Source organism: Pseudomonas sp. Tri1, from assembly GCF_017968885.1.
Classification (GTDB): Bacteria; Pseudomonadota; Gammaproteobacteria; order Pseudomonadales; family Pseudomonadaceae; genus Aquipseudomonas.
This window is the reverse complement of the sequence record NZ_CP072913.1, coordinates 2858937-2916053: the sequence shown is the minus strand read 5'-3', so window position 1 is coordinate 2916053 and position 57117 is coordinate 2858937. Positions and strand designations below refer to the sequence as shown.

Below are 57117 nucleotides of genomic sequence, written 5' to 3'. Positions count from 1 at the left end.
CTCAGCGACTTTGCGTAGCAACTTCTTGGGATCACGGCCCGAAAGCACCAGCTCTATATCGGGCATCGCCACCAAGTGCCTGCAAACGATGCTGCCGAAGTTGCCATACCCACCGATCACCAACACCCTGAACGCCATTCAATGCTTCCCTAATAAGTCGATGAGCCAGCGCCTTGCCGCAGCCCTATCCAGCACCAATCCATACCTGCGTAGTGTATTCGTTAGATAGTCGATGACGCTAAATCATTGATCCTATTATCGGCTGAGCGCCACCACAAACTCTAGGAACGCTCGCACCTTGGCCGGCGGCAAGTGCCTTGAAGGGTACAAAGCGTAGAGCGGAAAATATTCATCAGGCCAATCCGGAAAGAGTTCGATGAGCCTTCCTTCACGTAGGGCCGCGTCTAGCCCCAATTCCAACACCTGGGCAACGGCATGACCTTCCTCACAGATTCGGTGCATGGTGCCTACATCATTGACCATCAGTCTTCCGTGCGTTTTGACACTCAAACGCTCGGCACCTCGATGGAATTCCCAAATGAAAGGCTTGCCTGTTTGAGGATTTCGAAAGTCCACGCATACATGCTCCGCGCGCTCAAGCTCGGACGGATGCAGCGGACGACCGTGTTTTTCCAGGTAAGCCGGGGACGCGACGGTAAGCACCCGAGTTTGCAGCAACTGCCTGCCGATCAGTGAAGAGGAAGGTTGCTCGCCAAAGCGCACAGCCAGGTCAACGCCATCGGCCACCAGGTCCCCCATCTGCTCACGGGTCACTAGATCCAGCTCGATCGCGGGGTAGGTTGCCATGAAGCTGCCAAGCGCGGGCGCCAGGATCAGCCTGGAGAAATACGGGTCAACATTGACCCTGAGCCGTCCCCGTACAGCCGTAGCACTGCCAGATGCGACCGTCGCCGCCTCCTCCAATCCGGCGAGCAATGGCGCTATTTCTTCGTAAAGGCGGCGTCCTTCATCTGTGAGCTTCACCGAGCGAGTAGTCCGGTCGAATAAGCGAATTCCCAGTCTCGCTTCGAGACGCGCGACTGCCCTGCTGACCCCGGACTGAGTCATATCCAGTGCATCCGCAGCCTTGACGAAACTTCCGCTATCGACCACCGCCGAGAGTACGCCCATACCGCTGACCAAGCGCCCGTCGAAGCTCATTAATGATTCTCCGTCATATACGCAATGCGACTCATGATATCGAAGAAAGCTTGGAGCCAGCGCAATAATTCACCCATAGCGGCAACAGGTCGCTCTTCAAGAGGAATTGGTATGTATACGGTTATGGGTGTTACGGGTCAGGTAGGTGCCGAAGTTGCTCGCAACCTGCTGGGTGCAGACAAGCGAGTCAAAGTTGTCGTGCGTGATGCTGAGAAAGGCAAAGCGTGGGCCGCGAAAGGTTGCGAAGTCGCAATTGCTGACGCTAATGACATCAGCACACTGATCCCTGCCTTCAGTGCCAGTACTGGCGTGTTCATCCTGTTGCCTGCCAACTTCGATCCTTCCGAAGGCTTTGCGGAGACACGCCAGATCATCGAAAACCTGCGCACAGCGCTTGAGACAACCCGGCCGGAAAAGGTGCTGTGCATTTCCACGATTGGCGCCCAGGCAGGTCAACCAAATCTGCTGAACCAGCTTCAAATCCTCGAACAGAGTTTTGGCACGCTGGACCTGCCCATCACGTTCCTGCGCCCTGCCTGGTTCTTGGAAAACAGCCTGTGGGACATCGAGCCCGCCAAGAGCAGCGGCGTGATCCCGAGCTTCCTCCAGCCACTGGATAAGCCAGTTCCCATGATCGCTACAGCCGACGTCGGCAGGGTAAGCGCCGAACTGCTGCAGGAAGAGTGGTACGGCAAGCGAATCGTCGAGCTGGAATCCGAGCACCCGGTTACGCCCAATGACATCGCCGCTGCTTTTTCGCAGCTGCTGGATAAACCCGTGAAAATGGAAGTGGTACCCAGCGATACCTGGGAGGCACTGTTCCGTTCTCAAGGCATGAGCAACCCCAATCCGCGCATCCAGATGCTCCATGGCTTCAATGAAGGCTGGATTCGCTTCGAAGGTATTCCACGCAAAGGACATGTTGGTTTGAAAGAAGTATTGTCGGCGCTTCTCTCTCGCTGACCACGGTGCGAATCAGTGAGTCGCTGCGTTAGCCCCCTGCTGATACTCCCTCGGCGTGCAGCCGAACTCGCGGCGGAACACCGTGTGCAGGTACTGCGCCGATTTGAAACCGCAATTCTGGGCGATGTCGGCAATCGGCGAGTCGGTGTTTTCCAGTCCGCTGGCGGCCGCCGCCAGTTTGAAGCGCAGGATTTCGTCGTGCACGCTGCAGCCACGCGCCTTGCGAAAGTGCGACTCCAGCGATGAGCGCGACACCCCCACATACGCGGCCACCTGGGCAGTCTTGATGCCCTGGCAGGCGTATTGGCGGATGAACAGCAGCGCTTGCATGACATAGGGATTGCCCAACGGTTGATGCAGGCTCGAGGCTTGCACGTTGATCGCGTCAGGAGGAATCAGCACCTGTGTGCCGGTGGAGGGCATGCCGTGCAGCATCTGATGAAGCAGGCGCGCGGCGGTGCGGCCCATGGTTTCGGTGCCTTGGATCACCGAACTCAACGGCACCCGCGTCAGGCTGCGGGTCAGCGGATCGTTGTCGATACCAATCAACGCCACCTGCTCGGGTACGGCGATGCCGGCGGTCAGGCAGGCCTGCAGCAGCTGCCGGGCACGGGCGTCACTCACGGCGATGATACCGATGGGTTTGGGCAGGCTTTGCAGCCAGGCGATCTGTTGCTCGACGGCGCTGTCCCAGAGTGGCGCGCTGGTGCCCATGCCGCGATAGACCTCGACGTGCAGGCCATCGCGCTGCACCAACCGGCGAAAGGCTTTTTCCCGTTCCTGAGCCCAACGGTTGGCCTGTGCTTCAGGCAGGCTGAAACAGGCAAAGCGTGTCAATCCGGCCTCGATCAGGTGCTCATAAGCCAATTTCATCAACGCGTCATTGTCAGTGGCAACATAGGGAATACCCTTGGGATAGGCGCGGGCATCCTGATAAGACCCCCCCACCGCCACGACCGGCAATTTGATCCCGGCCAGCGCCTCGCCGATCAGCGGGTCGTCGAAGTCGGCGATGATCCCGTCGCCCTGCCAGCGTTCGATCCCTTTCAAGCGACAGAGAAAATCCTCCTCGAGAAACAAATCCCAGGACGCTCGGGTGCTGCTCAGGTAGTTGCCGATACCGCTGATGATGCCACGGTCGTAGATCTTGCTGCCGTTGAACAACAGCGCAATGCGGTGGACGGGGGGGACGGTTTTCATTGGTTTTACCCTAAGCCGGTGCAAACAGACTAGGCCTCGCAACGTCGAACCTCAATACTCAAAATCGAACTACCCGTTGGTGATTTTCATAATCAGCAGCCACAGGCCCGGCGTTAGTATCGAGACACCGCCAAGAACAATAAGGAAATCGCCATGCCGTACTTCCCCGGTGTCGACAAGATTCGCTACGAAGGCCCCACCAGCCACTCGCCCCTTGCCTTCCGCCACTACGACGCCGACAAGCTGGTACTCGGCAAACCCATGCGCGAGCACCTGCGCATGGCGGTCTGTTATTGGCATACCTTTGTCTGGCCGGGCTCCGATGTGTTCGGCGCCGGCACCTTCAAGCGCCCGTGGCAGCGCAGCGGGGACCCGATGGAGCTGGCTATCGGCAAGGCCGAAGCGGCCTTCGAGTTCTTCTCCAAACTGGGCATCGACTACTACTGCTTCCACGACACCGATGTCGCCCCGGAAGGCCATTCGCTGAAGGAGTACCGCAACCACTTCGCACAGATGGTCGACCACCTGGAGCGCCATCAAGAACAGACAGGGGTCAAGCTGCTGTGGGGCACCGCCAATTGCTTCAGCAACCCGCGTTTTGCCGCCGGCGCCGCCAGCAACCCGGACCCGCAGGTGTTCGCCTGCGCGGCTGCGCAGGTGTTCAGCGCCATGAACGCCACCCAACGCCTCAAAGGCTCCAACTACGTATTGTGGGGCGGCCGTGAAGGTTACGAAACCCTGCTCAACACCGACCTCAAGCGCGAGCGCGAACAACTCGGCCGCTTCATGCGCATGGTGGTCGAGCACAAGCACAAGATCGGCTTCAAGGGCGACCTGCTGATCGAACCCAAGCCCCAAGAGCCGACCAAGCACCAGTACGATTACGACAGCGCCACGGTGTTCGGCTTCCTGCAACAGTACGGCCTGGAAAACGAGATCAAGGTCAACATCGAGGCCAACCACGCGACATTGGCCGGGCACAGCTTCCACCACGAGATCGCCACCGCCGTCTCGTTGGGGATCTTCGGCAGCATCGACGCCAACCGTGGCGATCCGCAGAACGGCTGGGACACCGACCAGTTCCCCAACAGCGTCGAAGAGATGACCCTGGCCACCTACGAGATCCTCAAGGCCGGTGGTTTCACCAACGGCGGGTTCAACTTCGACTCCAAGGTCCGCCGCCAGAGTAGCGACGAACAAGACCTGTTCCACGGCCACATCGGCGCCATGGACGTCCTCGCCCTGGCCCTGGAGCGCGCGGCGGCCATGGTGCAGGACGATCAACTCCAGCGATTCAAGGATCAACGCTACGCCGGCTGGCAACAGCCATTTGGCCAGGCGGTGCTGGCGGGCGAGTTCAGTCTCGCGTCACTGGCCGAACATGCCTTCGCCAACGAACTCAATCCCCAGGCCGTCAGCGGTCGGCAGGAGATGCTCGAAAACGTGGTCAACCGGTTCATCTACCCCTGACAACCGACGGCGTGCGCAGCGCAGAGGCTGTTACATTCTCGCGACAAATCTCTGCCCGCGGCGCCCCGGGAGTCTCTACAGTTCTATCCGCACCACGCTCATCGTCAGGCAGTGTCTTTCAAACAACAATAAAAGGACGCACCACAATGAAAAAAATACAACGCACATTACTTGCCGGCGCCCTGGCCCTGCTCTCGCTTCCGGTCATGGCCGACGCGGCCCACCCCAAGATCGGTTTTTCCATCGATGACCTGCGTCTGGAGCGCTGGTCGCGGGATCGCGACTACTTCGTCGCGGCGGCGGAAAAACTCGACGCCAAGGTCTTCGTGCAGTCGGCCGACGCTAACGAGCAGAAGCAGATATCCCAGATCGAAAACCTCATTTCCCGCGGCGTCGACGTGATCGTCATCGTGCCGTTCAACGCCACCGTACTGACCAACGCCGTCGCTGAAGCCAAGAAGGCCGGGATCAAGGTGGTGTCCTATGACCGCCTGATCCTCAATGCCGACATCGACGCCTACATCTCCTTCGATAACGAAAAAGTCGGCGAGATGCAGGCCAGCGGCGTGCTCAAGGCCGCGCCCAAGGGCAATTACTTCCTGCTCGGTGGTGCCCCCACGGACAACAACGCCAAGGTCCTGCGCGAAGGCCAGATGAAGGTGCTGCAACCGGCCATCGACAAGGGTGACATCAAGATTGTCGGCCAGCAGTGGGTGAAGGAGTGGAACCCTACCGAAGCCCTGAGCATCGTGGAAAACGCCCTGACCCGCAACGACAACAAAATCGATGGCATCGTCGCCTCCAACGACGCCACCGCCGGCGGCGCGATCCAGGCCCTGGCCGCGCAGAAAATGGCCGGCAAGGTACCGATCTCCGGCCAGGACGCCGACCTGGCAGCGGTCAAGCGGGTGATCGATGGCACCCAGACCATGACCGTCTACAAGCCGCTGAAACTGATCGCCTCCGAAGCCGCCAAGCTCTCGGTGCAACTGGCGCGGAACGAGAAACCCAGCTTCAGTTCGCAATACGACAATGGCAGCAAAAAAGTCGACACCATCCTGCTCACGCCGACACCGCTGACCAAGGACAACATCGACCTGCTGGAAAAGGACGGGTTCTACACCAAGGCGCAGATCGCCGGGCAGTGACCTAACCAGTCAATCAAGCAAAGTCCCTGTGGGAGCGAGCTTGCTCGCGATGGCGGCAGCACATCCAATATTGATGCAAGCTGAACCACCGCTATCGCGAGCAAGCTCGCTCCCACAGAGGACTGACTGGATCGAGGGGATGTCTGGCCCACGGCCGCCCCCCTGCTTTGAGTGAGCCTTTTTTCACGAGCCCTCGCCATGTCCGACTACCTGTTGCAAATGAACGGCATCGTCAAAACCTTCGGCGGTGTCAAAGCCCTGAATGGCATCGACATCAAGGTCCGGCCGGGGGAATGCGTCGGCCTGTGCGGCGAGAACGGCGCTGGCAAATCGACGCTGATGAAAGTTCTCTCGGCGGTCTATCCCTACGGCACCTGGGACGGTGAAATCCTCTGGGACGGCCAGCCGCTCAAGGCGCAGTCCATCAGCGAAACCGAAGCCGCCGGGATCGTCATCATTCACCAGGAATTGACCTTGGTCCCCGACCTGTCGGTGGCCGAAAACATCTTCATGGGCCACGAGCTGACGCTGCCCGGCGGTCGCATGAACTACCCGGCGATGATCCATCGCGCCGAAGCCCTGATGCGTGAACTCAAAGTGCCGGACATGAACGTCTCGCTACCGGTTTCCCAGTACGGCGGTGGTTACCAGCAACTGGTGGAAATCGCCAAGGCGCTGAACAAGCAAGCACGGCTGCTGATCCTCGACGAGCCCTCCTCGGCCCTGACCCGCTCGGAAATCGAGGTGCTGCTGGACATCATCCGCGACCTCAAGGCCAAAGGCGTTGCCTGCGTCTACATCTCCCACAAGCTCGATGAAGTGGCGGCCGTGTGCGACACCATTTCGGTGATCCGCGATGGCAAACACATCGCCACCACCGCCATGACCGAGATGGATATTCCGAAGATCATCACCCAGATGGTCGGACGGGAAATGAGCAACCTCTACCCCACCGAACCCCATGACATCGGCGAGGTGATATTCGAGGCGCGCCACTTCACCTGCTACGACGTCGACAACCCCAAGCGCAAACGGGTCGACGACATTTCGTTCGTGCTCAAGCGCGGGGAAATCCTTGGCATTGCCGGGCTGGTCGGCGCCGGTCGCACGGAACTGGTATCGGCGCTGTTCGGCGCCTACCCCGGCCGCTACGAAGGCGAAGTCTGGCTCAACGGCCAACAAATCGACACGCGCACGCCGCTCAAGTCGATCCGCGCCGGCCTGTGCATGGTTCCTGAAGACCGCAAGCGACAAGGCATCATTCCCGACCTGGGGGTGGGCCAGAACATCACCCTGGCCGTGCTGGACAACTACTCGAAAATGACCCGCATCGACGCCGAAGCCGAACTGGGCAGCATCGACAAGGAAATCTCGCGCATGCACCTCAAGACCGCGAGCCCGTTCTTGCCGATCACCAGCCTTTCCGGCGGCAACCAGCAAAAAGCCGTGCTGGCGAAGATGCTGCTGACCAAACCCCGCGTGCTGATTCTCGATGAGCCCACCCGCGGCGTGGATGTCGGCGCCAAATATGAAATCTACAAGCTGATGGGCGCGCTGGCGGCCGAAGGCGTGTCGATCATCATGGTCTCCTCGGAACTGGCCGAAGTGCTGGGGGTATCCGACCGCGTGCTGGTGATCGGCGAAGGCCAGTTGCGCGGCGACTTCATCAACCACGAACTCACCCAGGAACAGGTGCTCGCCGCCGCACTCAGCCAGCCCGATGGCCATAACAATAATGATCGGAAGTCCGCGTAGATGAATCAGGTCAAACAACTTTTCAGCCGCTATAAAATGCTCGCCCTGGTGATCGCCGTGGCGGTGATCTGGCTGTTCTTCAGCTGGCAGACCGACGGCGGGTTCGTGACCCCGCGCAACCTCTCCAACCTGCTGCGGCAGATGTCCATCACCGGAATCCTCGCCTGCGGCATGGTGCTGGTGATCATCAGCGGCGAGATCGATCTGTCGGTGGGTTCATTGCTGGGGCTGCTCGGTGGCCTGGCGGCGATTCTCGACGTGGTCTATCACATTCCGTTGCTGGCGAACCTGAGCCTGGTCGCCTTGTGCGGTTTGGTGATTGGCTTGGGCAACGGCTACATGACCGCCTACCTGCGCATCCCATCGTTCATTGTCGGCCTGGGCGGCATGCTCGCCTTTCGCGGCATCCTACTGGGGGTGACTGGCGGCACCACCATTGCCCCGGTGTCACCGGAGCTGGTCTACGTCGGCCAAGGTTACTTGCCACATACAGTCGGGACCGGGCTCGGCATCCTGCTGTTCGCCCTGACCCTGTTCCTGACCTGGAAACAGCGGCGCAATCGGGCCCTGCATGGCCTGGCGGCGCACTCACTGGTGCGTGACGTATTGCGCGTGGTGTTGATCGGCGCGGTGCTGGCCGGGTTCGTCTATACCCTCAACAGCTACGACGGCATCCCGGTGCCGGTGCTGCTCTTGTTGGTCCTGCTGGGGGTGTTCAGCTACGTCACCAGCCAGACCGTGTTCGGCCGCCGCGTCTACTCGGTGGGCAGCAACATGGAAGCCACGCGCCTGTCGGGCATCAACGTGCAAGCGGTGAAACTGTGGATCTTCGGCATCATGGGCGTGATGTGCGCCCTCGCTGGCATGGTCAACACCGCACGCCTGGCCGCTGGCTCGCCCTCGGCCGGCAACATGGGCGAACTCGACGCCATCGCCGCCTGTTTCATCGGCGGCACCTCCATGCGTGGCGGCTCCGGCACCGTCTACGGCGCCCTCCTCGGCGCGCTGGTCATCACCAGCCTGGACAACGGCATGTCCATGCTCGACGTCGACAGTTATTGGCAGATGATCGTCAAGGGCAGCATCCTGGTGTTGGCGGTTTGGGTGGATGTGAGTACCCGGACGGGACGGCGTTGACCCGTATGCGTCACTTGCTGGCAGAGGCCATCAGCACGCCGAAACCCATGAACGTGATCCCCGACAGCTTGCCAGCAATCCTCGCGCCCTTGCTCGTGGAGAGCCAGCCTCTTGCGACTTGGGCCGTCAGGGCATAACCGGAATGCACCAATACGACGAGCAAACTGTAAGACGACACCAGCAAGAAAAACTGGCTGTAGTAGTCACCCGCCGGCTTGATGAACTGGGGAAAGACAGCCAGGAAGAAGAAACCCGCCTTGGGGTTCAACAACTGAATTGACAACGCTTCGATAAATCGCCGCCATGGACGCGGCGACGTGGCGTTGAGTTCGGGAATGAAACGCTGGGTGCGCCACATCTTGATGCCCAGGTACAACAAGTACAGCGCCCCGATGTACTTGAGCACCGTGAAGGCCGTCGCCGAGGCGGCCAGGACCAACCCCAGGCTACTGGCGCAAATACCCGCCACGATAAAAGCGCCCGCGGCGATCCCGAAGATACCCGGCAGCGCACCGCTCCAGCCATGACGCAAGGCATTGGAAATCGTCAGCACCACACCCGGGCCTGGGCTGAGCACCGTCAGGGTCGCCAGAATCAGAAAAAGTCCGTAACTGACCATTAATCACTCCACGTTGAAGGGCGCATTGATCCGGCCTGCAGATTGGCGTGACACCGCAACGCTGACAAACGCTTTAATTGCACCTCATATGTGACTAAATTAGACACATGATTGCCAACCTCCCCCCATTGAACGCCGTCCGTGCCTTCGCCGCTGCCGCTCGCCACCAGAGTTTCAGCCGCGCAGCCGAAGAACTGCACGTCAGCCACAGCGCCGTCAGCCGGCACATCAAGCTGCTTGAAGAACGCTTGGGGGTGTTGCTGTTCGAGCGCCGAACCCGCCAGTCCGTGCTCACGCCCGCGGGGCAAACCTTTTACGAACAGGTCAGCGCGGCACTGACCCAGATCGCCAACGCCGCTGCCGCCCTGACTCGCGGTGCTTCCCAGCGCAAGGTGAGCATCAACGTGCGCCCCTCCTTTGCGGTGCGCTGGCTGATCCCACGGTTACCTGAGTTCATGGCACTCCATCCGGACATCAAGCCCGAAGTGCTCACCCGCACACAGCCGCCGGATCAATCAGGCGAAACGTTCGACGTGGTCATCCGCCGCGGACATTCCGGCTGGTCGCCCGATGTCCAACCCCAGCCCCTGCTGGAAGACGACCTGCTGCTGGTCGCCGCCCCGTCACTGCTGCATGGCGTGCCGCTGGACAGTGTCCACGATCTGGCCCGGCACACGCTGTTGTCAGGCAGAACCCGTAGCAGCGATTGGCAGACGTGGGCAAAGCACGCCGGCATCAAACGATTGAGCAACCAGCCAACCCTGCAGTTCGATCACATGCATCTGGTGCTGCAAGCCGCTGTCGACGGTTTGGGCGTGGCCTTGTGTCCGGCATCGCTGCTGGGCAAAGACTTGTTGACCGGACGCCTGAGCTGTCCACTGCCAACCTTGCGCCTGCCGTTGACCCGCTACTACTACGGTGTTTCCCCGGACGCCGCGGCCGAAACGCAGGTCTTTGTCGATTGGATGTTCTCTCAAATTCGGCAGGATGGGACGGCCGTTGCTTCAACAGGCTTGATAACGGATCGCGCGAGCTGAAAGGCAGTTTCCAGATAACGCCCGATGCACAAAATTTCCTGAGTGCAACGGCATAAGGTGTAGTCATGCTCATCAAACCTTTCTCCATCGACATCCCCGAACACGCCCTTGAAGACCTGCGGCATCGCCTGAGGAACACCCGGCTGCCGGAGCCCTTGGCCGGGCAAGGTTGGAACGAGGGCATGGACATGGACGTGCTGGGGGAGCTTCTCGCCTATTGGTCGACTACGTTCGATTGGCGCGCCCAGGAAACGGCGCTCAATCGCTTGCCGCAATTTGTCGCCGACATCGGCGAGCAGCAGGTCCACTTCATTCATCAGCGAGGCGTCGGGTCGAATCCGATGCCGCTGATCCTCACTCACGGCTGGCCCGGCTCGTTCATCGAGATGCAGCGCATCATCCCGCTGCTGACGGATCCCGCCAGGCATGGCGGCGACCCTGCGGATGCCTTCGATGTGGTGGTGCCGTCGCTACCCGGCTACAGCTTTTCCACACCGTTCAAGCAACCTGGCATGGGACCTTATGAAGTGGCCGGTTTGTGGAGTGAGCTGATGACGGGGCTCGGTTATGAACGGTTCGGTGCCCAGGGCGGGGACATCGGCGCGGGCATATCGAGCTGGCTGGGCGTACGGTTTCCCGAGCGAGTGACGGGCATTCACCTCAATTACATCCCCGGCTCCTATCGCCCTCCCCTTGGCGAAACCGAGCCAGCGCTGACCGAGGCGGAAACGACCTTCCTGCAACGCGCTGCTGCATTTGCCGATGCCGAAGGTGCCTATGGGCACATCCAGCGAACCAAACCGCAGAGCCTGGCGGTGGGCCTGAATGACTCGCCGGCGGGGCTGCTGGCATGGATGGGGGAAAAGATCCTGTCCTGGTGCGATACCCACCCCGCCATCGATCATGACTGGCTGCTGACCAATGTGACGTTGTACTGGCTGACGAACTGCATCGGCTCGTCGTTTCGCCAATATGTGGAAGGTAGCAAGCGGCCGTTGCTGTTCAACAGCGGCGAGCGGGTGAAGCCGCCGGTTGGGGTGGCGTTGTTTCCCAAGGAACTGCCCATGCCGCCAAGGAGTTGGGTGGAACGCTGCTGCGACGTGAAGCGCTGGACCGTGATGCCCCGGGGTGGTCACTTTGCGGCGTTGGAACAGCCGCAGTTGTTGGCGGAGGATATCAGGGCGTTTTTTCGCAATTGTCGCTAGAAAAACTCCGAAAAAAAGCTCAGAACAAACCTCCCGTGGGAGTAAGGCTTGCCCGCGATGAAGATGACTCGGTCGTCCGGGTAACCGAGGTGCCTGCATCGCGAGCAAACTTTGCTCCCACAGAGGACTTGGGCTGCTGCAAAATCGAGACGCGCCACCGATCAAAATGTGGGAGCGAGCTTGCTCGCGATGGCGGCGGCAGAACCAACATCTGCGCAAACTGACGCACCGCTTTCGCAAGCAAGCTGACATACCCACTTGCCAAACCTGACGGCCGGACGTTAGTGTCGGCACCATGAACCTGTCACAGATTGCCTCGACCACCACGACCACGACCGCCAAGGCGGGTCGTGAGGTGTCGTGAGCCAATAACACACGTATCCCAAAGGCCCGCCAGTGATGGTAAGGGCCTTTTCTTTTGCCCTTGTGTCACTGGCTCAAACGCAAGGAAAGCACGATGCATGCTCTGTTGATTCTCGATATGCAGGTTGGGCTGTTTCATGGCCCGGAAAAACCCTGGGCCGGCGAAGCGCTGCTCAACACGCTAAATGGCCTGTTGATCAAGGCTCGCAAAGCCGGCGCACCGATTTTCCTGGCGCGCCACGTCGGCCCACCCGGCTCGCCCATCGAGCCGGGAAGTCCTTTGACGCAACTGGTGCCAGAGCTGTTGTTGGAAGGCGCCGAGGTCATCTTCGAAAAAAGTCGGCCCAATGCTTTTGCCATGACAGACCTGGCCAATCGATTGAAGGCCTGTGGCGCCGAAGGGGTGGTTATCACTGGAATGAAGACCCAGTATTGTGTCGACAGCACCTGCCGCGCGGCCCGGGACCTGGGCTTTGATGCCGTGTTGATCGCCGACGGCCATACTTGCGCCGACACTTCTGACTTGAAGGCGGACCTGATCGTCGCCCATCACAACACAACCCTGGCAGGCCCCTTCTGCCGAGTTGTCTACGCTCAAGAGTGGTACTTTTAATCCATGGCAGAGGAGCGGCTCAAGTTGGGCCGATCCTCTTCCCCAAGGAGTGACCTACATGCAAGCCCCCCCTCCGTTACAACCCTCGGAATGCGCAGGCATGGAGGACATCCGGCGCGAAGTCGATGCCCTCGACCAGGCCATTATCAAGCTGTTGGGCAAGCGCCTTGGCTACGTGCAGGCGGCCTCGAAATTCAAGACCTCGGCGACGTCGGTGCAGGCCCCGGAGCGTTTCAAGACCATGCTCGGGACACGGCGCGAGTGGGCTGAGGCCGAAGGCCTGAACCCGGATATCATCGAGAAGATGTACAGCGACCTGGTGACTCACTTCATTGCTGAAGAGATGAAGCAGTGGACGGCTCATCAATCCGACACCTGAGCCGCCACTCTTCCTCACCACGGGGGCGCGTGCCCCCATGGCTCACTAGGCACTCACTTGCGACTCTGTCAGCGCCGCCAGCACCAGTGGGTGCAGGACCGCGTCAGGGTGTGTTGTCTGCCAAGCCATCAACTCGCGGCGCATGCCCGGCGTCCAGAAGCTCTTCATATGCTGCCGTACCCCATTGACGGCCAGTGTGTGGTCCGGTTCGCTGGCGAAGTACTGCGCGATCTGGTTGGCCATCTTGATCAGGCTTTCAGAACTCATCGACGCACCTCGGCTTTCTCGGCATGGCGACGTTCCCTCAGCAGACGCCCTTGCTCGTCACTGAACGCCTGGTAGCGTTTCTGCCATTCCGAAGGCTGGCTGACTCGCACGATCTCGACCGCCGTCACCTTGTATTCCGGGCAGTTGGTGGCCCAGTCGGAGTTGTCGGTGGTGATCACGTTGGCACCCGATTCAGGGAAGTGGAACGTGGTGTAAACCACGCCCGGCGCCACCCGTTCGGTGACCTTCGCCCGCAGTACCGTCTGCCCGGCGCGGCTGCCGATGCCGACCCAATCGTCTTCGACAATGCCGCGGTTCTCGGCATCGGTCGGGTGGATTTCGAGGCGGTCTTCCTCATGCCACGCCACGTTGTCGGTGCGTCGGGTCTGGGCACCGACGTTGTATTGGCTGAGGATGCGTCCGGTGGTCAGCAACAACGGATAGCGGTTGTTGACCTTCTCTTCAGTAGGCACGTAACCGGTGAGCATGAAACGCCCTTTGCCGCGCACGAACTGATCGATGTGCATGGTCGGCGTGCCGTCCGGCGCAGCATCGTTGCAAGGCCATTGCAGGCTGCCATGCCGCTCCAGTTCGGCGTAGCTGACGCGGCTGAATGTCGGCGTCAGGCGGGCGATTTCATCCATGATTTCCGAGGGATGGCTGTAGTGCATCTTGTAGCCCAAAGCGTCGGCCAGGGCGATGGTGGCTTCCCAGTCGGCCTTGCCGGCCAACGGGTCCATGACCTTGCGAACGCGGGAGATGCGGCGTTCGGCGTTGGTAAAGGTGCCGTCCTTCTCCAGGAACGAGCTACCCGGCAGGAACACATGGGCGAACTTGGCCGTCTCGTTGAGGAAGATGTCCTGGACGATCACGCACTCCAGGGCGCTCAGGGCGGCGGTCACGTGCTGGGTGTTAGGATCGCTCTGGGCGATGTCCTCACCCTGGCAATACAGCGCCTTGAAGGTGCCATCCAGTGCAGCCTCGAACATATTCGGGATACGCAGGCCCGGATCAGGTTGCAGGGTCACGTTCCACGCCTGTTCGAACTGGGCGCGCACCGTTTCGTTGGAAATGTGCCGATAGCCCGGCAGCTCATGGGGAAACGAGCCCATGTCGCAGGAACCCTGGACGTTGTTCTGTCCACGCAGCGGGTTCACCCCGACACCCTCGCGGCCGATGTTGCCGGTGACCATCGCCAGGTTGGCGATGCCCATCACCGAGGTACTGCCCTGGCTGTGCTCGGTGACACCGAGGCCATAGTAGATGGCCGCGTTGCCGCCAGTGGCGTAGAGCCGCGCAGCGGCGCGAATCTGCTCGGCCGGCACACCGCACACCGGGCCCAGCACCTCGGGCGAGTTTTCCGCCAGGCTGACAAAATCGCGCCAACGGGTGAAGTCCGCCGCCTCGCAGCGTTCCTCGACGAAAGCCTGGTCCACCAGGCCTTCGGTGACGATTACATGGGCAAGCGCATTGAGCATTGCCACGTTGGTGCCCGGACGCAGTTGCAGGTGCAGGTCAGCTCGGGCGTGAGGCGAATCCACCAGATCGATACGACGCGGGTCGATGACGATCAGCCGTGCGCCCTGGCGCAAGCGACGCTTGAGCTGAGAGCCAAACACCGGGTGCGCATCGGTGGGGTTGGCGCCCATCACCAGGATGACGTCGGCCTTCATCACCGAGTCGAAGTTCTGGGTACCGGCGGACTCGCCCAATGTCTGCTTGAGGCCATAGCCGGTGGGCGAATGGCAAACGCGGGCACAGGTGTCGACGTTGTTGTTGCCAAACGCGGTGCGCACCAGTTTCTGCACCAGGTAGGTTTCTTCGTTGGTGCAACGGCTGGAGGTGATACCGCCGATGGAGTCACGCCCGTACTTCAGCTGGATCCGGCGCAGCTCGCTGGCCGCGTAAGTCACCGCCTCTTCCCAACTGACCTCTTGCCACGGGTCGTTGATGTGTTTGCGGATCATCGGTTTGGTGATGCGGTCCGGGTGAGTCGCGTACCCCCAGGCAAAACGGCCCTTGACGCAAGAGTGGCCGTGGTTGGCCTGGCCGTTTTTGTCCGGGACCATGCGCACCAACTGCTCGCCTTTCATTTCGGCGCGGAAGGAACAACCCACGCCGCAGTAGGCACACGTGGTGATCACGCTGCGCTCCGGCTGGCCGATCTGCACGACGCTCTTGTCGATCAGCGTCGCGGTCGGGCAAGCCTGCACGCAGGCGCCGCAGGAGACGCACTCGGAATCGAGGAAATTGTCGCCGCCCGCCGCTGCCACGCGAGAGTCAAAACCGCGGCCGGTGATGGTCAGGGCGAAGGTCCCCTGGATCTCTTCGCAAGCACGCACGCAGCGGTTGCAGACGATGCACTTGCTCGGGTCGTACTCGAAATAGGGGTTGGAAACGTCCTTGGCTTCAGCCAGGTGATTGGCGCCCTCGTAGCCGTAGCGCACCTCGCGCAGGCCCACCTGCCCGGCCACGGTCTGCAACTCGCAATTGCCGTTGGCCGCACACGTCAGGCAGTCCAGCGGGTGGTCGGAGATGTACAGCTCCATCACGTTGCGCCGCAGATCGGCGAGCTTGGAGGTCTGGGTGCGCACCACCATGCCCTCGGTCACCGGCGTGGTGCAGGAGGCCGGATAGCCGCGCATGCCGTCGATCTCCACCAGGCACATGCGGCAGGAGCCGAACGCCTCCAGGCTGTCGGTGGCGCAGAGTTTCGGAATGGTGGTGCCGAGCAAGGCTGCGGCACGCATGACTGAGGTGCCGGAGGCAACGCTGATTTCGCGGCCGTCGATGGTCAGGCTGACCTGCACGTCGCTCTCACGAGCCGGAGTGCCGAGGTCGATATCGCTGCTGGGGTCGAAGATGTTGATCATTGGTCGGCCTCCGTGGTCGCCAGACCGAAGTCGGCGGGGAAATACTTCAGGGCACTGGCGACCGGGTAGGAAGTCATCCCACCGAGGGCACAGAGCGAGCCGTATTGCAGGGTGTCGCAGAGATCCTTGAGCAGCAGGACCTGTTCCTCACGGGCAGCGGCATCGGTGCTGGCCATCAAGCGGTCCACAGCTTCGACACCACGGGTAGAACCTATCCGGCAGGGCGTGCATTTGCCGCACGACTCTTCGGCGCAGAACTGCAAGGCGAAACGGGCCATGTGAGCCATGTCCAGGGTGTCGTCGGCGACCACCACGCCACCGTGGCCGAGCATCGCGCCCATGGCGGCGAACGCCTCGTAGTCCAGTGGCGTATCGAACTGTGCGGGAGGCACCCAGGCGCCCAACGGCCCGCCGACTTGCGCGGCTTTGAGCGGCCGGCCGCTGGCGGTTCCACCACCATAGCCTTCCACCAACTCGCGCAGGCTCAGGCCGAAGGCACGCTCCACCAGGCCGCCGTGACGGACGTTGCCGGCCAGTTGGAACGGCATCGTGCCCAGGGAACGGCCCATGCCGAAGTCGCGATAGAACTGCGCGCCTTTCTCCATGATCACCGGCACCGAAGCCAGGGTCACCACGTTGTGAACCAGTGTGGGCAACCCGAACAAGCCTTGGATGGCGGGCAGCGGTGGCTTGGCGCGAACCGTGCCGCGCTTGCCTTCGAGGGACTCCAGCAATGCGGTTTCTTCGCCACAGATATAGGCGCCGGCCCCCACGCGAACGTCAATATCGAAGGCCCGGCCGCTAGCGCTCACGTTCGCGCCGAGATAACCGGCGTCACGGGCAATGCGCAGAGCATCGTTCAACGTGCTGATGGCGTCCGGGTATTCCGAACGCACATAGATGTAGCCCATCGTCGCGCCCACGGCGATGCCGGCGATGATCATGCCTTCGATCAGCAGGAAGGGATCACCTTCCATCAGCATGCGGTCGGCGAAGGTGCCGGAGTCGCCCTCATCGGCGTTACAGACCACATACTTCTGTGGCCCCACGGCATCGCGCACGGTGCGCCACTTGATGCCCGCCGGGAACGCCGCGCCGCCCCGGCCACGCAGGCCGGAATCGAGCACGCTGGCAACCACGTCTGCGCCAGCCATCTGGAGGGCCCGGGCCAACCCGAGGAAACCGCCTTGGGCGCGGTAATCGTCCAGGGACAGTGGCTGGGTAATCCCGGCGCGGGCGAACAGCAGACGCTGCTGACTTTTGAGATAGGGAATTTCCTCCACCGGCCCCAAGGCCAATGGATGGCTGGCGGGATCGCCGGTCAGGGCATCCAGCAGAGCCGGCACATCTTGCGGCGTGACCGGGCCGAAACCGAGCCGGACGCCAGCGCTTTCCAGCTCCACCAGCGGTTCCAGCCAATAGAGGCCACGGGAGCTGGTACGGCGCAGGTCCAGTGGAAGTTGCCGACGCTCGGCCTCACGCACCAGCGCAACGGCCACCTTGTCTGCGCCGACGGCACGGGCCACCGAATCGCGGGGGATATAGAGCGTCAGCATGCCCCATCCTCCATGCAGCCATTCACCAGCTCGCGCAAGCGCTCGGGCGTGAGCCGGGCGTGCAGTTCACCGTCCAGTTCCAGGGCTGGCGAGCAAACGCAGGCGCCCAGGCAATACACCGGCCGCAGGCTGATGCTGCCATCGGCACTGGTGCCGTGGTCATCCAGCGCCAGCTGCTCGCGCAACTGTGCAGCCAGGCGTTCGGCGCCCATGCTCTGGCACGACTCGGCCCGGCACAGGCGCAGGGTATGGCGTGCGGGCGGCGTGGTGCGAAAATCGTGGTAGAAGCTGATTACGCCGCGCACTTCAGCCTGGCTGAGGTTGAGGGCATGGGAGATTTCCGGGACGGCGACGTCGGGAACATACCCGCAGCCTTCCTGGATGGCGTGGAGAATCGGCAACAAGGCACCGGGGGTGTCCTTCTCGCGCTCCAACACGCTGTGGATCAGAGGCAGGTGAAGCGTCTCATCAGGCATAAAGTACCTCGGCATCTCGAACGCCACCGCCACATAGCGGCAGCCATTCGGAGTCTTGGCTGCGGCGTCCGGCCCACGTCACGGTAGCGTGGCACTCCGATCGCCATCCTCGCTCTCCGGCCAGGTGTCTTTGGCGCACCTGGTCCGGGGCATCTTCACAGCTTGCCACTCCCGGGGGTTGGCGATTGCACGTGGACGACTAAACGTGTCCTGAAAGCGACTCGGGCGCAAAAGTTACCCTGCGCTCACAAGGGCAAATACACAAGCGATTGTAGGCGACCCACAGCGATCGGTGAGAATGGACAAATGCCTACCTACAGTATGAGCGATGAAAGATAACTCCCAGCCCAAAGCCGGCCTTGCTGGAGGACGAAATCAACCAGAGAGTGTCGCTCAGGATTCTGGCCGAATAGTCATTGCGGTTTACTAACGTCGGGCTGCCTCAAATGCAGGCGTTCGCCTCATTCCGGTATTCACTGAAGCTCGCGGCGTTTTGCTCGAGCGGTAAAGCGAGGCCATTAGCGATGTACGAGACCGTGCGGTAGAAGCCTGCGAGCATGAGAATCTCCAGGACCTGGTCATCGTCGAAATGTGCTCTGATGTTCAAGAACTCTTCATCGCTCAACGCCGCGCGGTCATGAAGTGCATCGATCGTAGCAAGGAGAGCAGCCTCCTCCTCCTTCCAATGCTCCAGCCGAAGCGGGTACTCCAATGTGCCAGCAACCTCCTCCCTGGTAAGCCCGGCAGCTTGAGCGAAGGCCATCACATGTACCCCCCATTCGTACTCGCATCCGGTGCGAGCGCAGACCCGATCGATGACAAGTTCTCTTTGGCGAAGTGTCAACAATGAGCCATCCAGCAACGAACCGCCCCTGAATTTGCGCCACGCGCGATCACTGCTGGCGATGGTCGAGAACAGAACGAGAGGCGGCACACCTACTCCCATTATTTTGTCGAATGCGGCTCTGACTTCGTCCGGGTAGGGTTCACTAAGTGCTTTGATTCGTGACATGGCGTATCCTCTGCTATTGAATGTGTAGCAAGGATAATCGCTACTGAATGTGTAGCAAGCAAGAGAAATAACGATGAATGATAGTCAGCACTGCGCTTCATCAATACTCAGGGGACGCCGGCCGATCATGGCTCTCCTGGATTTACTGGGACAAAAATGGGCGTTGAGAGTCCTTTGGGAGCTGCGTGATCAAGCCATGAGCTCCAGGGCGTTGAGAAGTGCTGCGGGAGACATCTCTCCTACCGTGCTGCAGAGCAGAATAAATGAGCTGCGCAATGCGGGCATCGTCGAACTGGTCGATGACGGCTACAAGCTCACGCCACTTGGCCTGGAGCTGTCGGAAGCATTCGCGCCGCTCTACCGGTTCGCAGGCAAATGGGCGGACTGCCTGGAGCGGGAACCGCACTAGCTCTCCAGCAGGCAAGATGATGATTCGAACCAATCAAGGAAGATAACGACATCGAAAACAACTCTCGGCGCACTGCTTCTGATCTGCCTGACCACCCGCGCTCTGGCCGACGATAGCCCTGTCGGTGTCCAGGTCTCTACGCAGCCAGAGCCGCATAATGAGCGGCCGGTGGAAATGGTTGCCTGGTATCCCAGTGCAACCTCCGCCACACCGCAATCGAATGCCAACAATGCGGTGTTTGCCCGTGCCCTGGCCGTGCGCAACGCACCACCGGCTGCCGGCGAGCGTCCATTGACGGTGCTCTCCCACGGTTACGGGGAAAATTGGCGTGGTCGCAAAGCGTCAAACTGCTGCAGTGGGCGATTAACGAATGCTCACGGTAACATCGGCCTCAAGACCGATTCCGCCCCGGCAGCATCCGGGCCAGGGTGTTGTCACCCACCCAGTAATGATGCAACAGACCCGCCGCTGCATGCAGGCCGATCAACCAGTAGCCGCTGCTGCCGAGCAATTCGTGCCAATACTTCAGCTGTTTGGCCAGGTCAGGATCCACCGCCACAGGGGCTGGCAGGAAGAACCCGAAATATGGGACCGGCTTGCCGCCGGCAGCCAGCATCAACCACGCCAGCACCGGCGTCGCGATCATCAGGCCATACAGGGCCGCATGCATCAGGTGGGAAATACCCGTCTGCCAGGCCGGTGGTGCGGGTGTGATCGGCGGGCGCGGCGTCAAGCGCCCGAACAGGCGGACCCAAACCAGTGCAAAAATGCTCAGCCCGAACAGCCCGTGCAATCCTAGGAACAGGCTTCGCGCGGTGCTGCCACGGGGCAACAGCCCCTTGATCTCAATGCAGGCATACACACCGACGAACAGCGCCAGCATCAGCCAGTGCAGGGTCATCGACAACTTTCCATAACGGTTTACGGCAATATCGCGGGTCATAACGCGCCTCGTGAAAGTCTGGCGGACTGCCGATCCATTCGGCAGCTCCGATCCGGTTGCTGAGAACCGACGCGGCCAACCTGTCACTAAAGTCTTAAGGCAGTCTGAAGACCGACATTCAAGAAGCTTTTTTTACCTTCAGACTTCGTTAAGAAATGCCTCGGATACTCCTCCCCATTCTATCAAGGGAGGCGTTCTGCCCATGCCCGTTGTCAATTGGAACATCCCCCTGCCCTTGCACTTCGGCCAAGCCGAGGCGCCGCAGATGATCCTCTCAGCCGCCCTGCCGGACGACGTACAGCGGCCGTCGTTCGAAGCGTTCATCCAACAGCGTTTTCGCAAGGCCCATGGGGCCGACATCCGTCATTTCATGCCGCAGCTGTTCGGTCTGAGTAATGCCGAGGACGGGCTCTGCGCCGTGGCCGGGGTACGCATGGCGCAAGACGAACCCTTGTTTCTGGAGCGCTACCTGGACGAACCGATCGAACCCCTGATCGGCGCCGCAGCGGGGCATCCGGTGGATCGAGCCGGGATCGTCGAAGTCGGCAACCTCGCCGCCAGCGACACGGGCAGCGCCCGGCTGAGCATCATCGCCATCACTTATCTGTTGGCCATGGGCGGCCTGGAATGGGTGGCTTTCACCGGCAACATCGGTCTGGTCAACAGCTTCCATCGGCTCGGTCTCAAACCGGTGACCCTGTGCGCCGCCGACCCAGAGCGGCTAGGCGACGACCGCCACAGCTGGGGCAGCTATTACGAAAGCAAACCCTGGGTACACGTGGGCAACATCCGCGCAGGCTTCATTCATTTACGCAACATCGGCCTGTTCACCCGGCTGGGGCTGCCGTCATCCCTGGAGGACACCTGCCATGTCGCCTGAACTGCAGCGCTTCCGGCAAACCCTGCGTAGCCATGCCGAGCGCCACACCCGCCGCATCGCGCTGTGGGGCGATCATCTGAAGCTCGATTACGCCACCCTGTACGCCGAGGTGGTGTATCGCCAGCAACGCCTGCGCGATGAGCAGGTATCGGTGATCGCCCTGGCGCTGGACAACGGCGTCGAAGCGATGCTCTGGGACCTGGCGGCACTGTTCGAAGGCATGGCCTGTGTGACCTTGCCACCCTTCTTCAGCCCGGCCCAACGCGCCCACTGCCTGGAGCAAAGCCAGGCAGAGCGAGTCGTTGCCGAACCGGAGTTGGAAGCCCAAATGCTCGCCGCCGGCTATGAAAAAAACGGCGAGTTCTGGTGCCGCACCTTCACCGGACCGAACCGGATGCCCGCCGGCACCGCCAAGCTGACCTTTACTTCAGGCACCACAGGTACCCCCAAGGGCGTCTGCCTGAGCGCCGAAAGCCTGCTGCGGGTCGCGCGCGAGCTCGATCACGCCAGCAAGCCCGCCGACCCACAGCATCACTTGGCGCTGTTGCCGCTGGCGATCCTGTTGGAAAACCTCGGCTGCTATGCGGCGCTGTATGCCGGCGCCACGCTGAGCGTACCGAGTCAGAAAACCCTCGGCATCCTCGGTGCCAGTGGCGTCGACACCCCGCGCCTGCTCGCGTGCCTGGCCAATCGCGCCCCCGAGAGCCTGATCCTGGTGCCGCAGCTGTTGCAGATACTGGTCGGCGCCGCCGAACAGAAAGCATTCGCCCCGCACAAACTGCGCTTTGCCGCCGTCGGGGGGCACGAGTCTCCGAGAGCCTGCTGCAGCGTGCCCAAAGCGTCGGCCTGGCGGTCTACGAAGGTTATGGTTTGTCCGAATGCGCCTCGGTGGTGTGCCTCAACCGCCCCGATGCACAGCGTCCGGGCAGTGTCGGCAAGCCCCTGCCCCATATCCAGATACGCCTGGCCGAAGACGGCGAGGTACTGATCAAGGGGTCGAGCCTGCTCGGCTATCTAGGTGATCCACCCTATGCCGAAGAGTGGTGGCCAAGCGGGGATCTTGGCGAGTTCGACGCGGAAGGTTTTCTTTACCTCAAAGGTCGCAAAAAACACCAGTTCGTCACCAGTTACGGGCGCAACGTCAACCCGGAATGGGTCGAGGCGGAACTGACCCAGCGTCGACACATTGCCCAAGCCTTTGTCTACGGCGAAGCGCTGCCGCGCAATCACGCACTGTTATGGCCTCACCGCCCGGACTGCACCGACGCCGAGCTGGCCGCCGCCGTGGCCGAAGCCAACGAAACCTTGCCCGACTATGCCCAGGTACATCTCTGGACCCGCCTGGCCCAACCGTTCACCGCCGCCAACGGCCTGCTGACCGCCAATGGTCGCCCGCGCCGCGACGCCATTGTCGCGCTGTACAGCGCGCAACTGACTGCATCCACCCATTGCGAGGAATCCGCATCATGATGTTTTTCGACGTCCTGCAAGAAGCTACAAAAGAGGAACGCCACGAACTGTTCAACCTGCCGATCATCCGTGATGCCCTCGACGGCAAGGTCAGCCTGCAGAGCTACCGGGCGTTTCTCGTCCAGGCCTATTACCACGTGCGCCACACCGTGCCGCTGATGATGGCCTGCGGCGCGCGTCTGCCCGCTCACCTTGAATGGCTACGCAAAGCGGTGTGTGAGTACATCGATGAAGAATACGGCCACGAACAATGGGTCCTCGACGATATCGTCGCCTGCGGCGGTGATCGCAATGCCGTGCGCGATGGCCAACCGTCGTTGCCGATCGAGCTGATGGTCAGTTTTCTCTACGATCTGATCGCCCGAGGCAACCCGGTAGGGCTGTTCGGCATGGTCAATGTGCTGGAAGGCACCAGCATCGCCCTGGCCACCCACGCGGCGGACAGCATCCGCGAACACTTGGCATTGCCGGCCAGCGCCTTCAGCTACTTGAGCTCCCACGGTTCCCTCGACATCGAGCACATGCAGACCTACCGCGGCCTGATGAACAAGCTCGATGACCCAGCAGACCAGGCAGCGGTTATCCACGCTTCAAAAGTGGTGTACCGACTCTACACCGACATGTTCCGTGACTTGCCGCGGGACACGGAGGCTCACCATGCAGCTGCGTGACGCCCGTGTGGTCCTGACCGGCGCCAGTGGCGGCATCGGCCAGGCCATTGCCGGTGCACTGTGTACCGCCGGGGCTCGGGTGCTGGCGGTGGCGCGGCATCAGGAGTCGCTGCAGCCCTTGCTCGAACGCTATCCGCAGAACCTGTGCTGGGTGGCCGCCGACCTGACGTTACCCGGCGACCGACGCAAGATCCTGGCCGCCGCCACAGCCCTCGACGGCGTCAACCTGCTGATCAACGCCGCCGGCATCAACCACTTCGCGATGCTCGAACAGCTCGACGACAGTGACGTCAACGCGATGCTGGCGGTGAATATCAGCGCGCCGATCTGCCTGACCAAACTGCTGCTGCCACTGCTCAAGCAAGCTGAAAGCGCCATGGTCGTCAACGTTGGCTCAACCTATGGCTCAATCGGTTACCCAGGCTATGCCAGTTATTGCGCCAGCAAGTTTGCCTTGCGCGGTTTTTCCGAAGCCCTGCGCCGGGAACTGGCGGACACCCGGGTCGGCGTCCTCTATGTCGCGCCCCGAGCCACTCGAACCACGATGAACAGCCCGGCTGCCCAGGCGCTGAACGATGCACTCAAAGCCAACGTCGATGATCCGCAAGCGGTGGCCAATGCGGTCATACACGCTATCGCCGGCGACCGTCGCGATCTCTACCTGGGTTGGCCGGAGCGCTTCTTCGTTCGCCTCAACAGCCTGTTACCCAATCTGGTGGACCGTGGCTTGCGCAAGCAATTGCCGCTGATCCGCCGTCTGAGTCACAAACCTGAAAACGAGCACCTGGAACCATGAAAAAACTTCTCGCCGGCCTGATGATCGTCGCCATGGGCCAAAGCGCCTGGGCGCTGGACACTGCTGATCAGCAACGCCTCGTCGGCATCCAGCAAAGCTGGGCGCACATTCAATATGAACTGCCGGAAAAACAACGCGAGGCGGCGTTCGAGCAATTGGCGACGCAAGCCTCGACATTCACCCGTGAACGCCCGGAGCTGGCCGAAGCCTGGATCTGGTCGGGCATCGTCACCAGCAGCTGGGCCGGCGCCCAGGGCGGTCTCGGCGCCTTGGGCAAAGTCAAGGAAGCCAGGACCGACCTGGAAAAAGCCCTGACCCTCGACCCAAAAGCCCTGCAAGGCTCGGCCTACACCAGCCTTGCGGCCCTGTATGATCGGGTCCCCGGCTGGCCGATCGGCTTCGGTGATGCCGACAAAGCCGAACAACTGCTCAAGCAAGCGTTGCAACTCAACCCCGACGGTATCGACAGCCTGTACTTCTGGGGCGATCACCTTTACCGTCAGAAACGCTACGCTGAAGCCCAAGGTGCCCTGCAAAAAGCCCTCAACGCCGCGCCGCGCCCAGGACGTGAACAGGCCGATGCCGGACGCCGCAAGGAAATCCAGGCACTATTGATTGAAGTGAACAAAAAACTCAACTGACAGGAGTCCGTGTGCGTGTACTACTGATCGAGGATGACGTGGCCCTGGGCGAAGGCATCCATCAAGCCCTGGGGCGCGAAGGCTACACCGTCGACTGGCTCAAGGACGGCAAAAGCGCCTTGCACGCGCTGCTCAGCGAAACCTTTGACCTGGCCGTGCTCGACCTCGGCCTGCCGCGCATGGATGGGCTCGAAGTCCTGCAACGCCTGCGCGCCAGTGGCTCCAACCTGCCGGTGCTGATCCTCACCGCCCGCGATGCGACCGAAGATCGCATCGCCGGGCTGGACGCCGGTGCCGACGACTACCTGGTCAAGCCGTTCGACCTGGCCGAACTCAAGGCCCGCCTGCGCGCTTTGTTGCGGCGCAGTGCCGGGCGCGCGCAAATGCTGATCGAACATGCCGGCATCAGCCTCAACCCCGGCACCCAGCAAGTCAGCTATCTCGGTAAGCCCGTGGTGCTGACACCCAAGGAATATCAATTGCTGCACGAGCTGCTCTCGCCGCCAGGTCGTGTCATGACCCGCGATCACCTCATGCAACTGCTGTATGGCTGGAGCGAAGAAGCCGAAAGCAACACCCTCGAGGTGCATATCCATCACCTGCGCAAGAAGTTCTCCACCGACCTGATCCGCACCGTTCGCGGCGTGGGGTATCTGGTGGAGGAGCATCGATGACATCGATCCGCCGCCGCACGCTGACCCTGATCATCGGCCTGATGCTGGCCGGGCTGGCAGTGATCAGCGTGCTCAACCTGCATGACAGCAATCACGAAATCGCCGAGGTCTACGACGCGCAACTGGCCCAAAATGCCCGTCTGCTCCAAGGCGTGATGCACATGCCGCTGGCGAGCCAGGCCCATGCCGACCTGTATCGGGCGTTCAACACGGCGTTGAGCGAGGCGGCGCCGCGCAACGACGGTCATCCTTACGAAAGCAAAATCGCCTTCCAGGTGTGGAACGCCCAAGGCGAGGTATTGGTACACACCGCCAGCGCCCCCTCCTTCCGCGCGCCACCGGTGGAGCCGGGTTTCAGTGACGTGGTGGACTTGAACAACCGTCACTGGCGAGCCTTTGTTCTCAAGGACAAACAGAACGGCCTGAATATCTGGGTCGGTGAACGGGATGACGTACGGGCGGACCTGGTCGATCGCATCGTGCGCCATACCCTGTGGCCGAACATACTGGGTAGCCTGATCCTGGCGGCGATGGTCTGGCTGGCCATCGGCTGGGGCCTCAAGCCATTGGCCGACATGGCGGCCACCCTGCGCGCGCGCCACAGCGGCTCGCTGGAGCCGCTGCAACTGACACCCCTGCCCAGCGAACTGGAACCGATGCAGGCCGCGCTCAACCGCATGCTTGCGCAGATCCAGGACGTGCTCGAACGCGAGCGACGCTTCATCGCCGATGCCGCCCACGAACTGCGCACCCCCCTGGCCGTGCTACGGGTACATGCGCAGAACTTGCTGGAAGCCGGCAACGAACATGAACGCCGGGAATCGCTGGAACATTTGATCGCCGGCGTCGACCGTGCCAGTCGGCTGGTCAATCAACTGCTGACGATGGCTCGGATCGAACCGAAGACCGGGACACGCATCGTTCCGCTCATCGATCTGGCCGCCACCGTCCGGGAAAGCCTGGTTCAACTGACCCCCTGGCTGCTGAGCAAGGGGCTTGAACTGGGGTTCGATGTCAGCGATGACATCGAACCGGTCAGGGTAGACCCGGCCGACATTCACATTGCCTTGAACAACCTGGTCACCAACGCGGCCAACTTCTCCCCCGCCCAAGGGCAGATTACGGTGCGCCTGGCCAAAAACGGCAATCATTATGAATTATCCGTCGAAGACGAAGGCCCAGGTATCGATGAGTCCGAGTCCAATCGGCTGCTCGAGCGCTTCTACAGCCGCGGAAATGACCAAGGCGCCGGATTGGGCCTGGCCATCGTGAAAGCCATTGCCGATCGGTTGGGAGGGCAAATCAAATTGGAAAATCGCCTACCGACGGGAACGCGCGCTACGTTGGTGATCGGGCATTCCTGAACGGTCCCTGGCGACGCCTTGATGAGGCTGCCTCAGGTCACTCTGACCGCGATCCAGTTGCTGATAAGACCGTAGGTATCGCAACCTTTCTTAACATCAGCGTGATACTGCGACATCTCCCACGGAGCATAGTTATCGACGGAGTACTGACCATAATTGGGATCAAAAAACACCAGGTCCCGTCCCTTATTCAACGCAGCGACGGCGTGCGCGCCTCCACCGGAGAAAATGAAGGCAATGACATAATGCCCTTCTGACTTGGTGACCAATTCAAGCCAGCCATTGTGGTCGCTCAAAAGAGGCCCGGCATCTTTGCCGACCTCGGCGGCAGAAACGCAGAATGCGGCGGCCATCGCTTGGTAATAGGCCTCGCCCAACATCCCTTCGGCCCCGTAGGCACCCTTTTTGTTCTGGCGAACCTGCTGCGATTGCATCGCTTGCGCCGCGACCATGAGTTGCGTGTGCGTGATTAACTCATTCTTACTCTGGAGCTTGCGGTTCAATTTTATGCATTGACGGCACCAGAGCATTGAATAGGCAAAACAGTTGCCGCTTTTTTTCTGGTCTTTCAGCGCCTTTTGAAGAAAAGGGTTGCTGCTGGGGGCAAACTTGGTTCCAAAGGAATGCCCTACGTTGTTTAAACCCAGGGCCGGCCAGTCTTGATTCATGCTTACGCTCCTTGTAAGGCCATGACCGTTGGGGATTAACAGCTGAAGAACGCCCAAACAGGCAAAAACCCATCGTCATCCAGGCGTGTGCGGTTTGAAAAATGGTAGCCAAGCAGGCAGCTTTCTGCCATTCAAGCCAGGCAAACATTTTTCAAACCGCTGGCCGTCACTCTGGCACGCCTATCAATGCCTACCCGTTCGACCCGTGATAACGGATGCGGTCGCTACCGCCCTACTTCACCTCCACCAACCGGAGTGAATGTGAGCCCTCCAAAGACAGGTGAATGACAGCGGCTTTGCTTGGGAAATTCGGCGCATCGTCGTCGGTATTCTCCATCACGGGAATGTCGATCAGGGTCTGCTCACCCGCCGGATCGCTGACCAGCCTGGCCTCCAGCTTGTCGATCGCACGCCAGCTGTCCCCGCCAATACGCATTACGTCCAGCAGACTGAAACGCTGCACACCTTCTTCGCTCTCTTCAGGCGTAAAGGCCGCCAGGTATTGGCTGTAATTGTTGCCCATACCGAAGCCCTCGATGGTGAATACCGCAAGCGTTATCTGGCTTTCCTCGCCGGTATCCAGGGTCTGTACCAGGGTCGCTTCTGGGTAACCGGTGGCATAGCTGTCTTTGATAAGTGTCACCAGGTGACCGACCTGTTCCTCCAAGGCTTTGGGAATGGGTTCTGGTTCGGCGGCGTGAGTCAGGGTAGAGGCGAGAAACAAACTGGCTGTAAGCAGGCGCAATTTCATGAAGTGAAGTCCGAGGTGTCGGGAGGTCTGCGCGGATGTTAGCGCCTGGAAAAGAATTTGGAACCCAAAGATGGCTACAACGGAAAAACAGATGACAAAATAAGGACAATGGCGTTCTTGATCGTTTGTTCGGCAAGTGCCTGTTGGCAAACTGTCCAAACAGAACCAGCCTTGAGCAAGCGCGGCTAGGCGCGTGCATGCCGCTATAGTCGATTCTATTGCCGACCCCACTTCCAAGAGCCTTTTCCAGTGTCTGACATGCCGACCCACTGCGCTTACACAAAACGCTTCAACGCCGTACTCGCCTATATCGATGCCCATCTCGAAGGTGATTTGTCGGTGAAGACGTTGAGCCAAGTGGCGAACTTTTCGGCGTTTCACTTCCACCGACAATTTACCGGGTTCGTCGGCGTACCGGTTTCGCGTTATGTGCAACTGATGCGGCTACGACGCGCGGCGCATCGCCTGGCCGCCCTCGCTGATCACTCGATACTGGACGCCGCATTCGGTGCCGGTTTTGAAAGTCCCGAGGCATTTTGCAGGGCATTCAGGCGCGCGTTCGGCATGACGCCGAGTGCGTTCAGAAAGGAACCGAACTGGCAGGTCTGGAATGCGGTGTTCGCAATCCCCCATTTTTCCAGGACTATCACCATGCAAGTACAAATCGTCGACTTCCCCGAAGTCAGGGTAGCAACGCTGGAGCACTGCGGGCCGACCGGGCTCGTCAAAGAGAGCGTGGGCAAGTTCATCAAGTGGCGTATGCAGAGCGGACAGTCGCCGGTGGCATCGAGCCGCACCTTTGGCATTCCCTATGGCAACCCCGATACCACACCGCCACACGCCTTCCGCTTCGCCATCTGTGGCGAGATCCACGAGGCAGTGGCGCCGAATACGTTCGGCGTGCGCGAGATGGTCATTGCTGGCGGGCGCTGCGCCGTGGTGCGCCACGTGGGGTCACCGGACCACATCGGCGAGACGATCTATCCGATCTACCGCGATTGGCTACCTGCCAGTGGAGAAGAGCTGCGTGACCAGCCGCTGTTTTTCCATTACCTGAGCGTCTATCCCGAGACACCGCAGGACCAGTGGCAGACCGATGTGTATGTTCCGCTGCAATAACGGAGCAAGCAGCTTTCGTCCCTGAGTTGACGTGGGCAAGTGTCCGCTCAGGGGCGTTGACCTCGATCAAATCGCTCAGGCGGCGCCAGGGACATTGGTTCCCATGCCCGCCGGCAGGAACGGTCGAATCTCCTCGATTTCCGCAGCACTGAGGCGCCACTGCGCACCTGCAATCAGCCCGTCCACTTGGGCGGGATGGCGGGCACCGACGATGGCACCGGTCACTGCCGGCTGGCGAAGTACCCAGGCGATGGCGACTGCCGCAGCGCCTACCCCATGCCGTTCACCAATGCGTGCCATGACCTCCACCAATGCCAGGTTGGCGCTCAAACGGGGCTCCTGGAAGTCGGCACTCCGGGCTTTGCGCCAATCGTCTTCGGGCAGTTGCGAGATGCGCTCGCGGGTCATGCTGCCGGAAAGCAGCCCCGATTGAAGCGTGGAATAGGCCAGGACACCCATTCCGGCCTGCTCGCAGAATGGCAAGACGTCCTTCTCGATATCGCGCATCAACGCGGAGTACGGCGGCTGGAGTGAAACGATCTCGGTCACCGCCTGGGCCCGCTTGAGTTGAGCGACGTCGAAATTCGACACACCGATCGCACGAATTTTTCCCTGGTCGCGGGCCGTTGCCAAAGCCGAAAGCGCCATTTCAATACCTTCGCTGCTGGCGTCGGCCGGAAAAGCGGGCCAGTGGATCTGATACAGATCGATAGCCTCGACTTGAAGCCGACGCAAACTCGCATCGACTTCGGCAAGCAACGACTGGGGCGCCAGCGAGTGTGCAATCGCCTTCGTGACCGGGTCCCAGACCAGGCTGCCTTTGGTAAACACCAAAGGACGCCGCGAAGCCGGCACCCGACGCAACAATTGCCCGACTAATCGCTCCGCATGGCCCAAGCCATAAACCGCAGCGGTATCGATCCAGTTGACCCCACGTTCGATGGCATATTCCAGTGCGTCCAGGCTGTCCTTGTCATCCTGCGCGCCCCAACTGTATTCCCAACCGGTACCAGCGATTGCCCACGTTCCCAGGCCAATCGGCGAAATCAGGAACTGCGATGAGCCAAGACGATTCTTTTGCATAACGACCTCTCCACAAGTGATGGGAGAAGTATCCGGGAGCGATCTGATGAAGATAAGATAGGTAATCTTATTTGAACTACTGAACTAAACTCATGAGTAAGCACCCTGACCTCGCGGAACTCGATGCCTTTGCCGCCGTCGCCCGCCATCGCAGCTTTCGCAAGGCCGCCGACGAACGTGGCGTCTCAGCTTCGGCGTTGAGTCACGCGATGCGCGCGCTGGAAGCACGCCTGGGCGTCAGGCTGTTGAACCGGACCACGCGTAGCGTGACCCCGACCGAGGCCGGCCAGCAGCTATTGGCAACGCTGGCCCCGACCCTGCACCAGGTTGCCGATGCCTTGGTGCAATTGACCTCGATGCAGGAAGTGCCCGCCGGCAAACTGCGCCTCAACGTGGCACGTCCGGCGGCTCGCATTGTATTTGCGCAAGTGCTCGCGCCCTTCGTGGCCAGGTACCCACGCATTCAGCTGGAGCTGATCACCGATGACGGCTTGACCGATATCGTCAACGACGGGTTTGACGCGGGGGTCCGCTTTGGAGAAAGCCTGGCCGGCGACATGATCGCAATACCGGTCGGCGCACCTCAGTCGTTCGTCACCGTTGCCGCGCCGACGTATCTAGCCGCAAAGGGGGTTGCACAAGCACCCCGCGACCTGCTCGATCATGCATGCATTGCCAGGCGTTTTCCCAGCGGCAAACTGTACGCCTGGGAGTATCAGGCCGACGGTCAGCCGATACGCTTATCCGTCACCGGCCCGCTCATCCTGGAAGACGATGGGCTGATGATCCAGGCTGCGAAAGATGGCGCAGGCATTGCCTACGTCTACGAGGCATTGGCGCGCGACGACATCCGCTGCGGGTACCTCAGAGAAATACTCCAGGACTACAAAGCACCACCGAGCCGCTTCTTTGTGTATTACTCCAGCCGACGCCATGTGCCATCGGCCTTGAAAGCGCTCATCGAATTCATCCGGGCAGACGATTCGCGAATCTGATTCAAAAAAAAGCCCCGCAACCGAATACGGTGCGGGGCAAGGAATTGGTTGGTTGCGGCCAACCAAAGGAGCGCGATAAAAATGTTTACGGGCCGCAGTCAGATGCAATCCTGTGCGGCGCGGCCAAAACTCGAAGGCAGCAGGTTCGAAGCCAGCAGATGCCGCTCATAGATGAAGACCTTGCCACCGTTGCCGGACTTGTACGCTTCCAGCACGTTGTCCGCCGAGACTTTGCTCGGCACCACGATCCGGTAGCTGCGCTGGGTCTGCGAGACCATTGGGTTCAATGCGCTGCCCTGCAATTTCGGCACGACACATTCGGCGTATTGGGCCGGCGTCTTGCTGGTCTGCAAGGTCAGGGTCGGGTCGTTCGGCACGGAGGCGCAACCGGCGAGCGACAGCGAGGCAAACGTCATGAGAAGCACAAATAAAGAGCGCATCGATCTATCCTGAAAACAAAGGGTTCGGTCATCAAGCGCCCAGATGTCTGGGGCGGCGTGTTCGATGGAGGTAATTTTCCACCGATCGCCGACAAAGCAGAACTTACGTTGCGTAATGGTCACTATCACCTCTAGCGATAGTTACGCGCCGTGAAGACAGATACACACTAAGATCACCACTAAAAAAATGATGAGGACTTTTCCTTGAGAACGTTTGATCTGATCCGCGATGCTGTCTTGCCCGACTTTCGTGACCGCGTGGCCGAGTACCTGGTCCAGTACGAAACCGTGCTGTTAAGCGAGAACGCCCCCGACCCGGAACTGGCGCGGGCCACAGCCAACCAGTTGCGCGGTTATTTGCGTGGGCTGAACACCACGCGGGTATTGGGCATGGCGGATTGGGAGGAGCTGGATCGGCGGGTGGTCAATACCTGGCTTTTAGCGCTTGATCAATGACCGGCTGACCCCTAGGGCGGACGTCTGCTCCGCCGACAGGTTCATCGCTTAATGCCTTCCTGAACCACTTCGCTTCTCCCCTACCCCTTCGTTACCGGACCGCTGGAAGCATTTCCTTCGGTGTTGGTCGTTACATTTCCTTTCAACCATCAACGTCGCCGTGTGCGTCCGTCGAACCGCCGCAAGCGATCGATACGGTCTTGGCTACCTGTCAAAGATCATTCGAATTTACACAATACCTGTACAAACTCACTACACTTGTACAATATTAAGTGATGGCTCTGCGCCACCACCTGAGCTCACGCCCCACCCGGGCGTTGCCCCCTCTTCGAGTGATCTGCCATGAATCTATCCGTAAAAATGAAGCTCGGCATGAGCTTCGCCGCCCTGACAATCGTCGTGCTGCTGGTTTCCACGTTCGCAATGGTTGAGCTGGCCAAGTCCAACAAGGCTTTTTCGATGTACGTCTCAGGTGTGAACACCCGCGAAGGATTGGCAGCCGAACTACTCATCGCTGCACAACGGCGTGCCGTAGCGGCGCGGAACATGGTGCTGGTGTCTTCCGAGGCTGATCTGAAGCTGGAACATGCCGCAGTCCTGGAAGCGCACCGAGACGTCAAGGCACGCCTTGAAGACCTGAAAAACGCGCTCGATACGGTGACCGGCACTCAGTCGCAAGCAGAGAAAAAGTTACTGGCGGATATCGATCGCATTGAAGGCCTCTACGGTCCGGTCGCACTGGAGATTGTCGAGCGCGCAGCAGGAAACCAGCGCGAAGAAGCCATTTTGCGCATCAACCGAGATTGCATCCCCTTGCTCCGACAACTCCTGGCCGCAGGCCAAGCGTATATGCAGCACAGTAGAGACGCCGCCAATGAGGCCGTCACCAGCGGTCACAAGGAGTACGAGAGCCAACGCAACCTGATGATCGCCGTCTGCATAGGCGCATTGTTGCTCGCCCTTGGGCTCGGCATTGCCATCGTCAGAAGCCTGCTGAGAACCTTAGGTGCCGAGCCGCTTGAGCTTTCGGCAGCGGCCCGGCGCGTAGCCTCCGGTGATATGCGCAGCCTGCCAGGCGCAAAACTCGCCCCTACAGGCAGCGTCATGGCCTCTCTGGGCGAGATGCAGCTGGGCCTTGGCGCACTCATCGGCCAAGTGCGTACCTCAGCTGAAACCATATCGGGAGCGGCAGCTGAATTATCCAGCGCCACTGAGCAGGCCAGCCATGGTGTCGTGATTCAAAAACAGGAAGTCGACCAGGTGGCAACCGCTGTACACGAAATGGCCGCAACAGTGCAGGAGGTGGCTCGAAATTCGGAGCAAGTGGCCAGCGCCGCGCTGTCTGCGGATCAACAGGCCCAGGCCGGCGAGGCAAAGGCCCGTCAGGCTATCAGCCAAATCAAGCATCTGGCCAAGGAAGTCGCAGGGTCAAATGACGCCATGACCCGCCTGAAGCTCGAGACCGAGCAAATCGGTGGCGTGCTGGATGTCATCAAGTCGGTAGCAGACCAGACCAACCTGCTGGCATTAAATGCGGCCATTGAAGCCGCTCGCGCCGGCGAGGCGGGCCGTGGCTTCGCCGTGGTGGCTGATGAAGTTCGCCTGCTGGCACGCCGCACCCAGGAGGCAACGGTGCAGATCCAGTCACTCATAGGAGGGCTGCAACACATCGCGGAAGAAGCCGCAGGAAGTATGCAGCTTTGCAGTGATCTGACCGAACGTACCGTTGCAGGTGTGGATGATACGGGGGCCGCCGTCATGGACATCTCCCGCATGATCGCAGCGATCCAGCAGATGATGCAGCAGATAGCTACCGCCACCGAAGAGCAAAGCGCGGTGGCCGAAGAAATCAGCCGGAGCATCACGCGAGTGAGAGCGATTGCCGATGAATCGGCCACATCGACCGAACAGACCGCAGCCTCCAGCGTTGAGCTGGCTCGCCTGGGCGGGACACTGCAGCAACAAGTCGGGCACTTTCAAGTTTGATGCTATAAACAACGTAGCCACGGACGGCCAAGGTCTCAGCGTTGGGCTGCAGCGCTGGGTTTTCAAACAGGTCTATAAACCTGATCGGCAGCATGGAGCCTGAGGTATAGCGCTATGTTGAAACGCATTGCGGTCACTGACCTGCGCCTGGGTATGTACATTACGGAATTCTGTGGAGCCTGGACCGATCATCCATTCTGGAGAGAACGCTTCCTGCTCAACAACACCCATGATCTGGCGCGGATCTTGGAGTCAGCGATTCACGAGGTCTGGATCGAGACAGAAAAAGGGTTGGATATTGTCGGCGATGTGCCGGCGACTACAGCTGCCCAGGCTGACTGCTACGCGCGTTCGGTATTGGCCGCGATAGCCGAAAGCCGAAAGCCGAGCCAATACGACGGCGAGCGTATCCGTCGAAGAGGAAGCCCAAATTGCGCTAAGGCTCTGTGAGCGGTCGAAAACAGCCGTGATGAAGATGTTCAATCAGGCACGGATGGGCGCATCGATCGAGCTGCACGGCGTCAGTCAATTGATATCGACGATTACTCACTCCATCACGCGAAATCCACATGCCCTTATCAGCCTGGCACGCCTTAAAAGCATAAACGAATACACCTATATGCACTCCGTTGCCGTCAGTGGGCTCATGATCGGCTTGGCCCGCCAGTTGAACCTCTCCGAGCCCAACGTGCAGGAGGCCGGTCTTGCCGGTTTGCTGCATGACATCGGGAAGATGGCCATCCCGCAAAAGATACTCGACAAACCCGGAAAACTGACCCGCGAGGAATTTCTCACCATCTACCAACACCCTGAACTCGGGGAGCAGATCCTGTTAAACAATCGGCAAATCAGCGCCTCGGTGCTCGATGTGTGTTTGCATCATCACGAAAAACTTGATGGCACGGGTTCCCCCCACAAACTGGTCGGTGAACAGATCAGTTTGTTTGGACGAATGGCCGCCATCTGCGACGTATATGATGCCGTCACATCTGATCGCCCCTACAAGAGAGGCTGGGGGCCGGCAGACGCAATGCACAAGATGGCCTCATGGGAGGGACATTTTGACCCAGTCATATTTCAGGCTTTCGTGAAATATATGGGCATATTCCCCATAGGCTCGCTGGTTCGGCTGGAAAGCGGACGTCTCGCCGTCGTCATGGAACAGAGCGATGCCTCACTGCTGAAGCCTAAAGTGAAGGTGTTTTTTTCCACGCAAAAAAAAGCTTCGATCCCCCACGAGATTATCGACTTGAGCGATAAAAAATGTGCCGATCGAATCATCAGTCGTGAAGCCTACGAAAAATGGAATTTCAAGTATCTACAGTCCCTCTGGGCCGGACAATAACGACCGGTCCATCGCCAGATAAGTCCATCCCAAATGACGTAGCGACGTCGTCATGACCGTAGCCAAACGCGTATAGCGCTCGGTTTGTTCAACTCACCATGGACGCGCCGCAAGCCGCAAGTTCTGCATCAGCCAGACACTTATCTGCCGCAATGAAGTGCTCTTTGTCCGGCATCCGCCCCGTAGGTCAAGACCCGCAGACTCGCCGGCTAATGCGCCCATCAACTGAGGCAGTAGAAAACCGCTTTCGAACTCGCGGTGGGTCATGCTTGGAGTCTCTGGCCAAAGGCTCTCGGCGCAGGACTGAGGGGTGTCGATCATTGGAGTCTCCTGGTGAATGAAGAACGCTGCCATAGCCGCAGCGGCTCAATCGTTTCTGGGATCAGTTTCACTGGCAAATGGGTTCCGGAGAAGGACCAGGGCTGACATGACTCAATTGCATGGCATGAAACAATGGCTTGAAAAAAACCCCGGCACCTTGCGGCGCCTGGGGCCAGATGAGGCGTGCAATCACGCCGGTCTTTTCAATGCGTCATAGGCTTCAAGCGAACGCAGCGAGTAGATGTACGCTGCCCCCGCATTCAGCGAGATCGCGGTGGCCAGGGCTGCGGCCACTTCCTCGCGGCTGGCACCGGCCTTGATAGCCGAATCTGTGTGCGCGGCGATGCAACCGTCGCAGCGGGTGGTGACGGCGATGGCGATCGAGATCAACTCGCGCGTCTTCGCGTCGAGCACGTTGTTTTCGCTGGCGGCTTCACCAAGGGCCATGTAGGCCTTGACCATTTTCGGGTTGCTCTTGCCCAGTGCACCGAAGGCTTTCTGAATAGTGGGCAATAATTCGGACCAGTTATTGAACATGGCATTAACTCCTGAGTGGGTTGGGTGTACTGTTTCGACGCACTCAGTTTTTCACCCTGACGTAGCTCGGGTTTGTTCAATCCACTCAGTTTTTTTTGCGAAACGCTCAAATGAATGCGGTCGATAAACTCATCAGTCTGGCCAGCGTGCGCGGCAGCCTGGATCTGCGTTGCCAGTTCCAGGGCGATTGGGCTGTGGAGCATGAGCAGCAAGCGCTGGGCACCGCGCCCTATCACATCGTGTTGGCGGGGGAATGCCGGGTGGAGTTCCCCGACGGGCAGCGCTTGCCCATGCGTGCAGGCGATATTCTGCTGCTGCCTCGTGGTGCCCGGCACTTGATGCATAGCCCTGGAAAAACGGTCGCGCCAACTACCCCAGACGTCGTCCCGGGGAGCACGTTGCCGATACATCGCATTGGCGGCGCCAGCCCGGAGCTGGACATGCTCTGTGGTGGCTTTCATTTCAACCGCGCGTCCCTGCTGTTTGCGTCTCTGCCCGAATACCTGGTGATTCCCAGCGGCGCCTTGCCGGCCAATGGGCCGCTACCGGCATTGGTCAAGGTCATTCGAGGGGAAGCGGACGGGGATAAGGTCGGTGCTCGGTTTTTGCTCGACGCGCTTTCCCAGGCGCTCTTCACTCTGATTCTGCGCGCGCACCTGGCCAACCATGGCCAGGACAGTGGCTCATTGGCCCTGCTGGGCGATAAACGTTTGGGCCGCGCCTGGCAGGCGATGCTGGCGGACCCTGCGCACGAGTGGACGATTCAAAGCCTGGCCGAGACGGCGAGCATGTCCCGCGCATCCTTCATGCGAGCATTCGTTCGGGTGGCTGGTGTATCGCCGTGGGCATTGTTGACGCAGGTACGCATGGAGCTGGCGTTCGGTCTGCTGAACCATTCACATCTAGGCTTGAGCGACATCGCAGTGCAGGTGGGTTACCAATCCCAGGCGGCGTTCAGCAAGAAATTCAAGGATATCTATGGCCAGCCCCCCGGAAGAATGCGGCGTGAAATTTGAAAGTGGCTGGGCACATCAGTAAACGTCAGGCCCCAAGGCCGGGTGCTCGCGTAGCCGGTCAACAATGTAATCGACGAAACTGCGCACGCGCATCGAAGCCTTACGTCGTTCACGGTAAACCACTTGGACTGGCGTCGAGGGCGGTTCATAACGCTGCAAGACCCTGCACAATCGTCCGCTGCTCAAATAGTCGTACAACGGGTAGCTCACACTACGTGTCAACCCTGCCCCATGCGCCGCGGCATCGATGGCCGACTGTAAGGTCGCGCAACTGAGCCGCGTGCGCATCTTGATGCTACTGGGCTCGCCCTGGGTTTGAAAAGACCACTGGACCCGGTCCTGGTTGGCTTGCGCGGCAATCAGCCGATGACTTCGCAAATCCTGCGGCACGACAGGTTCACCATGAGTGGCCAGATACGCAGGGCTGGCGCAAACGATCGAGCGAACATCGCCAACAGGTCGTGAGATCAATGCAGAGCTGGGCAAATGCCCCACCAGCACGGCCACATCCAGCCCTTCCTCATTCATGTTCGCAATACGATCATGGTACTGCGCGAACACCCTGATCTCGGGATACAGGTCCATGTAATCGGCCAGCAGCGGTGCCATGACATAGCGGCTGAAGAGCAACGGCAACAGTACCGTCAGACCGCCTTGCGCTTGGACATGCAGGCCCTTGGCGCAGGCTTCGGCCTCATCGACCCCGCAGAGGATACGCGAACAATCGGCCATGAAAGCCGCTCCCGCCTCAGTCAGTGCGACCCCGCGAGTGCTTCGCGACAGTAACTGCACACCGAGCCGAGCCTCCAACCGATCAATGGCACGCGCAACGGTCGGACCGGATACATTAAGGCGATGGGCAGCCGATGCGAGACTCGGACTTTGCGAAAGCGCGTGGAACATTCGCATTTCATGGTAACGCCCCATTAGCCGCTCCCTTTGGCGAGCGATCTGAGGGTCGCGTCGCCCCCGAGCCGATCGGCGAGGAAATCGACGAAGGTACGTACCTTCGCAGGCACCCGATTGTTCTTCTGGTACACCACATGAATCGGCAACGCCGGCAGCTCGAAATCCTCGAGCACCACTTCCAGCGCTCCGTCAGCAACGTGCCTGGCCACTTGATAGGACAATACCCGCGTGACACCCCAACCCAGGCAGGCAATATTGATCGCCGCCTGATTGGCGGTGACCACCAGGCGTGGATCAAACCGCAAACTCAGCGGCTTGCCGTCATCGATGAACTGCCAATCGCTCAGCAAGTGGCTGGCCGAAGACATCACGATCTTGGCCTTACTCAACTCGGCAGGGTGTCGTGGCCTTGCATGCCGCTCGAAATACGCGGGCGCGGCGCATATCACCTGACGCACCTCCCCGACCTTGATCGCGTGCTGAGCGTTTTCGTGCAAATGGCCGATGCGTATCGCTACATCGATCCCTTCGTCAGCCATGTTCACCACTCGGTCGACCAACAAGGCATTGAGATGCACCGAGGGAAATTGATCGAGATAATCCGGTAGCAGTGGCGCAACGTACAGTTCGCCGAACAGGACCGGTGCTGTGACGGTCAGGTATCCGCACGGTATCAAGTAGCTGCCGGCAGCTGCTTCCTCCGCCTCCTCGAGCTCGCTGAGAATCCGTCGACAATCTTCCAGGTAGCGTTGCCCCGCTTCGGTCATGTGCACATTGCGGGTCGTCCTGGACAGTAGCTGAGTGCCGATCCTTTCTTCCATCGCCGCGATGGCACGCGTCACGCTCGGGGGTGAAACATTCAAGCGCCGGGCTGCCGCGGCAAATCCTTCCTCCTCGGCAACCGCCATAAAAACCTGCATTTCCTGAAAGCGATCCATAGGAGATCCATCTTGCTGGGGCGTCTACCGTACGGCGCAGGCGCTTGCCGTGATGGCTCACGGCAAGTCCCGGCAGTTTGAGTCAAGCGTGTTGCAAGCCCTTGGCCGTGCGCTGCATACCCACGAAATTCGGCAACGCTTCGATGCTGCCCAGCCACGCCCGAACATGCGGATAATCAGTCAACGCGACATTGCCCTCCGGCGCATGCGACACGTAGGTGTACGCAGCAACGTCGGCGATGGTGGGCTTATCACCCGCCAGGAACGGACTTTGTTCCAGCTCGCTCTCCATGACCTTGAGCAGGGCATGGGACCGGGCGATGGCGTCCTCGGCGTTATAGCTTGCACCAAACACGGTGATCAATCGCGCGTTGGCGGGTCCCGAATTGATCTGGCCGGCAGCCACTGAAAGCCAGCGCTGGACCCTGGCTTGTGCGAGTGGATCGCCCGGCAACCATTGGCCATCGCCATACTTTGTCGCCAGGTAAACCAGGATGGCATTGGAGTCAGCCAGGACGGTGCCGTTGTCATCGATCACCGGGACCTGGCCAAAACGGTTGAGGGCCAGGAACTCCGGGGTCTTGTGCTCGCCCTTCATCAGGTCCACGGAGATCAGTTCGGTCGGCAGGCCGAGCAGCGAGAGCATCAATTCGACGCGATGGGCGTGACCGGACAACGGATGGCGATAAAGCTTGATCGCTTTCTGAGACATGACGTACTCCATGTTGTTTTTTGAGGCTCGAGGCGGGAATCGCGTCGATGGCGCTATCCTCCCCTCCTATCCCAAACAGCGGAATCACCAGCTTTTACAATCCAGCATTTCACTATTTGAAATAGTCAGCGGCCGGCTTCGCCTGCCCCTCTCTCAAACCTCCAGCACCAACGTCTCACTGCCCTCTGCCGGCACCGCGCAACAGATCAGCACCTCATCGTCGGCCAAAGGCTCCGCCGGGCTATTGAGGTAATGCACCTGGCCGCGCTTCAAGTGGGTTTTGCAGGTGCCGCAGGAGCCGCCGCGGCAACTGAACTCCGGACTCAGGCCGCGCGCCTCGGCCAGTTCCAGCAGGGTTCCGCTGCCGGGCTCCCAGCGTGCTTCCTTGCCGGAGGTGGCGAACAATACCTTCACCGCCTCGCTCGCCGCCGGCGTCTGTGGCGTCGCCGGGACGCTGACTTCGGCGTCTCGGACCAGCGTCGACGGGCCAAAGGTCTCGGCGTGGATACGATCGTCCGGAATGCGCAATTTACGCAGTCCGTCATACAGCGCCTGGGTAAAACTGCCCGGCCCACACAGGTAGTAGTCGTAGTCGTCGAGTGGAAGCAGTTGCTTGAGCAGCCCCACGTCGATCCTGCCCGTCGCGTCATAGCCTTCGCCTACCGGTGCCTCGCTGGGCGGTTGGCTGACCATCCGCAGTATCCGCACCTTGTCGCCGCCGCGGGCCGCCAGTTCATCGAGTTCCTCACGAAACGCCAGGTCGGCTACCGTACGCGCGCTTTGCACCACCCAGACCGGGCGCATGCGGCTGATGCGTTGCCCTTGGTAAACCACCTCGCGCAACATCGACAACAGCGGCGTGATGCCGACGCCCGCGGCGAGGAGTACCAACGGACGCCGCTCGGTGGGCTGGACAGTGAAATGCCCCTGGGGCGCTCGCGCGTCAATCTCGTGGGCCACCTGAATCTGCTCATGCAGGTGCGAAGACACCGAACCGTCGCGCTTGACGCTGATGCGCAGGAAGTCATCCGACGGCGCACTGGAGACGCTATAGGTTCGAATCGACGCAGCCTGTTGCCCATCCAGCAAGACCCGCACAGGCAGGTGCTGGCCGGCTTCAAAGCGAGGCAAACCAGCGCCGTCAGCCGCTTGCAGGTAAAAAGAGCGAATATTGTGGCTTTCATCCACCACGCGCTCCACCCGCAGTGGCCGCCAATGGCTGCGCAAGGCTTCGGCCTGCAAGCGCTCGGCGGCTTGCTCCCAACTGCCGGTCATCAATGAATTGGGCGAGTCCCCTTCGGCCTGGTCTTTCCAGCGCAAGGGAATCGCCGCCGGGCGATAGACAATACGCTGCGGCGTGAAGCGCATCAGCCGCTCGGCGCCCTGGAACGCGTTGATTTGCGGGTCGTCCAGCAACACTTGCGCCGAACCGCTCATCTGCAAGAGGTCGCCGGTTTGAAAATCGATGAACACCAGCCCTGCACGCGGGTTCAGCAAAATGTTACCCAGGGTGTTGAAGAACAGGTTTCCGGAAAAGTCAGGAACGGTCAGCGTCCCGTCCTCGTCCATGCGCACAAAACCCGGCTTGCCGCCGCGATGGGACGCATCGACCTGGCGCTCACCGTCACGGACCACATAGGTGGCGATATAAAACGAGTCGGCGGCCGCGACCAGGCGCCGTATCAGCGGGTCCGTCGGGGCCAACTCCCGTGGCGCGGCTACCTGCTCTTCAACAAAGGCGTATTGGCGCAGGTTGATATAACGCGGGCAATTGCCATAGGCCTGACTGACTGAAATCTCCAGGCCGTCCTCCAATTGACGACGCACATTGCCGTTCATGCGATTACGACGCCGGGTGTGCAACTCGATCCCCAACATGCCGATGGCATCCCCCTCGCCCATGCCCTCCTGGGCCGGGTCGTCGGGCTGCGGCTTGAGATCGATGTGCAAGGTTTGCGGCTCGGGCGAATGCATGAAGCCCGGCTGCCCGGTACGCAGGGTCGCCCACACGTCGCCCTGCCGATCCACAGTTCCCAAGACCACGAAAGGCAGTTGGGCGTAGAACTCACGGTGTTGATCCGGCATCCAGGTGCGGGCCAATTGCCGCTGGCCAACACTGGCCATCATGTCGACCGCGCCGACAGAGCCCTGCAATGTCAGCTCACCTTCATGCCAGGGCGAGGATGGTGGTTTCGAGGCTTCGTTCATCTGCTACTCCTCGCGCCCGCCGCATTGCAGCCTGGGCCAGTGCGCTACGATTAGGGAAGCTGCGCGACGTCTCTTGCATAGACGTGTAGTGCAGGTGGGGCCATCTTCTTCCCAAAGCGACTTCGCAGGAATACGCACAAACTGCAATCCACCATTTCATAAAATGAAATGGCGGCTTCCAGAGCGGGCTGCGGGGGATTCTCCAGGTCCGGAAACAGACCTGCGGGGCTGGAGGTCAGTGCCTCAGCGCAAGTGCGACTTTTTGCTGCAAGTCGTTCTGCGAAAACGGTTTGCGCAAGACTGGGTACTGGGCAAACTCGCCGGGCAGGCCACTGGCGCCGTATCCCGTGCTGAATAAGAATGGAATACCGCGCTCGCGGAGAATTTCAGCAACCGGGAAGATACGCTCACCGGCCAGGTTGACGTCCAGGATGGCCAGGTCAACCTGCGCCGTTCTGGCTATTTCAAGCGCCGTGGCGAGCTGCGCCACCGACGCCAGTACTTCACAGCCAAGCTCTTCCAACATTTCCTCGATCATCATGGCAATCGCGCCTTCGTCCTCGACAACGAACACCCTGACGCCAACGAATGGGGTCATGCCCCAGCCGCCCCGATCAGAAATGAGAAGCGACAGAAAACTCCCGACGGGGCAAAGACGAGATCAAATTTGCCAGCCAGATCGCGTTCGATGCAGCGTTTCATCAGACGCGAGCCCAAGCCTTCTCGTTTTGGCTGGGACACCGGGGGGCCGCCTTGCTCGCGCCAGTCGAGGGTCAGCAATGTTCCGCTCGATTGAGGTTGCAGCGTCCAGGTCACTGACAGCGTGCCCGTCTCAACGGACATCGCTCCGTATTTAAGCGTGTTGATCGCCAGTTCATTGAGCGTCATCGTGAGATTGAGCGCGACCCGAGTACTGACGTCGATAGAAGGCCCCTCGATTTTGATGCGGTTGGGCTCATGGCCGAATACCGGTATCAGCACTTCATGGGCAAGCGCGTCCAGGGGCGTATGACCCCAATGGCGCCTCGTCAGAAGATCATGGGCACGAGACAACGCCAGGAGCCGGGCCTCAAAACGGTAGTAACCGTCTTTCGCATCCTCGGCGTTACGCGCCGTTTGCGCCGCCAGGGATTGCACTGTGGCCAGGGTGTTCTTGACCCGGTGGTTGAGCTCATCGATCAAGGTCTTCTGGCGATTCTCCGCCTGCTTTCGCTCGGTGATATCGACCAGCATATTGATCGCCCCCACCAAATTGCCTTCGGCATCGTGCAGGGGCGTGGGGTACGGAATAAAGGGTACGCGGCTCCCGTCCGGCCGCTCGGCAATTGCCTCGACACCGCGAACGGAGCGGTTTTCCTTCAGGGCCACCGCCATCGGGCATTCATCGTGGGAAAGTGGGCTTTCGTCGTTGTTGAACAACTTCCAGGTCACGCACCACATGTCACCCAACTCAGGCGTGCGTCCCGACAACTCCACTGCCGCCCGATTGTAGAACGTGATGCAGCCCTCTGCGTCGGTGGTATAGACCGCAGCGGGCAATGCCTCGAGAAGGTTGCGCATATGCCGTTCGCTTTCGCGAACCTGGTTTTCCATCTGCTGGGCGACCGTGACATCGATGGTGAAACAGCGCGTATTGAAAAGCTTGCCGTCTTCGAAACGCCCGTTGGAGGTGATCGCGACATGCTTGATCGAACCGTCTTTGGCCTTTAAACGCGCCGGATAACTGTCCAGGCAGTCGCCGCAACTCAATTTATCGAGGATGTCACCAATCACCGGCGCATCCACATGAAATTCGGTAATGTGGCGGCCAATGTACTCTTGCGCCGAATAGCCCAGCAGCGCCAACTCAGCCTTGTTGGCACGCAGGATGATGCCCTCGCCACTGACAATGTGCAGGCCGACCGCGCTATTTTCGAAAAAATCTTCAAGGTCGGCACTCTTGCGCCGCAACTCCTCGGCCACGGCGTGGTGCGCGGTGACGTCTTGAAAGCAATTGATCGCGCCTTGAATGGCGCCTCCCCGATCCTTGAGCGCGCGGATGTTCATCAGCGCCACGAACCGCGAGCCATCCGGACGCTGGATGATGACTTCCTGATTGCGTGTCACGACATCGCCATTGAGCGCCGAAGCCGTGGGGCCATCTTCAAGCGCCAACGGCGTACCGTCTGTCAAGAAAAGTCGATGCGAGCCGCAGAAGCGATCACCGTTCTGACCGAGGGCCGGGGTCCTGCCCCACAGCCCGGCGGCCTCGCTGTTGTACCGGACGAGCCACCCTTCGCGATCACAAAGGTACACGGCACCAGGAATGGCTTCGAGCGCACTGGTGCCTATGGAAAGTAAACTGTCGTACTCGCTCAGCGTAATGGTATCCCTGGCAAGCTCTTCAACATTGGACATCAATCAATCCTCAATCCGTCTGGCTGTAACGTCCCTGCTGTCTGTCGACGCAAAATTATCATCCTGAGTCGGCGATCCCAGCTCGGATTAACCCCATTGAAATGCGGGTACGGATATTTTTTAAAACTGCAGTGCTGAAACTCTTGATCCCGATTCGCCTGGCGAGTTCATAAAAACCCGGAGCGTTGTAACTTTTTGGCTAATAAGTCTTGGCAGCGACCTGTTTGGTCAATTCGAGCAAGGTAGCCCGTAACTCTGGCGGACGTACGGGTTTAGCCAGGATTGAAATGTTCATGTGGCTCAACGCGTGGCGGATTCTTTCAATCTCATGGCCGGTCATGATCATTGCGGGCACTTCCCAGCCACGTTGCTCACGAATCGCTGCAATGCATTCTGAGCCCGACACCTTCGTGCCCAGGTCGAAGTCGGCAATGATGATGTCGCATTCGCTTGTCACTCCCACCCCATCGCTGTGGGTCTCCACCTCACAGCCCCACTTTTCCAGCAACGCCGAGGTTGCCATCAGCACGTTGGCATCGTCCTCCACCAGACACACCCGCAAACCACGCAAACGACTTTGTGCCGGGGCGGGCCTGTCAGCGATGGCCCTTGGCGCGACGCTTTCCAACCCGCCGATCATGGCGCGAGTGCCCCTTCCGAGCCTGGAGTCCAACTGGATATCCAGGTTGATCAAATGGCTGATGCGCTTGACGATCGACAATCCCAGGCCAAGCCCTTCGACATCCTTGTCGCGTACATGACGCACCCGGTAAAACTCCTTGAACACCTGGGGTAAATGTTCGGCGGCGATACCGCGCCCCTTGTCATAAATGACGATGGCCAGGCTGTTTCCTGCTGGACGCACACCAATCAATACGGGCTGGCCAGGCGCGTACTTGAGCGTATTGGAGACCAGGTTCTGCACCATGGTAGCCAGCAGGCCGGCGTTGACATTGACCCAATGCCCGCAAGGTCGCAAACGCAGTTCAACGCCGGCCCAGCGCGCCGCCTCGGTATTTTGCTTGACGACATCCTGTAGCAACGCCCCCAGGTGCACCGGTTCGGAGAGTGGTTCGAGTTTGCCATTATCAAGCGTGTAGATGTCCAGAATCGAGCGAAACAGCTGTGAAACGATATGCAGCGAGCGATCGATATTGTCCACCAGGCGCAACTCTTCCTTGCCCAACTGAGCATCGCGCAAGCAGGCGGTGAACAATCCTATCGAGTGAATCGGTTGGCGCAGGTCATGGCTGGCCTGGGCCAGGAAGCGGGATTTTTCCTGATTTGCAGAAATTGCCTCTTGCGAAGCGATGCGGGTACGTGTCAAGAGAATATGCGCGTATGCGGGAACCACGATGGTGGTCACGATCAACATCAGGAACATGTAGGGTTGGCCACGCCAGAACGGCGTGAGCAGGAAGATCAGAACCAGCATCGCCAGCGCGATCAGCGTTGCAGCCGCGAGGTAGCGCGAACCGAAGCGCATGCCATTGCCCAAGGTCACCCAAAGCAAAGCAGCGTATACCGGCAGCGCACCTTCCCCGCCCACGATCATGGCGAAGGCAATGCCCGAATAGTCGTGCGTCATGGCAAAGAGCCGACGCCAGAAATAGTGCCCTGGCCAGCGCTTGATCGCCATGCGCAGCGGAACCGCGACACTGATGAAAAAGGCCATGTACCACATGATCGGTACATAGGTCGCGAAGTCACTGGAGGGAAGATAAGCGACCACGATGATATAGAGCGAGGCGCAGGTACTGACCGTCAATCTCAAGGTCGCTTGATCGAGTTCGCTATTCTTTTCCGTGATAGTCACAGTGATATTCCAATTCAAAGGATTGTTTCAAACTTGAAACTCGAGTTTCCAGTTTAGGTTACGATGCGCGTACTTGAAGATCAGGAGATCTCGGGCATGACGTGTAGGGTAATTGTGGCAGATGACCACCCGCTGTTTCGCGAAGGGATGCTGAAAACCATTGAGCGACTGCTACCGACGGCCACCATAGAGCAGGCGGGCAACCTTGATGAAGTACTGGCCCTCGCACGGTCGGGCACGGAGGTGGACTCGCTGATTCTTGATCTGCGCTTCCCCGGTATCAAATCGCTGCAAGTCATCGGCCATTTGCGCAACGAGTTCAAACGCACCTCGATCATTGTGGTTTCAATGATTGACGACATCGACGTCATTTCCCAGGTAATGTCATTGGGTGCAGACGGTTTCATTGGAAAGAATGTCGACCCCGCTGGCATTGCCGAAGCGATCATGGCCATTCGCGAAGGCGAAGTGATCGTCAAATACCATTCGGAAAATTCGATTCTCGACGATTTGCAGTCAGAGGCCCTTTCCCAACTGACGGCGCGCCAACGCCAAGTCCTTGGTCTGGTGGCGGATGGCAAGACCAACAAGGAAATCGCCAAGGAACTGGGTATTTCACCTTTCACGGTGCGTATCCATGTCTCAAGCTTGCTCAAGGCCCTGGGTGTTCCGACCCGTGCGGCCGCAGCGGCTCAATTTTCCAACTTCCCGAGCAGCAGTGGCTGGCCTGGGAAAAACAAACTTTAGACGCGCTGGGCTCCCGCATGACGTCATGCAAAAGATGGTGATGTAAATGGAGACAGGGCTATCGAACTTATATGAAGCGTTATCCTCTGTCCTACTGGCTAAAGCCATAGCACACTTGTGCTATGGCTTTAGCCAGTCTCTGCACTCTACTCTGTGAGCGCCCTATAAAGGCTGACACGAACAGCCAACCTACTTGGACAACATATGAACCCTACGCCGGGCCTATGACCGCGCGTATCGATGTTTTGTGGCTTGCTGGCCCTATAGGGTTAAACAGATCGATTGGCTATGCAACGCTGGGCCAACTTCACCGTCAGTTCGGTCGAAGAATGGAACGGTCCTGAAAATACAACTCAAGGTAAGTCCCTATGTCCTTCAACTATGGAAAAACACTAAGAAATGGAGTGGCGCTGTGCGTGTTGGCTGGGTTCATCAGCGGCTGTACAAACTCGGGCGACTTAATGAACTCCTTGAACTCCTTGAATTCGGGCGCGAAGAAATTCGATACCACTTATCTGAAGCAGACGATTTATCCAGGCAAGACCACTAAAAGCCAGATCAACCAGATGTTTGGCGCTCCCACGAGTGAAGAGCTCAATTCGACAAGTAGCAGCAACGAGTCGAATTGGACATACGACAAACGTGAGGAAGGTCTCGATAAGTACATGAAGCTGGCGCACAAATATGTATCGACCGAGACGAGCCTGAAGATGTATGACACCTCAGCACAGCTCTCCAAAGCTCAAGGCGTGGCGAACGACGTAAGCAGCGTAACCGGCACCAAGACGACCCAGAGTCAAACCCAGGGAACAGTGCTGACGATCTATTTCGTCGACGACGTAGTGAAATATTACCGGGTCTATTAAGGCCCAACACAACCCACGACTTTGGCTGGCCACTGAACTGCTAAGTTTCAGGGCTAGCCGAAGCGGCCTGATCTAACCTTTCCAAGTATCTGCTTCCAGCACGCATCCCTTGCGATGCCGCAACGCAGTCTTTCCAGTCGCCACCTCATTCAACCAATCACCTTTGAGTCAAGCGGCCAGCGACATGACATCTGGCGGAGCTCGCCTTACCGCTATCAATCAACGTGTGTCGTCACGCAAAGGCACAACTACACTCGCTCGCGAAACCCAACATCTACTCGGTCATGAGGTTGAAGGTCAGTGGAGAAGAACAGCGAACTCAATCAGGCTACGGTACGCCTGATCGTCAGCGCTTGTGCGTTGTTGTACATCATCATCCTGGCCAACATTGAGGCCGATGACGCCGCTGCCTATAGGCCGATCATCATTTACATCGTGACGTTCATCATTGCCTCGGTATTCCTGCGCTTGCTCATCCAGCGCAAGCCGGGGCACTTCTTCTGGCGACGCCTTTTCACCATGTTTCATGACTACGCAGGCATCGCTTTTGCCATGGTGCTGGGGGGTGAAAGCGCATTGCCCATCTATGCAGCACTGCTCTGGGTGACATTGGGCAACGGCGTGCGTTTCGGTTCTCGCTACCTGGCACTGGCGACTTCCATCGCACTGTCGGTATTGGTGCTGATTTTCTGGCTCAGTCCATTCTGGCAGGCCCAGCCGTACATGTTCCTGATGTTGATCGTGACCACCATCGTGGTGCCGGCCTACACGCACATTCTGCTCCAGCGCACACGAATTGCCTCCGAGGAGGCCATCACCGCCAACCAGGAGAAATCACGTTTCCTGGCCCAGGCCAGTCATGACCTGCGCCAACCGATCCACTCCATCGGCCTGTTCACCGCCTGCCTGCGTGACGCCAAGCTGGGCCTGGAAGAGTTGCGCCTGGTGGATAACATCGACCGTTCGCTGCACACCGTGTCGCAGCTGTTTCGCTCGATCCTCGATATCTACACCCTGGACCACGGCAAACTGGTGCCGCAGGCAGATACGGTTCACTTGGGCGCGCTGCTGCAGGACGTGGTCAGGCAAAATACCGAGGCGGCACGCTGGGCAGGGGTTGAGCTGCGCCTGCGCGCCTGCCCTTATTGGGTAAACATCAATCCTGGATTGTTGACCACCATGGTCCAGAACCTGCTGTCCAACGCCCTCAAATACGCCCCGGGCCGACCGGTACTGATCGGCGTACGACGCCAGGGCACGGGCCTGGCCGTGGTGATCTACGACAGGGGACGAGGTATCGCTGCCGAGCATCTGCCCGAGGTGTTCAAGGAGTTTTACCGGGTGCGCCATGTTCGCGACAAAGATGTCGAGGGGTTGGGCCTTGGGCTGTCCATCGTCAAGCGCATCAGCCAGCTACTCGAGGTCGATGTTCATATCCATTCCAGAGTCGGACGGGGCACTAAGGTGGCGATCAGCGGCCTGGAACAAGCGACCCCAAGGGTCATGACGCCCAAGCGCAAGACCGCCCAAAGCCGCTTGAACGGATTGCGGGTGTGCCTGGTAGAGGACGATGCCAACGTCTTGATGGCGACCTCGGCGCTACTGGAAAAGTGGGGTTGCCGGGTGCAAACCCACAGCGACGGCCAGGGACTGAGCAGCGATTGCGACATCATCATCGCCGACTTTGACCTGGGCACGAAGATGTCGGGTTCCGAGTGCATCACGGCAATACGCGAGCAGCGTGGCTGGGAAGTCCCAGCGCTGATCATGACCGGGCATGAGATAGAACGGATACGTGGGTCACTGCACAGCCTGAACATTTCGGTCTTGGCCAAGCCCGTGCGACCGCCGGAATTGCGCGCGGTACTACTGGGGTTGGTCAAAACAGAGCAGCCCAAGGTCTAGCGGGATGGGTCGAAAATCCTTGCAAGCTGCCCTATCGCTATCGCGAGCAAGCTCGCTCCCACAAGGGATTGGCGGTGGACCTGGATTTTTCACCCACCCGCAACCAGTGTGGGAGCGAGCTTGCTCGCGATGGCGGCTTCACTGTCAACTGATCCACCATTATCGCGGGCCAGCTCGGCTCCCACAGGAAATGAGGCGGTGCATGAGTCTTGCTGTCGACCCAGAGAATCCAGGGTCGACCTGGAGGAGCGCGGGCTCAGCCGACCCAGCCGACGGCCGTCTTGGGTATCACTTCGGACTCATCGAGCTTGGAGGCGAACATGCTCACCGCTTCGAGCGCATCAGTGGTCCCGGCCCTGATCTGCAGGATGACCGATCCGGCCTGGTCTGCCAGCGTTACCCCACGCAGCGCGCCTTCATGGGTGACGTTCATGCTCGCGACGGCGTCGCGGGTTTCGGAAAGGATCATGCCGATCATTTCGGCGATCTCGGCGGTGGAGCGGCTCGTACGCCCGGCCAATTGTCGAACTTCGTCGGCGACAACCGCAAAGCCCCTGCCCTGGTCCCCAGCCCGCGCGGCTTCGATGGCCGCGTTGAGCGCAAGCAGGTTGGTCTGGTCAGCGATGCCGCGAATGGTATTGACGATGGCGGTTATTTCTTCTGAACGAGCCCCCAACTGCCCGACCAAACGCCCGGATGCCCCAATGTTTTCGGCAATCTGGCGCATTTCCTTGGCCGTCTGCTGGATGACCTGCGCGCCCTGTTCGGCGACTTTTTCGGTCTCGGCGGAGATGTGGTAGGCGCGGGACGCACCGCGTGAATCCTCTTCGAACTTTTCCACCCGCTCGGTGATGTCACTGGCAAACTTCACAATCTTACTCAGTTTGCCTTCGGCATCGTAGACCGGGTTGTAGCTGGCCTCCAGCCAAACGACCTTGCCGTGCTTGCCCAGGCGCTTGAATTGACCGCTGAAGAACTCACCGGCATTGAGGCGACGCCAGAAATCACTGTATTCAGCGCTGCTGACCAGGTTCGGCTCGCAAAACATCCGGTGGTGCTTGCCCTTTATCTCGGCCAGCGAATAACTCATGGTGCTGAGGAAGTTATCATTGGCGGTCAAGACGTTACCGCTCAAATCGAACTCGATCACCGCCATCGCTCGATCCAATGCTACAAGCTTGCCGCGTGTTTCGGCCTCGCTGACGACCCGGGCAGTCACGTCGAGTGCGTACTTGACGACTTTGGCTACACGGCCCTGCTCGTCCATCACAGGGTTATAACTGGCCTCCAGCCAAACGTTCTGGCCCTGGGAGGTGCGCCGCTGAAAAGTGCCGGAAACGAACTGGCCGGTGCGCAACTTGTTCCAGAATTCGCGGTACTCGGCACTGCCCACCAACGCGGGCGTACAGAAATCTCGATGGGACAGGCTCGCCAACTGCTCGGCGCGGTAACCCATGGTTTTCAAGAAATTTTCGTTGGCGCGCAGGACCTTGCCATCCGGGCTGAACTCGACCACGGCCATCGACCGCTCCAGAGCGCCGACTAATCCCTTGTACGTAGCCAGTTCGGCTGTCCTAGCCGCCAGTTCTTCTTTTAGCGTCTTATTAAACATGACGTACCCTCGGCGAACCCGGAAATCAATCGGACCTACAAGGGTATCGGCTGACCGGTTGGGCGCTTTATACAGCACGACGCAAATATGTTTTGACGCCAGAAAGCAAGCGTTCCGGACAACCCCGGCCCTGGGTCAATAATTGAAGTCGTGCCCCAACTCTAGCTGCATCCACTCCAAGAATCGCCTGACCCGGGGGAAGTTGGAGTGGGCCCGAGGAAATACCAAGTGGTGGGCGGTAATGGGCGCGCTGAACTGCGGCGCGACCTCCACCAACGCGCCACGCGCGAGGTAGTCCTGTGCCAGCAGCGTACTTTCCAGGGCAAATCCAAGACCGTGGCTGGCCGCCTCCAGGGTCATGTAGGAACGGTCAAAACTTAGCGTGTAGGGTTTCTCCGGACGTGACAAACCATGCTGGGCAAACAGCTGCGGCCACTTGATCAGCGTGGCTTCGGACAGAATCAAATGGCTGTCCAGCAGGTCGGCGACCGCCCGAATGGGTCGTTTTGCCAACAGTTTCGGAGACGCCATGACCGCGATTTTTTCATTGCGCACCGTACGCACCTCGAAGCTCGGCCAATTGGGCATGCCGTGCCGGATATCGACGTCGATCTTGTCGCGACTGAAGTGCAACGATTCATAAGAGCACGACAGGTTGAGCTGGATATCGGGATGGCTCTCGCGAAACTGCTCCAGGCGTGGCATCAACCACAGCAGGCCGAAGCTGGGTGATGAGTGCAACCGCAGGCAATCGAGGCTGACGTCGCTGGCGGCGCGCTCAGTGGCCACCGCCAGGCTATGCAAGATCCCGGAGACCTCGGTCAGGTATTGCTCCCCCACCGGCGTCAGCGTCACGCCCCGGGCCGTCCGGAAAAACAACTGTCGACCGATCATCGACTCCAACTTGGCCAACTGATGACTCACCGCCGAGGGCGTCAAGTCCAGCAATTCAGCGGCACGAGCGACGTTGCCGAAGCGCGCCGTCTGTTCAAAGGCCTGAATGGCTTTCAGGGGTGGCAGGATTACAGGTACATCGCTGGCTGAGGGCATGACGACTGTTGCTCCGCTGTAGATCAGATAGGCCGGGCTCCGGACTATTCAACCACCCTGCTATAGAGCTGGCGAGTGCTGAATTTTTTTCAGCACCGAGTGACATTCGCGTTATTGCTCAGGGTGCGTCCACAGAACAAGCTGAGTCATCGGCTCATTGCCGAACGACCCCATAACAACAATCAGAGGTACCCTCCATGCTTCTTCAAGGCAAAGTCGCGATCATCACCGGTGCCGCTTCGGCACGGGGTATCGGCCGTGCGACAGCGACCACGTTCGCGCAACAAGGTGCTCGCGTGGTGATCCTTGATCTGGATGAATCCGCCGCCCGTGACGCCGCCGCCTCCCTGGGCGAAGGCCATCTGGGCCTTGCGGCGAATGTCGCAGATGAACAGCAGGTCCAGAGCGCCGTCGCTACGATCCTCGAACATTTCGGCCGCATCGACATCCTGGTCAACAATGCCGGCATCACCCAACCCCTCAAGACCCTGGATATCCGCCCTTCGGATTATGACAAAGTGCTGGACGTCAGCCTGCGCGGCACCTTGCTCATGTCCCAGGCGGTGATCCCGACCATGCGCCAACAGTCTGCCGGCAGCATCGTCTGCATGTCGTCGGTGTCCGCGCAACGCGGTGGCGGCATTTTCGGCGGCCCTCATTACAGTGCCGCCAAGGCCGGGGTGCTGGGGTTGGCCAAAGCCATGGCCCGCGAATTGGGACCGGATAAAGTACGCGTCAACTCCATCGCCCCCGGCCTGATCCACACCGATATCACCGGCGGCCTGATGCAGGACGAACGGCGCCACGCGATCATCGACGGCATCCCGCTGGGCCGCCTCGGTGAAGCCCAGGACGTGGCCAACGCCGCCCTGTTTCTGGCCAGCGACCTGTCTGCGTACCTGACCGGCATCACCCTGGATGTGAACGGCGGCATGCTGATTCACTGAGTACACCTGGCGGGCCTTGTGGCCCGTGCGGATCTGGATCGACGATGCAGCCGGGCCCAATGGCCTGGCGGTCAATAAAAACAAGAGATCAGACCATCATGACAACCCTGTCGCTCGAAGCGGTTTCGACCGTGCGCACCAACGCCTACCGCAAGACCGCGTGGCGCCTGATGCCTTTCCTGATGTTGTGCTACCTGTGCGCCTACCTCGATCGCGTGAATGTCGGCTTTGCCAAGCTGCAGATGATGAACGACCTGGCCCTCAGCGAAACGGTCTATGGACTGGGCGCGGGCATGTTCTTCATCGGTTACTTTCTGTGTGAGGTGCCCAGCAACATCATTCTGCACAAGGTCGGCGCACGCGTGTGGATCGCCCGGATCATGATCACCTGGGGCATCATTTCCGCCCTGTTCGCCTTTGTCGAAACCGCCTGGCAGTTTTATGCCCTGCGCTTTCTGCTCGGTATTGCCGAAGCGGGCCTGGCGCCTGGCCTGCTGCTCTATCTGACCTACTGGTTCCCATCGTACCGACGTGCCCGCATGACGGTGCTGTGGTTCATCGCCATTCCGCTGTCGGGCATGGTCGGCGGCCCGCTGTCCGGCTGGATCATGAACCACTTCGCCGGCATGCACGGCTGGGCCGGCTGGCAATGGATGTTTGTACTGGAAGCCATTCCCACGGTCGTAGTCGGGCTGTTGGTGCTCAGCTACCTCAAGGACGGCGTACATCAGGCCAGCTGGCTCGATGACGATGAAAAAGCCCTGATCAGCCGCGAGCTGGCCGAGGACGACCAGAAGAAAGTCACTCATGCGTCCGTGGGTGAGTTCATTCGCGACCGACGCCTGTGGCTGCTGGCAGGCATTTACTTCTGCGTAGTGATGGGCCAGTACGCAATCACCTTCTGGCTGCCTACCCTGGTGCGCAACGCCGGGGTGTCCGATCCGTTGCATATCGGTTTTCTGACAAGCCTTCCCTACATCTGTGCGATTGCCGCCATGTTGCTGGTCGGACGCAGTGGCGACAAACATCGCGAGCGGCGCTGGCATCTTATTGCGCCGATGATTGCCGGAGCACTGGGCTTGACCCTCGCCGCGCTGCTCGGCGGCAACATCGTGCTCTCGATCCTGAGCCTGTGCCTGGCAGCGTCCGGCATCCTGTCCGCCTCCTCGATGTTCTGGATGCTGCCCACCACCTTGCTCGGTGGTGTGTCAGCCGCCGCAGGCATCGCGGCAGTCAACAGTTTCGCCAACCTCGCAGGATTCTGCTCGCCCTACCTGATCGGCTGGATCACCACACAGACCGGCTCCAGCGCCATCGGCATGTACCTGATCACCGGCGTTCTGCTGGGTGGAGCCTCGCTGGTGCTGCGCATTCCCGCCGCCCTGGTCAATCGTTGAGTAACCGGAGTTCTACCATGACGACCCCTGCTCCATACGTTTCATCCAAGCCGCTGACCGAGCGCGCCCACAACATCCGCCGCCACGCGCTGCGCATGGGCCAGGTCCAGGGCCAAGGCTATGTCGGCCAGGCCCTCGGCGCCGCCGACCTGTTGGCTGTTTCATATTTTCACGCCTTGAACTATCGGCCCGAAGAACCGGATTGGGAGGAACGCGATCGCTTCTACCTCTCCATCGGCCACTATGCGATTGCGCTGTATGCGGCCTTGATCGAAGCACAAATCATCCCGCTCGATGAATTGCAAACCTACGGTGCGGACGACAGTCGCCTGCCCATGTCAGGCATGGCCGCCTACACCCCCGGCATGGAGATCACCGGCGGCTCCCTCGGCCAGGGCCTGGGCATCGCGGTCGGTGCCTGCCTGGGTCTGAAGCGCAAAGGCTCGCCCGCCTTCGTCTACAACCTGTTGTCCGACGGTGAACTGAACGAAGGTTCGACCTGGGAAGCCGTCATGTCGGCGTCGCACTGGAAGCTCGACAACCTGATTGCCATAGTTGACGTCAACAACCAACAGGCCGATGGCTACTCCAGCGAAATCCTCTCGTTCGAGCCCATCGTCGATCGCTGGCAGGCCTTCGGCTGGTTCACCCAGCGCGTCGATGGCAACGACCTGGATGCTCTGGTGAGCGCCTTCGACGCAGCGCGCAACCACACTGCCGGCCAACCCCGGGTCATCATCTGCGATACCCGCATGGGCAAAGGTGTGCCGTTCCTGGAAAACCGCGAAAAGACTCACTTCATCCGTGTCGAAGAACACGAATGGGACCTGGCGTTGAACAACCTTGAAGAAGGAAAAAACCAATGAGTAACGCCGCCAACACGCCGACTGCAACGGGTGAACCGGGCAAAAAGCGCCTGACCACTTCGGCGATGATCGCCTCGATTGCCGCCGAAGGCCAAGCGACAAAACCGGCACCGTTCGGCCACGCACTGGCTGCACTGGCCGAACAGCGCTCAGACATCGTCGGGCTGTCGGCCGACTTGTCCAAGTACACCGACCTGCACATCTTCGCCAAGGCGCACCCGGATCGCTTCTATCAGATGGGCATGGCCGAGCAGTTGCTGATGAGTGCGGCGGCGGGCATGGCCCGTGAAGGTTTCGTGCCTTTTGCCACGACCTATGCGGTGTTCGCCTCCCGTCGAGCCTACGACTTCATTTGCATGGCCATTGCCGAAGAGAACCTCAACGTCAAGATCGTCTGCGGCTTGCCTGGCCTCACCACCGGTTATGGCCCCAGCCACCAGGCCACCGATGACCTGGCGATCTTCCGCGCGATGCCTAATCTGATGGTCGTCGACCCGTGTGACGCACTGGAGATCGAGCAGGCAGTACCGGCCATTGCCGCCCATCAAGGCCCGGTTTATATGCGCTTGCTGCGCGGCAACGTACCCCTGGTGCTGGACGAGTACGGCTACACCTTTGAAATCGGCAAAGCCAAGACCCTGCGCACCGGCAACGATGTGCTGATTATCTCCACCGGCTTGATGACGATGCGTGCATTGGAGGCAGCCAAACAACTGCAGGCAGACGGCGTTGATGTCGCGGTATTGCATGTACCGACAATCAAACCGCTGGACGAACACACCATTCTCGCCGAAGCCCGCAAGCCTGGCCGCCTGGTAGTGACCGCAGAAAACAGCTCGATCATCGGCGGTTTGGGTGAAGCGGTGGCGACGGTCCTGCTGCGCAATGGTGTGACGCCAACGTTCAGGCAGATCGCCTTGCCGGACGCTTTCCTAGACGCCGGCGCCC

General features: G+C 59.9%; 54 protein-coding genes and 2 pseudogenes (2 of these 56 running past the window's edge). 32 read left to right on the top strand and 24 right to left on the bottom strand.

Going from position 1 to position 57117, the window contains the following annotated elements:
- On the bottom strand, positions 1-138 hold the 5' end (the start) of the coding sequence (locus tag J9870_RS12980) for a saccharopine dehydrogenase NADP-binding domain-containing protein (RefSeq protein WP_210644603.1). It extends 990 nt beyond the left edge of the window; 138 of the gene's 1128 nt are visible here — the first part of the coding sequence; its start codon is at positions 136-138; its stop codon lies beyond the left edge, outside the window.
- 117 nt (positions 139-255) lie between these two features.
- Positions 256-1161 carry a LysR family transcriptional regulator gene (locus J9870_RS12975; RefSeq protein WP_210644601.1) on the bottom strand — a complete coding sequence of 302 codons (906 nt, stop codon included), beginning with the start codon at positions 1159-1161 and terminating at the stop codon, positions 256-258.
- A gap of 111 nt (positions 1162-1272) precedes the next feature.
- Between J9870_RS12975 and J9870_RS12970 the strand changes: the two genes are divergently transcribed.
- Positions 1273-2124: an NmrA family NAD(P)-binding protein gene (locus J9870_RS12970; protein WP_210644599.1), complete on the top strand. Its 852-nt coding sequence runs from the start codon at positions 1273-1275 to the stop codon at positions 2122-2124.
- Between the two features lie 12 nt (positions 2125-2136).
- On the opposite strand, the gene J9870_RS12965 is transcribed toward J9870_RS12970, so the two are convergent.
- A complete protein-coding gene (locus tag J9870_RS12965; RefSeq protein WP_210644597.1) occupies positions 2137-3324 on the bottom strand; it encodes a XylR family transcriptional regulator in 1188 nt (395 codons plus the stop codon).
- A 153-nt stretch (positions 3325-3477) separates the two neighbouring features.
- Between J9870_RS12965 and xylA the strand changes: the two genes are divergently transcribed.
- From xylA to J9870_RS12945, 4 genes are all read left to right on the top strand, one after another.
- Positions 3478-4794, top strand: coding sequence for a xylose isomerase (xylA, locus tag J9870_RS12960; RefSeq protein ID WP_210644596.1), 1317 nt, complete (start codon positions 3478-3480; stop codon positions 4792-4794).
- A gap of 146 nt (positions 4795-4940) precedes the next feature.
- Complete coding sequence (gene xylF, locus J9870_RS12955; RefSeq protein WP_210644594.1) at positions 4941-5942, top strand: D-xylose ABC transporter substrate-binding protein; 1002 nt, start codon at positions 4941-4943, stop codon at positions 5940-5942.
- A gap of 198 nt (positions 5943-6140) precedes the next feature.
- On the top strand, positions 6141-7697 hold the full coding sequence (xylG, locus tag J9870_RS12950; RefSeq protein WP_210644592.1) for a D-xylose ABC transporter ATP-binding protein: 1557 nt from the start codon (positions 6141-6143) through the stop codon (positions 7695-7697).
- Positions 7698-8834, top strand: a complete 1137-nt coding sequence (locus tag J9870_RS12945; RefSeq protein WP_210644590.1) for a sugar ABC transporter permease — start codon at positions 7698-7700, stop codon at positions 8832-8834.
- A gap of 10 nt (positions 8835-8844) precedes the next feature.
- Here J9870_RS12945 and J9870_RS12940 read toward each other — a convergent pair whose 3' ends face one another.
- Positions 8845-9453 carry a LysE family translocator gene (locus tag J9870_RS12940; protein ID WP_210644588.1) on the bottom strand — a complete coding sequence of 203 codons (609 nt, stop codon included), beginning with the start codon at positions 9451-9453 and terminating at the stop codon, positions 8845-8847.
- Between the two features lie 107 nt (positions 9454-9560).
- Here J9870_RS12940 and gcvA point away from each other — a divergent pair, with 107 nt between their 5' ends.
- The 4 genes from gcvA to J9870_RS12920 all read left to right on the top strand — a co-directional run bounded on the left by gcvA (position 9561) and on the right by J9870_RS12920 (position 13050).
- Positions 9561-10490, top strand: a complete 930-nt coding sequence (gene gcvA, locus J9870_RS12935; RefSeq protein WP_210644586.1) for a transcriptional regulator GcvA — start codon at positions 9561-9563, stop codon at positions 10488-10490.
- A 65-nt stretch (positions 10491-10555) separates the two neighbouring features.
- On the top strand, positions 10556-11695 hold the full coding sequence (locus tag J9870_RS12930) for an epoxide hydrolase family protein (RefSeq protein WP_210644585.1): 1140 nt from the start codon (positions 10556-10558) through the stop codon (positions 11693-11695).
- A 457-nt stretch (positions 11696-12152) separates the two neighbouring features.
- Complete coding sequence (locus J9870_RS12925) at positions 12153-12671, top strand: cysteine hydrolase family protein (RefSeq protein WP_210644583.1); 519 nt, start codon at positions 12153-12155, stop codon at positions 12669-12671.
- 58 nt (positions 12672-12729) lie between these two features.
- Positions 12730-13050 (top strand): isochorismate lyase, encoded by a 321-nt coding sequence (locus J9870_RS12920; protein WP_210644581.1) that lies wholly within the window; start codon positions 12730-12732, stop codon positions 13048-13050.
- A 45-nt stretch (positions 13051-13095) separates the two neighbouring features.
- On the opposite strand, the gene J9870_RS12915 is transcribed toward J9870_RS12920, so the two are convergent.
- The 5 genes from J9870_RS12915 to J9870_RS12895 all read right to left on the bottom strand — a co-directional run bounded on the left by J9870_RS12915 (position 13096) and on the right by J9870_RS12895 (position 19234).
- On the bottom strand, positions 13096-13317 hold the full coding sequence (locus J9870_RS12915) for a formate dehydrogenase subunit delta (protein WP_135845783.1): 222 nt from the start codon (positions 13315-13317) through the stop codon (positions 13096-13098).
- The gene (fdhF, locus tag J9870_RS12910) at positions 13314-16190 is read right to left on the bottom strand and encodes a formate dehydrogenase subunit alpha (RefSeq protein WP_210644579.1); all 2877 of its coding nucleotides are present in this window, start codon (positions 16188-16190) and stop codon (positions 13314-13316) included. The genes J9870_RS12915 and fdhF overlap by 4 nt, the downstream gene beginning before the upstream one ends.
- Entirely contained in the window at positions 16187-17746 is a 1560-nt protein-coding gene (locus J9870_RS12905; protein ID WP_210644577.1) for an NADH-quinone oxidoreductase subunit NuoF, read from the bottom strand. The genes fdhF and J9870_RS12905 overlap by 4 nt, the downstream gene beginning before the upstream one ends.
- Entirely contained in the window at positions 17740-18222 is a 483-nt protein-coding gene (locus J9870_RS12900; RefSeq protein WP_210644575.1) for a formate dehydrogenase subunit gamma, read from the bottom strand. The genes J9870_RS12905 and J9870_RS12900 overlap by 7 nt, the downstream gene beginning before the upstream one ends.
- A gap of 442 nt (positions 18223-18664) precedes the next feature.
- Positions 18665-19234 (bottom strand): carboxymuconolactone decarboxylase family protein, encoded by a 570-nt coding sequence (locus tag J9870_RS12895; RefSeq protein WP_210644573.1) that lies wholly within the window; start codon positions 19232-19234, stop codon positions 18665-18667.
- Positions 19235-19307: 73 nt separating this feature from the next.
- Between J9870_RS12895 and J9870_RS12890 the strand changes: the two genes are divergently transcribed.
- Positions 19308-19643, top strand: a complete 336-nt coding sequence (locus tag J9870_RS12890; RefSeq protein ID WP_246883114.1) for a helix-turn-helix domain-containing protein — start codon at positions 19308-19310, stop codon at positions 19641-19643.
- Between the two features lie 42 nt (positions 19644-19685).
- Positions 19686-19970 (top strand): annotated as a pseudogene (locus J9870_RS29500) (dienelactone hydrolase); the annotation flags it as partial.
- A 64-nt stretch (positions 19971-20034) separates the two neighbouring features.
- Here the strand turns inward: J9870_RS29500 and J9870_RS12885 are convergent.
- The gene (locus J9870_RS12885; protein WP_210644571.1) at positions 20035-20586 is read right to left on the bottom strand and encodes a cytochrome b; all 552 of its coding nucleotides are present in this window, start codon (positions 20584-20586) and stop codon (positions 20035-20037) included.
- Between the two features lie 202 nt (positions 20587-20788).
- Here J9870_RS12885 and J9870_RS12880 point away from each other — a divergent pair, with 202 nt between their 5' ends.
- The 7 genes and pseudogenes from J9870_RS12880 (at position 20789) to J9870_RS12850 (ending at position 27082) form a co-directional block, all read left to right on the top strand.
- Entirely contained in the window at positions 20789-21466 is a 678-nt protein-coding gene (locus J9870_RS12880) for a thermostable hemolysin (RefSeq protein ID WP_210644569.1), read from the top strand.
- A pseudogene (locus J9870_RS12875) lies at positions 21456-22936 on the top strand (AMP-binding protein). The gene J9870_RS12880 and the pseudogene J9870_RS12875 overlap by 11 nt, the downstream one beginning before the upstream one ends.
- A complete protein-coding gene (locus J9870_RS12870) occupies positions 22933-23607 on the top strand; it encodes an iron-containing redox enzyme family protein (RefSeq protein ID WP_210644567.1) in 675 nt (224 codons plus the stop codon). The pseudogene J9870_RS12875 and the gene J9870_RS12870 overlap by 4 nt, the downstream one beginning before the upstream one ends.
- Positions 23594-24403: an SDR family oxidoreductase gene (locus J9870_RS12865; protein ID WP_210644565.1), complete on the top strand. Its 810-nt coding sequence runs from the start codon at positions 23594-23596 to the stop codon at positions 24401-24403. Before J9870_RS12870 ends, J9870_RS12865 begins: the two co-directional genes overlap by 14 nt.
- Positions 24400-25044 carry a tetratricopeptide repeat protein gene (locus J9870_RS12860; protein WP_210644563.1) on the top strand — a complete coding sequence of 215 codons (645 nt, stop codon included), beginning with the start codon at positions 24400-24402 and terminating at the stop codon, positions 25042-25044. Before J9870_RS12865 ends, J9870_RS12860 begins: the two co-directional genes overlap by 4 nt.
- 11 nt (positions 25045-25055) lie before the next feature.
- Positions 25056-25718 carry a response regulator gene (locus tag J9870_RS12855; RefSeq protein ID WP_210644561.1) on the top strand — a complete coding sequence of 221 codons (663 nt, stop codon included), beginning with the start codon at positions 25056-25058 and terminating at the stop codon, positions 25716-25718.
- Positions 25715-27082: an ATP-binding protein gene (locus J9870_RS12850; RefSeq protein WP_210644559.1), complete on the top strand. Its 1368-nt coding sequence runs from the start codon at positions 25715-25717 to the stop codon at positions 27080-27082. Before J9870_RS12855 ends, J9870_RS12850 begins: the two co-directional genes overlap by 4 nt.
- 32 nt (positions 27083-27114) lie before the next feature.
- Here the strand turns inward: J9870_RS12850 and J9870_RS12845 are convergent, their stop codons facing one another.
- Positions 27115-27750 carry a YopT-type cysteine protease domain-containing protein gene (locus J9870_RS12845; RefSeq protein WP_210644557.1) on the bottom strand — a complete coding sequence of 212 codons (636 nt, stop codon included), beginning with the start codon at positions 27748-27750 and terminating at the stop codon, positions 27115-27117.
- A 232-nt stretch (positions 27751-27982) separates the two neighbouring features.
- Positions 27983-28501, bottom strand: coding sequence for a hypothetical protein (locus J9870_RS12840; protein ID WP_210644555.1), 519 nt, complete (start codon positions 28499-28501; stop codon positions 27983-27985).
- Between the two features lie 249 nt (positions 28502-28750).
- Here J9870_RS12840 and J9870_RS12835 point away from each other — a divergent pair, with 249 nt between their 5' ends.
- Entirely contained in the window at positions 28751-29620 is an 870-nt protein-coding gene (locus J9870_RS12835; RefSeq protein ID WP_210644553.1) for an AraC family transcriptional regulator, read from the top strand.
- Between the two features lie 75 nt (positions 29621-29695).
- On the opposite strand, the gene J9870_RS12830 is transcribed toward J9870_RS12835, so the two are convergent.
- A complete protein-coding gene (locus J9870_RS12830; protein ID WP_210644551.1) occupies positions 29696-30703 on the bottom strand; it encodes an aldo/keto reductase in 1008 nt (335 codons plus the stop codon).
- A 92-nt stretch (positions 30704-30795) separates the two neighbouring features.
- On the opposite strand from J9870_RS12830, the gene J9870_RS12825 reads away from it, so the two are divergent.
- Positions 30796-31698 (top strand): LysR family transcriptional regulator, encoded by a 903-nt coding sequence (locus J9870_RS12825; RefSeq protein WP_210644550.1) that lies wholly within the window; start codon positions 30796-30798, stop codon positions 31696-31698.
- A gap of 98 nt (positions 31699-31796) precedes the next feature.
- Here the strand turns inward: J9870_RS12825 and J9870_RS12820 are convergent, their stop codons facing one another.
- Positions 31797-32138: a hypothetical protein gene (locus tag J9870_RS12820; protein WP_210644548.1), complete on the bottom strand. Its 342-nt coding sequence runs from the start codon at positions 32136-32138 to the stop codon at positions 31797-31799.
- A gap of 204 nt (positions 32139-32342) precedes the next feature.
- Between J9870_RS12820 and J9870_RS12815 the strand changes: the two genes are divergently transcribed.
- The 4 genes from J9870_RS12815 to J9870_RS12805 all read left to right on the top strand — a co-directional run bounded on the left by J9870_RS12815 (position 32343) and on the right by J9870_RS12805 (position 35925).
- A complete protein-coding gene (locus tag J9870_RS12815) occupies positions 32343-32594 on the top strand; it encodes a hypothetical protein (protein ID WP_210644546.1) in 252 nt (83 codons plus the stop codon).
- A gap of 342 nt (positions 32595-32936) precedes the next feature.
- Positions 32937-34580, top strand: coding sequence for a methyl-accepting chemotaxis protein (locus tag J9870_RS12810; RefSeq protein ID WP_210644544.1), 1644 nt, complete (start codon positions 32937-32939; stop codon positions 34578-34580).
- A gap of 114 nt (positions 34581-34694) precedes the next feature.
- On the top strand, positions 34695-35030 hold the full coding sequence (locus tag J9870_RS29700) for a DUF3391 domain-containing protein (RefSeq protein WP_281728972.1): 336 nt from the start codon (positions 34695-34697) through the stop codon (positions 35028-35030).
- A gap of 19 nt (positions 35031-35049) precedes the next feature.
- On the top strand, positions 35050-35925 hold the full coding sequence (locus tag J9870_RS12805) for an HD-GYP domain-containing protein (RefSeq protein ID WP_281728971.1): 876 nt from the start codon (positions 35050-35052) through the stop codon (positions 35923-35925).
- 510 nt (positions 35926-36435) lie between these two features.
- On the opposite strand, the gene J9870_RS12800 is transcribed toward J9870_RS12805, so the two are convergent.
- Entirely contained in the window at positions 36436-36783 is a 348-nt protein-coding gene (locus J9870_RS12800) for a carboxymuconolactone decarboxylase family protein (protein WP_210644542.1), read from the bottom strand.
- Positions 36784-36893: 110 nt separating this feature from the next.
- On the opposite strand from J9870_RS12800, the gene J9870_RS12795 reads away from it, so the two are divergent.
- Positions 36894-37799, top strand: coding sequence for an AraC family transcriptional regulator (locus tag J9870_RS12795; RefSeq protein WP_210644540.1), 906 nt, complete (start codon positions 36894-36896; stop codon positions 37797-37799).
- A gap of 15 nt (positions 37800-37814) precedes the next feature.
- On the opposite strand, the gene J9870_RS12790 is transcribed toward J9870_RS12795, so the two are convergent.
- The 7 genes from J9870_RS12790 to J9870_RS12760 all read right to left on the bottom strand — a co-directional run bounded on the left by J9870_RS12790 (position 37815) and on the right by J9870_RS12760 (position 46773).
- The gene (locus J9870_RS12790) at positions 37815-38726 is read right to left on the bottom strand and encodes a LysR family transcriptional regulator (RefSeq protein WP_210644538.1); all 912 of its coding nucleotides are present in this window, start codon (positions 38724-38726) and stop codon (positions 37815-37817) included.
- Positions 38726-39646 carry a LysR family transcriptional regulator gene (locus tag J9870_RS12785; protein WP_210644536.1) on the bottom strand — a complete coding sequence of 307 codons (921 nt, stop codon included), beginning with the start codon at positions 39644-39646 and terminating at the stop codon, positions 38726-38728. The genes J9870_RS12790 and J9870_RS12785 overlap by 1 nt, the downstream gene beginning before the upstream one ends.
- An 82-nt stretch (positions 39647-39728) precedes the next feature.
- A complete protein-coding gene (locus J9870_RS12780) occupies positions 39729-40358 on the bottom strand; it encodes a glutathione S-transferase (protein WP_210644534.1) in 630 nt (209 codons plus the stop codon).
- A gap of 153 nt (positions 40359-40511) precedes the next feature.
- Positions 40512-42566 carry a pyridoxamine 5'-phosphate oxidase family protein gene (locus tag J9870_RS12775; RefSeq protein WP_210644532.1) on the bottom strand — a complete coding sequence of 685 codons (2055 nt, stop codon included), beginning with the start codon at positions 42564-42566 and terminating at the stop codon, positions 40512-40514.
- 235 nt (positions 42567-42801) lie between these two features.
- Positions 42802-43164, bottom strand: coding sequence for a response regulator (locus J9870_RS12770; protein WP_210644530.1), 363 nt, complete (start codon positions 43162-43164; stop codon positions 42802-42804).
- Complete coding sequence (locus J9870_RS12765; protein WP_210644529.1) at positions 43161-44963, bottom strand: PAS domain S-box protein; 1803 nt, start codon at positions 44961-44963, stop codon at positions 43161-43163. Before J9870_RS12765 ends, J9870_RS12770 begins: the two co-directional genes overlap by 4 nt.
- A 199-nt stretch (positions 44964-45162) precedes the next feature.
- Positions 45163-46773, bottom strand: coding sequence for a hybrid sensor histidine kinase/response regulator (locus J9870_RS12760; RefSeq protein WP_210645239.1), 1611 nt, complete (start codon positions 46771-46773; stop codon positions 45163-45165).
- Between the two features lie 102 nt (positions 46774-46875).
- Here J9870_RS12760 and J9870_RS12755 point away from each other — a divergent pair, with 102 nt between their 5' ends.
- The 3 genes from J9870_RS12755 to J9870_RS12745 all read left to right on the top strand — a co-directional run bounded on the left by J9870_RS12755 (position 46876) and on the right by J9870_RS12745 (position 50297).
- Positions 46876-47526, top strand: a complete 651-nt coding sequence (locus tag J9870_RS12755; RefSeq protein ID WP_210644526.1) for a response regulator transcription factor — start codon at positions 46876-46878, stop codon at positions 47524-47526.
- A 368-nt stretch (positions 47527-47894) separates the two neighbouring features.
- Positions 47895-48392 (top strand): hypothetical protein, encoded by a 498-nt coding sequence (locus J9870_RS12750; protein ID WP_210644525.1) that lies wholly within the window; start codon positions 47895-47897, stop codon positions 48390-48392.
- Between the two features lie 300 nt (positions 48393-48692).
- Entirely contained in the window at positions 48693-50297 is a 1605-nt protein-coding gene (locus J9870_RS12745; protein WP_210644522.1) for a hybrid sensor histidine kinase/response regulator, read from the top strand.
- 256 nt (positions 50298-50553) lie between these two features.
- On the opposite strand, the gene J9870_RS12740 is transcribed toward J9870_RS12745, so the two are convergent.
- Together J9870_RS12740 and J9870_RS12735 are read right to left on the bottom strand one after the other, a co-directional pair.
- Complete coding sequence (locus tag J9870_RS12740) at positions 50554-51909, bottom strand: PAS domain-containing methyl-accepting chemotaxis protein (protein WP_210644520.1); 1356 nt, start codon at positions 51907-51909, stop codon at positions 50554-50556.
- Between the two features lie 135 nt (positions 51910-52044).
- On the bottom strand, positions 52045-52959 hold the full coding sequence (locus J9870_RS12735; protein WP_210644518.1) for a LysR substrate-binding domain-containing protein: 915 nt from the start codon (positions 52957-52959) through the stop codon (positions 52045-52047).
- Positions 52960-53156: 197 nt separating this feature from the next.
- On the opposite strand from J9870_RS12735, the gene J9870_RS12730 reads away from it, so the two are divergent.
- The 4 genes from J9870_RS12730 to J9870_RS12715 form a co-directional block, all read left to right on the top strand.
- Positions 53157-53906: an SDR family NAD(P)-dependent oxidoreductase gene (locus J9870_RS12730; protein ID WP_210644516.1), complete on the top strand. Its 750-nt coding sequence runs from the start codon at positions 53157-53159 to the stop codon at positions 53904-53906.
- A 98-nt stretch (positions 53907-54004) separates the two neighbouring features.
- Complete coding sequence (locus J9870_RS12725; RefSeq protein WP_210644514.1) at positions 54005-55303, top strand: MFS transporter; 1299 nt, start codon at positions 54005-54007, stop codon at positions 55301-55303.
- A gap of 17 nt (positions 55304-55320) precedes the next feature.
- Positions 55321-56169 carry a transketolase gene (locus J9870_RS12720; protein ID WP_210644512.1) on the top strand — a complete coding sequence of 283 codons (849 nt, stop codon included), beginning with the start codon at positions 55321-55323 and terminating at the stop codon, positions 56167-56169.
- Positions 56166-57117 carry the 5' portion of a transketolase family protein gene (locus J9870_RS12715; protein WP_210644510.1) on the top strand. The gene runs 71 nt beyond the window's last position, so only the first 952 of its 1023 coding nucleotides appear in the window; the start codon lies at positions 56166-56168; its stop codon lies off the right edge, out of view. Before J9870_RS12720 ends, J9870_RS12715 begins: the two co-directional genes overlap by 4 nt.

Coding starts and splice junctions, on each gene's coding strand:
- J9870_RS12975 (WP_210644601.1), bottom strand. CDS start 1,161: ATGAGCTTCGACGGGCGCTTGGTCAGCGGTATGGGCGTACTCTCGGCG.
- J9870_RS12970 (WP_210644599.1), top strand. CDS start 1,273: ATGTATACGGTTATGGGTGTTACGGGTCAGGTAGGTGCCGAAGTTGCT.
- J9870_RS12965 (WP_210644597.1), bottom strand. CDS start 3,324: ATGAAAACCGTCCCCCCCGTCCACCGCATTGCGCTGTTGTTCAACGGC.
- xylA (WP_210644596.1), top strand. CDS start 3,478: ATGCCGTACTTCCCCGGTGTCGACAAGATTCGCTACGAAGGCCCCACC.
- xylF (WP_210644594.1), top strand. CDS start 4,941: ATGAAAAAAATACAACGCACATTACTTGCCGGCGCCCTGGCCCTGCTC.
- xylG (WP_210644592.1), top strand. CDS start 6,141: ATGTCCGACTACCTGTTGCAAATGAACGGCATCGTCAAAACCTTCGGC.
- J9870_RS12945 (WP_210644590.1), top strand. CDS start 7,698: ATGAATCAGGTCAAACAACTTTTCAGCCGCTATAAAATGCTCGCCCTG.
- J9870_RS12940 (WP_210644588.1), bottom strand. CDS start 9,453: ATGGTCAGTTACGGACTTTTTCTGATTCTGGCGACCCTGACGGTGCTC.
- gcvA (WP_210644586.1), top strand. CDS start 9,561: ATGATTGCCAACCTCCCCCCATTGAACGCCGTCCGTGCCTTCGCCGCT.
- J9870_RS12930 (WP_210644585.1), top strand. CDS start 10,556: ATGCTCATCAAACCTTTCTCCATCGACATCCCCGAACACGCCCTTGAA.
- J9870_RS12925 (WP_210644583.1), top strand. CDS start 12,153: ATGCATGCTCTGTTGATTCTCGATATGCAGGTTGGGCTGTTTCATGGC.
- J9870_RS12920 (WP_210644581.1), top strand. CDS start 12,730: ATGCAAGCCCCCCCTCCGTTACAACCCTCGGAATGCGCAGGCATGGAG.
- J9870_RS12915 (WP_135845783.1), bottom strand. CDS start 13,317: ATGAGTTCTGAAAGCCTGATCAAGATGGCCAACCAGATCGCGCAGTAC.
- fdhF (WP_210644579.1), bottom strand. CDS start 16,190: ATGATCAACATCTTCGACCCCAGCAGCGATATCGACCTCGGCACTCCG.
- J9870_RS12905 (WP_210644577.1), bottom strand. CDS start 17,746: ATGCTGACGCTCTATATCCCCCGCGATTCGGTGGCCCGTGCCGTCGGC.
- J9870_RS12900 (WP_210644575.1), bottom strand. CDS start 18,222: ATGCCTGATGAGACGCTTCACCTGCCTCTGATCCACAGCGTGTTGGAG.
- J9870_RS12895 (WP_210644573.1), bottom strand. CDS start 19,234: ATGTCACGAATCAAAGCACTTAGTGAACCCTACCCGGACGAAGTCAGA.
- J9870_RS12890 (WP_246883114.1), top strand. CDS start 19,308: ATGAATGATAGTCAGCACTGCGCTTCATCAATACTCAGGGGACGCCGG.
- J9870_RS12885 (WP_210644571.1), bottom strand. CDS start 20,586: ATGACCCGCGATATTGCCGTAAACCGTTATGGAAAGTTGTCGATGACC.
- J9870_RS12880 (WP_210644569.1), top strand. CDS start 20,789: ATGCCCGTTGTCAATTGGAACATCCCCCTGCCCTTGCACTTCGGCCAA.
- J9870_RS12870 (WP_210644567.1), top strand. CDS start 22,933: ATGATGTTTTTCGACGTCCTGCAAGAAGCTACAAAAGAGGAACGCCAC.
- J9870_RS12865 (WP_210644565.1), top strand. CDS start 23,594: ATGCAGCTGCGTGACGCCCGTGTGGTCCTGACCGGCGCCAGTGGCGGC.
- J9870_RS12860 (WP_210644563.1), top strand. CDS start 24,400: ATGAAAAAACTTCTCGCCGGCCTGATGATCGTCGCCATGGGCCAAAGC.
- J9870_RS12850 (WP_210644559.1), top strand. CDS start 25,715: ATGACATCGATCCGCCGCCGCACGCTGACCCTGATCATCGGCCTGATG.
- J9870_RS12845 (WP_210644557.1), bottom strand. CDS start 27,750: ATGAATCAAGACTGGCCGGCCCTGGGTTTAAACAACGTAGGGCATTCC.
- J9870_RS12840 (WP_210644555.1), bottom strand. CDS start 28,501: ATGAAATTGCGCCTGCTTACAGCCAGTTTGTTTCTCGCCTCTACCCTG.
- J9870_RS12830 (WP_210644551.1), bottom strand. CDS start 30,703: ATGCAAAAGAATCGTCTTGGCTCATCGCAGTTCCTGATTTCGCCGATT.
- J9870_RS12825 (WP_210644550.1), top strand. CDS start 30,796: ATGAGTAAGCACCCTGACCTCGCGGAACTCGATGCCTTTGCCGCCGTC.
- J9870_RS12820 (WP_210644548.1), bottom strand. CDS start 32,138: ATGCGCTCTTTATTTGTGCTTCTCATGACGTTTGCCTCGCTGTCGCTC.
- J9870_RS12810 (WP_210644544.1), top strand. CDS start 32,937: ATGAATCTATCCGTAAAAATGAAGCTCGGCATGAGCTTCGCCGCCCTG.
- J9870_RS29700 (WP_281728972.1), top strand. CDS start 34,695: ATGTTGAAACGCATTGCGGTCACTGACCTGCGCCTGGGTATGTACATT.
- J9870_RS12805 (WP_281728971.1), top strand. CDS start 35,050: ATGAAGATGTTCAATCAGGCACGGATGGGCGCATCGATCGAGCTGCAC.
- J9870_RS12800 (WP_210644542.1), bottom strand. CDS start 36,783: ATGTTCAATAACTGGTCCGAATTATTGCCCACTATTCAGAAAGCCTTC.
- J9870_RS12795 (WP_210644540.1), top strand. CDS start 36,894: ATGAATGCGGTCGATAAACTCATCAGTCTGGCCAGCGTGCGCGGCAGC.
- J9870_RS12790 (WP_210644538.1), bottom strand. CDS start 38,726: ATGGGGCGTTACCATGAAATGCGAATGTTCCACGCGCTTTCGCAAAGT.
- J9870_RS12785 (WP_210644536.1), bottom strand. CDS start 39,646: ATGGATCGCTTTCAGGAAATGCAGGTTTTTATGGCGGTTGCCGAGGAG.
- J9870_RS12780 (WP_210644534.1), bottom strand. CDS start 40,358: ATGTCTCAGAAAGCGATCAAGCTTTATCGCCATCCGTTGTCCGGTCAC.
- J9870_RS12775 (WP_210644532.1), bottom strand. CDS start 42,566: ATGAACGAAGCCTCGAAACCACCATCCTCGCCCTGGCATGAAGGTGAG.
- J9870_RS12770 (WP_210644530.1), bottom strand. CDS start 43,164: ATGACCCCATTCGTTGGCGTCAGGGTGTTCGTTGTCGAGGACGAAGGC.
- J9870_RS12765 (WP_210644529.1), bottom strand. CDS start 44,963: ATGTCCAATGTTGAAGAGCTTGCCAGGGATACCATTACGCTGAGCGAG.
- J9870_RS12755 (WP_210644526.1), top strand. CDS start 46,876: ATGACGTGTAGGGTAATTGTGGCAGATGACCACCCGCTGTTTCGCGAA.
- J9870_RS12750 (WP_210644525.1), top strand. CDS start 47,895: ATGTCCTTCAACTATGGAAAAACACTAAGAAATGGAGTGGCGCTGTGC.
- J9870_RS12740 (WP_210644520.1), bottom strand. CDS start 51,909: ATGTTTAATAAGACGCTAAAAGAAGAACTGGCGGCTAGGACAGCCGAA.
- J9870_RS12735 (WP_210644518.1), bottom strand. CDS start 52,959: ATGCCCTCAGCCAGCGATGTACCTGTAATCCTGCCACCCCTGAAAGCC.
- J9870_RS12730 (WP_210644516.1), top strand. CDS start 53,157: ATGCTTCTTCAAGGCAAAGTCGCGATCATCACCGGTGCCGCTTCGGCA.
- J9870_RS12725 (WP_210644514.1), top strand. CDS start 54,005: ATGACAACCCTGTCGCTCGAAGCGGTTTCGACCGTGCGCACCAACGCC.
- J9870_RS12720 (WP_210644512.1), top strand. CDS start 55,321: ATGACGACCCCTGCTCCATACGTTTCATCCAAGCCGCTGACCGAGCGC.